Raw genomic sequence first — 57,671 nt, forward strand, 5'->3', positions numbered from 1 at the left:
GGGGTGTTGCCGCTGGTCATGGTGCGCGTTCTCCTCGGTGGGGGGGGTCAGGTTCGGGGCTGGCACGGTTCGACCGGGGTGCGGCGGCCGCTGATGACCTCGCTGCGGAACGCGATCCCGGCCGCGCGCAGCCGGGTCACCTCGGTGTCGATGTCGCCGACGATCAGGTGGCCGCGGTTCCAGCCGCCCGGACCGGGCCGAGTCCACAGGGTGCGGCGGGTGACGTCGGCGAACGCCGGCGCGAAGTGGGTGTCCACATCGGTGGTCATGTTCGGCTCTGCTCGACATCGGTGGCCGGAGCGAAAGGCAGGAACCGGATCCGGGTGTCCAGCTCGGCGGCGGTGCACCGGAACGCGGGCAGGGTGTCGCCGCCGGGATCGGGTTCGCGGGCCGGGTCGGGCAGGCTCCAGTGGATCGTCACCGGCCGTCCGGGGAAGGCCGGGGCGACCTCCCGGACCTTGTCGCACAGGCTGATCACCCAGTCGAACCGCCGTCGCCGCAGCGAATCCCAGTGGGCCGGCTCGTGCTCGAGGGTGATCCCCCGCTCGGCGGCCGCGCGCACGGCGTCGGGGTGCAGCGGTTTCGGATGGCTGCCGGCGCTGGCCACCTCGACCGCACCCCGGGTGCGGTGCCGCAGCAACGCCTCCGCCAGCGGCGAACGGCCGCTGTTGCCCGTGCACAGGAACAGCACCCGCGGACGGCGTGGGCGCGGTCCGGTGACCCCGGCCGGGGAGCCGAACCCCGGGTGCAGCGCCGCCCCGGCCTCGGCCCACGCGTCCGCGCACCGCGTGAGATCCAGGTGGTAGTAGCTGTCCCGGCCGTCGAAGCTGCTGCGCCGCGCGGTCACCAGACCGGCCGACCGCAGCTGCCGCAGGTGGTAGGACACGAGGTTCTGCGGCTGCCCGACCGCCGCCACCAGCTCACGGACCCGCCGGTCACCGGCGGCCAGCGCACGCACCAGCCGCCACCGCACGGGATCGGCCATCACCCGCACGAACACCGGCGGCTCCTCGGACGACACCGCCCGAAGATACATCAAACCAGGTTGATGCATCCAGCCCCCGCCATCGGCGGCGGCCTCGCCTGCCCCGGCGGCCGGCTCGGCCACCATGCCGCCACGATCGTTTCTGCGCCGAACAGAACGACGACACAACAGTTCGACTGAACCAACCGCGCACCTCCCGGTGCTCGGCACGTGCGCGGCGCCGTCGGGCACACTGGGGGCATGCCTCGCAGCTCCCCCGCCCTCGACGCGACGGACGTCGACGCTGTCACCGACGCCGTGCTGACCGCCTCCCGCCTGCTGGTCGCGGTTTCGGCCCGCTCGATCGCCGCCGCGGGCGACACGATCACGCTGCCGCAGTTCCGGCTGCTGGTCGTGCTGCAGACGCGCGGACCGCTTAAGCACGCCGACCTCGCGGAGTACCTGCAGGTCACGCCGTCGACCGCGAGCCGGATGGTCGACCGGCTCGTCACGGTCGGCATGGTCGACCGGCAGCACAGCACCGTCTCCCGCCGGGAGATCGTGCTGGCGCTGACCCGCGAGGGCACGAAGGTGGTCCGCCAGGTGACCGCGCGCCGGCGCAAGGAGATCGCGAAGATCGTCGCCCGCATGCCCGACGAGGCCCGCCACGGCCTGGTCGACGTCCTCACCGCCTTCACCGAGGCCGGCGGCGAACCGCCCGCCTCGGCCGTCGCTCCCGAAGCCGTCTGGACCTGACCCGCCGCCACCGGAAATCGGGGCGGCGTCACGCCCGTGTGTGCTGCCCGGAAAGCGCGGAGAGCACCGCCTGGTGCGTGAGCCAGCCGGTCAGCCGGTGGTCGCCGTCGAGCACCGGCAAACCGGTACCCGGCGCGTTCGCCAAGGCGGTCAGCGCGTCGGCGAGCGATGTCTCGCAGGTGACCAGGGGCGGCAGTTCGGCCAGCTTCCCCACGGTGCCGTCGTAGTCGTCCCCCAACGCCTCGGCCACGGCCTGCGCCGTGACACAGCCCTGGTAACGGCCGTCTTCGTCGATCACGGGCAGGATGCCGTGGCCGGACACGGCGAGGTCGTGGGCGGCCCGCTCCAGCGAGGTACCGGCGGGAAGAGGTCCAGGAAGCGGCTCGGCGACCGCTTCGACCGTCGTCGCGGCGAGCCGGCGTTCCTGCGGGTGCCGGTCCAGGTCGACGCCGCGGCGGCGCAGCTTGAGCGTGTAGATCGTGTCCCGCGACAACGTCCGGCTCGTAGCGGTGGCGATGACGATCGCCGTGAGCATCGGCAGGATGATCGTGTACTGGCCGGTCAGCTCGAACAGCACGATCACCGCCGTGATCGGCGCCCGGGCCGCACCGGCGAACGCCGCGCCCATCCCGACCAGCCCGTACACGCCGGGTGACGCGGTCAGCGACGGCAGCCACGCGTGCACCACGATCCCGAACGCCGTGCCGCCCATCGCCCCGATGAACAGCGACGGCGCGAACACCCCGCCGGAGCCGCCGATGCCGATCGTCAGGCTCGTCGCCACGATCTTCCCCACCAGCAACAGCAGCAGGAACCCGATCAGGTACTTGCCTTCGACGGCGTTCTGCAGGACGGGGTAGCCGACGCCGTACATCTGCGGCAGCACCAGCAGCAGCCCGCCCAGGAGCAGTCCGCCGGCCGCGGGGCGCAGCCATTCGGGGCCGCGCCACACCCGGTCGCAGAAGTCTTCGATCCGGTACAGGACCCGGGTGAACAGGACACCGCAGGCGCCCACGACCACCCCGAGCACGACGAACAGCAGGTACTCCACCGGGTTGCGCAGCGTGAACGGCGGCAGGTCGAGGAACGCGGTGTTCCCGAACGCGGCCCGGCCGACCACGCCGGCGGTGACGCTCGCGAGCACGACCGCGCCGAAGGATTCCGCGGCGAAGTCGCGCAGGATCAGTTCCATCGCGAAGAACGGTCCCGCCAGCGGGGCGTTGAACGTCGCCGCGATCCCGCCCGCCGCACCACACGCGACCAGCACCCGCAGCCGGGACTCCGGCAGCCGCGTCACGCGGCCCAGGGTCGAGCCCAGCGCCGAGCCGATCTGCACGATCGGGCCTTCCCGCCCGACCGACCCGCCGGACCCGATGGTCAACGCCGAGGCCAGCGCCTTCACCGCACTCACCTGAGCCGGAATCCGCCCGCCACGCTCAGCGACCGCGTACATGACCTCCGGCACGCCGTGACCGCGGGCTTCCGGGGCGAACCTGGACACCAGCGGCCCGTAGACCAGCCCGGCCACCACCGGCGCCAGCAGCAGGAACCACGGCCCCAGCTCCGGGAACCACGGATGGGCGGCCCGGCCCGCGTCGGAGTAGTCGGCGTGGCCGGAGAACAGCCGGGTGAACGTCGTGATCAGCCAGCGGAACGCGATCGCGCCGAGGCCGGCACCGGCGCCGATGAGGACGGCCAAGCCGACCAGGCCGCTCCGGCTTTCCCGCACCCACCTCCCGACCGGCTGCCGGACCGGGACCGGAACGCGCCTGACCGCCATGCTGTTACCTGTAGACACTGTTGCAGTATGCAATACTTGGTTCGATCACACGACGCGACCCCCTGTCTGCGCCCGCAAACAGCGAAACCGGCGGGGAGGGCGCGTCAGGGCGTCCTGGTGGTCAGTGATCCCGCCAACCGCCAGGTGCGCAGCCGTTCGCGAGCGGATCGCATGCCGGACTGGATGAGGACGATCTCCGTGGCGCCCGCGTCGAAGTACCGGCGCAGGCCCGCCGCCACCGTCCGCTCGTCGCCGATCAGGGCGAGGTCGGCGGCGTGGGCGGCGCCCTCCAGGTCGAGGATCCGGCGGTACGACGGGATGTCGCCGTAGTAGCCCAGGTGCACCGCGGCGATCTGCCGGACCGGGCCGGGGTCGTCGGTGACCACCGCCGGGACCGCGGCGATCACGCGGGGTGCCGGGCGGCCGGCGTCGGCGGCGGCCTTGGTCAGGGTGGGCACGATGTGCTCCGCGAGCGCGCGCGGACCGGCCAGGAACGGGAGGGTGCCGTCCGCGAGCTCGCCCGCCACGCGCAGCGCCTGCGTCCCCATCGCGGCGACGACGATCGGGACGTCGCCGCCGCCCGGTACCGCCGTCGGCAGGGGCGGGCAAGCGGTGAGGGTCTCGCCGTCGAACAGCGGGCGGCGGCCGCCGAAGATGTCGCGCAGCACGGTCAGGGACTCGCGCAAGGACGTGATCGGCGGCGGGTATTCGAAGCCGAACGCCGGTTCCAGCAGGCTCTGCACGCCCAGGCCGAGCCCGAGGGTGAACCGGCCGCCGGTGGCCGCCTGCGCGGTCTGCGCCTGGGCCGCGAGGTGCAGGGGGTGACGCGGGTAGAGGGGCACCACGGCGGTGCCGACGGCGAGGCCGGGCACCTCGCGCCCGGCGAGGGCGGCGAGCGTGAGCGCGTCGTGGTCGAACAGCTGGGAAAACCACACCGAGCGCAGGCCGGCGTCCGCGGCCTCCCGCGTCTGGGCGAGCAACTCCTCGACGCTGTTGGCGACCCCGGACAGGTCGCCGGCGGGCAGGGCGGCACCGATGGTCATGGGGTTCCTCTCGAGTCGGGCTTCTCGGGCGCGGCAACCGGCGGCGCCGCGTTCCTGCGAGTTCGTGGCGGATCAGGCTTCTTCGGGGTAATCGGACTCACGTCGCCACGAGATCGGGCGCGGACGCGGCAGGCGGCGGTGCCCGGCGCGCCCCGCCGACCGGGCCGCACCGTCGGGCTGGGCGCGGTCGGCCGCCAGGTCGAACTGATTGCGCCCCAACGCGATGCGCGGCGACGCCGTGCGGTTGCCGACCTCCGGCAGCCGGGACACCGGGGCGAGCGGCACCGGCTCGGCGGTGCCGGCCGCGCGGGCGCGGTCGACCCCGGCGAGCACCTGGCGGACCAGTTCGTCCCAGCTCACGCCGCCGGCCTGCTCGCCGGCGGTGAGCGCGCGGGTGATGCGGCCTGCCGCGTCGGCGAACCGGCTCTCCCGGACGGCGAGCTCGCCGAGCGAGCGTTCGAGCGCGGCTTCGGCCTGCCGGTCGCCCGCCGGGACCACCGCGCGCAACGCCGTTTCCCCGCTTTCGCGCCAGTCCGCGTACCGGCGGCGTTCGCCGGCCAGGTCGGCCACCGCCAGCGCGAGTTCGGCGCAGTAGCGGGCTTCGCCGGCGTCGGCGGCTTGACGCACCGCGGCCAGCAGGCCGGTGTGTTCGCGGTCGTACCAGGTGTGCGGGTCGCCGGGGCCGGACGGCACCGGTGTCCGCGGCAGCCCCTCGGCCGCGGTACCCCGGGCTTCGTCGGCCAGGTGCAGCCATGCGCCGAAGAGTCGTCGTGACGCGGCCGCCTGTGCCTCGATCGGGTGCGCCGCAAGCAGTTCGAGTGCGAGCAGCCGGGTGAGCGCGGGCAGCCGGTAGCGGGTGCCGGCCACGTCGACGAGGCGGGCGTCGACGAGGGCTTCCAGCGCGTCGGCGGCTTCGGCCGGGCCGAGGTCCGCGAGCGCCGTCGCGGACCACCCCGGCCAGCTGCCGGCGGGAAGCAGAGCCAGCCGGGCGAACAGGTCCCGGGTCGCCGCGGGCAGCTCGTCGAGGCCGCGCCCGACGGCGGCGCGGACGCCCGCCCCGAGCCGGCCGAGCCGACGGTCCTCGGCCCGCAGCCGCGCGACGGCCTGGGCCAGCGTGCGGCCGGGCCGGGCCGCGACGTGCGTGGCCGCCTCGGTCACAGCCAGCGGCACCCCGCCACACAGCTCGACCAGCTCGACCGCGTCGGACAGCTCGGCGGACACGCGGTCCTCGCCGACGAGGGCCGACAGCAGCTCGACGCCCTCAGCGCCGTCCAGCACGTCGAGCTCGGTCACGGCCACGCCGGGCAGCGACGCGACGCGGGCGTGGGTGGTGACGAGCAGCCGGCAGCCCCGGGCGTCCGCGACGAACGGCGTGACGCACGACAGGCTCGTGACGTCCTCCAGCACGGTCAGGACCCGGCGTCCGGCGAGCACCCCGCGGTACAGCGCGGCGCGGCCGGCCAGCTCGTCGGGGATGTCGGTCGCGGGGACGCCGAGTGCGTGCAGGAACCGCGCCAGCACCTCGGCGGCGTCCTCTTCGGCCAGGCGCGCGCAGAGCACCCCGTCCGGGAAGGCGGCCGCGGCACGGTGCGCGGCCTCCGCCGCCACGGCGGACTTGCCGACCCCGCCGCGGCCGGCGAGGACGGTGACCACCGCGGCGCCGGGACCGTCGTCGGCGAGGCCGCGCCGCAGCCGGGCCAGCAGGCGGTCGCGGCCGGTGAAGTACGGCAGGCGTGCGGGCAGCATCCGCGGGGCCACCCAGCCGGCCGCGGGCGCCTCGCCCGAACCGGCGAGAATCTCCTGGTGCAGCTCGCGCAGCGCAGCGCCGGGCTCCAGGCCCAGTTCGTCGACGAAGCGACGGCGCACCGCCCGGTAGGCCGCGAGCGCCTCGACCCGGCGGCCGCAGCGGTGCAGCGCGGTCATCAGCTGCAGCACGAACCGCTCGCGCAGCGGATGTTCCTCGGTCAGCACCGAGATCTCCCCGACGACCTCGCGGTGCAGGCCCAGCTCCAGCTCGGCGTCGAGGCAGTCCTCGAGCACCTCCACGCGCCGCTGCGCGATGCGGACCTGGTGGGCGCGCACGACCCCGCTGTCGATACCGGTGAGCGGTTCCCCGCGCCACAGCGCCAGCGCTTCGCGGAACGCTGCGCGCGCTTCCTCCGGCCGCCGCGCGGCCCGGCCGCGCGCCACCAGCGCCTCGAACGCGTGCAGGTCCAGTTCTCCGGGCGCGAGGTCGAGGCAGTAACCGCTGCCGCGCGCGGAGATCCGTTCCCCCAGACCGGCTTTCGCCAGCGCGCGGCGCAGGGCCGACACACAGGTCTGGACCTGCGCCCGGGCCGTCGCGGGCGGCGCGGCGCCCCACAGCGCGTCGAGCAGCGCCTCGAGCGGCACCACGCGGTTGCCGTTGAGCAGGAGCAACGCGAGCACCACCTGCTGGCGGCGCGCGGTCACGACGGCGGGCTCACGGCCGTGGACCTGCAACAGGCCCAGCACGCGGAAACCGGGATCGGGCGCGGGATCGGCTTCTCTTCGGGGACTCCGGGTGGCGGAGCCCCCGGCCCGAGGCGAAGCCCCGGTTGTCGCAGCGACGGCGCGGAGCACGGGGGCTCCGGAGGTCGGCAGAGTGGTCGGCACGGTGGTCTGCACGGTGTTCCTCCGGGGTCAGACGAGGACTTCGGGCGGCGCCGGGTGCCCGAGGAAGGCGGTGGGGCTGGCGGTCAGGCCGTACGCGCCGGCCTGGAAGATCGCGATCAGGTCGCCGATCGCCGCACCCGGCAGGGAAACGCGGTCGCCGAGCAGGTCGAGCGGGGTGCACAGGCAGCCGACCACCGTGACCGTCTCTTCGGGACCGCCGGGTGCGGACGCGAGGGCGAGCGGGTAGTTGCGGCGGATGGCCTGGCCGAAGTTGCCGGACGCGGCCAGCTGGTGGTGCAGGCCGCCGTCGACGACGAGGAACGTCGTGCCGCGCGAGACCTTCCGGTCGACCACGCGGGTGAGGTACACCCCGGCCTCCCCGACGAGGTAGCGGCCGAGCTCGATCACCACGCGCGCCTCGGGGAGCGCCGGCCGCAGCGAGACGTCCAGCAGCTTCGCCAGGTTCTCGCCGACCTCGTCGAGGTCCAGAGCGGTGTCGCGGGCGGTGTAGGGAATGCCGAAGCCGCCGCCCAGGTTCACCGACCGCACCGGGCCGGGTGCCGCCTCCGCGAGCTGCAGCACGAGGTCAACGGTCGCGCGCTGGGCCTCGCAGAGGCTTTCGGCGCGCAGGTTTTGGGAGCCGGCGAAGACGTGGAAGCCCCGAAAATCGAGTCCCGCGGCGCCGACCTCGGCGAGCACGGCCGGCACGCGCTCGGCGTCGATGCCGAACTGCTGCGGACCGCCGCCCAGACGCATGCCGGACCCGCGCACGGCGAAGTCGGGGTTCACCCGCAGCGCCACGCGCGGGGTCAGGCCGAGGCGGTCGCCGGCCTCCCGCACGCGGGCCAGCTCGGTGGTGGACTCCAGTTCGACCGTGACCCCGGCGGCGACCGCGCGGGCCAGCTCGGCCGCGGTCTTGCCGGGCCCGGCGAAGCTGATCCGCTCCGGCGGGACGGTCGTGTCGAGCGCCTGCCGCAGCTCACCGGCCGAAGCGACGTCGAGGCCGTCGACGAGGCCGCTGAGGTGGTGCAGCAGCGCGGGCATGGGGTTGGCCTTGACCGCGTAGCTCAGTTCGACGCCGTCGGGCAGCGCGTCCCGGACCCGCTCGACGCGGGTGGTGACGAGCGAGCGGTCGTAGGCGAAGAAGGGGGTGGTGCCGACCCGCGCCGCGAGCCGGTCCACGGGCACGCCGCCCACGGTGAGCACACCGCCGGCGCGGCCGAACGGCGCCGCGGCTTCCGTCGTGTTCGCCATCGCTTTCCTTTTCTTCGAGCACGGGAAATAGCAACCGGAAAAGGCACCGCCGTCGGTTCCCGAGCGGTACGGGGACCACTGAAGCAACTACCCACCCACCCGGGCATGGGTAGTCCTCACCCAGATTCGGAGGCGGGGTGGGGAACGCGGCACCCAGGTGTACCTGCTGTGTCCGAGCGGTCACCGGAGTGACACCACCCAGGTCGGACCGTCACCACATTTTCGCAGGTCAACGCGATTGACCACACCGTTCGGCGCAGTCACCCACCCTCACTGCTCCAGGCGGGTGGCCCGCTCCGGTGGCAGCTTCCTGCCGTCGCCTGCCTGCCACCGCCGAACCGGGAAACACCCCTTGACGAACGGGGTGCGCAGCACGCACGATCGGAATCCACCGGCCCCCGGGTAATTTCCCGGAACCGTCAGCACCACGCGCATTCCCCGATTTCCGGATCCCTTCCGACGATGGGTGAACTATGTCTTCCCTGCCTGCTCCCGGTGAGCCGATCGCGGTGGTCGGCATGTCCTGCCGGCTGCCCGGCGCGACCGGCCCGGCGCGGTTGCGCCGGCTGCTGGCCGAAGCCCGCGAAGCCGTCGGCGAGGTCCCCCCGGGCCGGTGGCCGGACGGCGACGGTTCCGGGCGCGGCGGCTTCGTGTCCGATGTGGACGGTTTCGACGCGCCCTTCTTCGGTGTCTCCCCGCGGGAGGCCGCGGCGATGGACCCGCAGCAGCGGCTGGTGCTGGAGCTGGCGTGGGAGGCGTGCGAAGACGCCCGGATCGCGCCCGGCACGCTGCGCGACAGCAGCACCGCGGTCGTCGTCGGCGCGATCAACGGCGACTACGCGCTGCTGCACGACCGCCTCGGCGCCGGGCCGCACACGCTGACCGGCACCCACCGCAGCCTCATCGCGAACCGCGTCTCCTACCTGCTCCGGCTGCGCGGCCCGAGCCTGACCGTCGACTCGGGACAGTCGTCGTCGCTGGTGGCGGTGCACCTGGCGGCCGAGCAGCTGCGCCGCGGCACCGCGGCCGTCGCGCTCGCCGGCGGGGTGAACCTGAACCTGCTCGCGGCTGGTACGGACACGGTGGACCGCTTCGGCGCGCTGTCTCCGCAGGGGCGCTGCCACACCTTCGACAGCCGCGCCGACGGGTACGTCCGCGGCGAGGGCGGCGGCCTGGTGGTCCTCAAGAAGCTGAGTGCCGCGCTCGCGGACGGCGACCGCGTCCACGCGGTCCTGCTGGGCGGCGCCGTGAACAACGACGGCGGCGGCGCCGGCCTCACCGTGCCGCGGGCCGAGGCGCAGACCGAGGTGATCCGCCTGGCGTGCGCCGACGCGGGTGTCGCGCCGGCCGACGTCCAGTACGTCGAGCTGCACGGCACCGGCACGCCGGTCGGCGACCCGATCGAGGCGGACGCCCTGGGCGCCGCGTTCGCCGGGGACCGCCCGGAGCCGTTGCCGGTCGGTTCGGTGAAGACGGTGGTCGGTCACCTCGAAGGGGCCGCCGGCATCGCCGGGCTGCTGAAAGTACTGGTGTGCCTGAAAGAACGCCGCCTCACCCCGAGCCTGAACTTCGCCACGCCGAACCCGGCGATCCCGTTCGACACGCTCAACCTCGAGGTCGTGCGGGAGGCCCGGGACTGGCCTCGGCCGCAGGACCGGCTCGTCGCCGGGGTCAGCTCGTTCGGCGTCGGCGGCACCAACTGCCACGTCGTCCTGGCCGAAGCCCCGGCGGTTCCCGAGCCCGAAGACGTCGCCGTCGACGACGTCCCGCTGGTGCTCTCGGCGCGTTCGGCCGCCGCCCTGCCCGCCCAGGCCCGCGCGCTCGCGGACCACCTCGCCGAGCACCCCGAGTTGGTGCACGGCGACGTCGCCCGGTCGCTGCTGCGCACGCGGGACGTCTTCGAGCACCGCGCGGTCGTGTTCGACGATCTCGCGTCGCTGGCCAACGGCACTCCTTCCGAGAGCGTCGTGACCGGGCGGACCGTCGACGGTGGCGACGTCCTCGTGTTCCCCGGGCAGGGTTCGCAGTGGCCGGAGATGGCCCGCGCGCTGCTGCGCGACTCGCCCGTGTTCGCCCGCCGGCTGGCGGAGTGCTCAGCCGCTTTGACTCCGTTCCTCGGTGGGGAACTCCTCGACGGCCTGCGCGACGGCACCGCCGACCTCGACCGCGTCGACGTCGTCCAGCCCGCGCTCTGGGCGGTGATGGTGTCGCTGGCGGAGGTCTGGCGCGACGCAGGGCTCACGCCGTCGATCGTGGTCGGGCATTCCCAGGGCGAGATCGCCGCCGCGACCGCGATCGGCGCGCTGTCGCTGGCCGACGGCGCCCGCGTGGTCGCCTTGCGCAGCCGCGTGATCGCCGGATTGCCGCGCGGCGGCGGGATGATGTCGGTCGGCGCGTCCGAAGACACGATCCGGCCGCTGCTGCCCGCCGGGGTGTCGGTGGCCGCGGTGAACGGCACCCGGTCCGTCGTGCTGTCCGGCCCGTCCGACGCGTTGGCGCGCCTGCACACGATGCTCATCGGGGACGGCTACCGCGCGAAGATCCTGCCGGTCGACTACGCGTCGCACTCCGCCGCGGTGGACCCGCTGCGGGAAGAGATCCTGAAGCTCCTGGCTCCGGTGCGGCCACTGTCCACTTCGGTCACTTTCGTCTCGGCGCTCACCGGCGAGCCGTTCGACACCGCGGGACTCGACGCCGAATACTGGTTCGAAAGCCTGCGCCGCCCGGTCCGGTTCGCCGACGCGACGGCCGGAGCGCTGGCCGCCGGCGGCGCGCGGTTCGTCGAGTGCAGCCCGCACCCGGTGCTGCTGGGCAGCGTCGAGGAGACCGCCGAAGCGCACGACCGGACCGTGGCCGTGGTCGGCACGCTGCGGCGGGACGACGGTGGCGGCGACCGTCTCCGGCGCAGCTTCGCCGAGGCGTTCGTCGCCGGAGCCGGGTTGCGGTGGGAGGTGCCCGGCGACCGCTTGGTGGACCTGCCGACGTATGCGTTCCAGCGGACCCGGCACTGGCTCGGCGAAGAAGTCGCCGCCGCACCGGTCGCCGTCGATCCGGCGCAGGTCGCGGACCTGGTGCTCGCCACGGCCGCGGCCGTCCTGGGGCACGCCGACACCGACGGCATCGACCCCGCGTGCACGTTCAAGGACCTCGGCTTCGACTCGGTGAGCGTGGTCGAGCTGCGCACCCGGCTGCAGGCCGCCACCGGGCGCAAGCTGCCGACCACGCTGCTGTTCGACTTCCCGACCCCGAACCACCTCGTCGCGCACCTGCGCGGCCGGTCCGGGACCGCCGAGCCCGCACCGGAGATCGCGCCGCGGCAAGGCGACCCGATCGCGATCGTCGCGATCGGCTGCCGCTTCCCCGGCGGCATCACCTCTCCCGCCGAGCTGTGGGACCTCGTCGCCGCGGGCGGTGAGGCCGTCACCGAGCTACCCGCGAACCGCGGCTGGGACCTCGACACGCTCCTCGGCGACAGCGCCGGACCCGGCTCGTGCGCCACCCGTTTCGGCGGGTTCCTGCACGACGCCGACCAGTTCGACCCCGCGTTCTTCGGCCTGAGCCCGCGCGAGGCCCTGGCCATGGACCCGCAGCAGCGGGTGCTCCTGGAGATCAGCCACGAGGCGATCGAGCGCGCCGGGCTCGAGCCGGATGCGCTGTCCGGGACCGACACCGGCGTGTTCGTCGGCGCGATGGCCATGGACTACGGCCCCCGGCTGCACGAGCCGACCGGCCTGGTCGACGGCCACCGCCTCACCGGCACCTCGCCGAGTGTCGCGTCGGGCCGGATCGCCTACACCTACGGGCTGCGCGGGCCCGCGCTCACCGTCGACACCGCGTGCTCGTCGTCGCTGGTCGCGATCCAGCTGGCCGCCGACGCACTGCACCGCGGCGACTGCTCGCTCGCGCTCGCCGGCGGCGTCACCGTGATGGCCGCGCCCGGCAACCTCGTGGACTTCACCCGCCAGAACGGCCTTTCCGCCGACGGCCGCGCGAAGGCGTTCTCCGCCGACGCCGACGGCACCGCCTTCGCCGAGGGCGCGGGCATGCTCGTGCTGGAACGCCTGTCCGACGCCCGCCGCCACGGCCACCCGGTCCTGGCGCTGCTGCGCGGCGGCGCGACCGGCTCCGACGGTGCCAGCAACGGCCTCACCGCCCCGAACGGCCAGGCGCAGCAACAGGTCATCCGCCGCGCACTCGGCGCCGCCGGACTGTCCACTAAGGACGTCGACGTCGTGGAGGCACACGGCACCGGCACCGCGCTGGGCGACCCGATCGAGGCACACGCGCTGCTGGCCACCTACGGGCAGGACCGCGAAACGCCGTTGTGGCTCGGTTCCCTCAAGTCCAACATCGGCCACACGCAGGCCGCGGCCGGCGTCGCGGGCGTGATCAAGATGGTCGAGGCCCTGCGGCACGACACGATCCCGCGCACCCTGCACGCCGACGTGCCGAGCCCGCACGTGGACTGGGCGAGCGGCCGGGTCGAGGTGCTCTCGGAGGCCCAGCCGTGGCCCGGCCACGACCGCCCGCGCCGCGCCGCGGTGTCGAGCTTCGGCATCAGCGGCACCAACGCGCACATGGTGCTGGAGTCCGCGCCCGCTGACGAGCCGACGTCGGGCGGGCTGCACGCCCACACCGGCACCGCACTCCTCACCGGCGCCGCGCAGCTGCGGACCCACGCCGAGACTCAAGCGGTGCCCGCCGAACAACCGGCGCCGGCCGCCGCCGGGCCGCTGCACGCCCATACCGACACCGCATTCCGCACCCACGCCGCGCAGCTGCGGACCCACGCCAAGACCGAAACCGCGCTGGCCGCGCCGATGCCCGCCGCAGCGCCGGCGCCGGCCGCCGCCGGGCCGATGGTCTGGCCGCTGCACGCCCACACCGACGCCGCCCTCCGCACCCAAGCCGCCCGGCTGCGCGCCTACGCCGAAACCGCGGCCGACGACGACGTCGTCGCGACCGCCGCGGTGCTCGCCCGCCGCCGTCTCGGCGCCTGCCGCGCGGTCGTCGTCGCCGACGACCGCGCCGAGCTGGTGGCCGCGCTCGCGGCCCTCGCCGACGGCGCCCCGCATCCCGCGCTCGTGACCGGCACCGCAGCGGGTGACGTGCAACCGGTGTTCGTCTTCCCCGGCCAGGGCGCGCAGTGGCCGGGCATGGCCGCCGAGCTGGTCGCCGCGGACTCCGAGTTCGCGCGGCTGCTCACCGACGCCGCCGAGGCGCTGCGGCCGCACACGGGCTGGTCGGTGCTCGACGTGCTCACCGGCGCCGACGGCGCGCCGGACCTGGAGGGGACCGAGGTCGTGCAGCCGGTGCTGTTCGCCGTCATGGTCGCCCTCGCCGGACTGTGGCGGGCCGCCGGGGTCGCACCGGCCGCGGTGGTCGGCCACTCCCAGGGCGAGCTGGCCGCGGCCGTCGTCGCCGGGGCGCTGCCGCTCGCCGACGCCGCCCGGATCATCGCCGTGCGCAGCCGGCTCCTCACCGCCGAACTGGACGGCACCGGCGGGATCCTCGCCGTCGGCCTGCCGGTGGCGCAGGTCCGGGAGCGCCTGGAACCGTGGGCCGGGCGCCTGTGGCCGGCCGTGGACAACGGCCCGGCCGGCACCGTGGTCGGCGGCGAACTGGCCGCGATCGAGGAGTTCGCGGCCGCCTGCGCGGACGTCCAGATCCGGCGCACGCCGGTGGCGTACGCCGCGCACACACCGCACGTCGAAGCCATCCGCGACGCCCTGCTGACCGAGATCGGCGAGCTCGCGCCGGCCGACACCGCGACCACGATCTGCTCCTCCTGCACCGGCGGCTTCCTGCCGGGCTCGGCGCTGACCGCGGGCTACTGGTACCGCAACCTGGCCGAGCCGGTCCGGTTCGACGCCGCCGTGCGCGCCTTCGCCGGCTACCGGCGGCCGCTGTTCGTCGAGGTCAGCCCGCACCCCATCCTCGCGGGCGCGGTGCAGGAGATCCTGGCCGACGCGGCCGTCGACGGCACCGCCGTCGGCACGCTGCGCCGCGGGGAAGGCGGGCGGCGGCGGTTCCTGCTCGCCCTCGCCGCCGCGCACGTGCGGGGCGCCACCGTGGACTGGCCACGGCTGCTCGGCCCGGTCACCCGCCACCCGGACGTCCCGACTTCGGCGTTCGACCGCCAACGCTACTGGCTGACCGACCGCACCGGCGGCCTGCTCGCCGCCGCCACCCCGGTCGCCGACGGCGACGGCCTGGTCGCCACCGGGCGGCTCTCGCTCACGTCGCTGCCGTGGCTGGCCGGGCACGCCGTCCGCGGCACGGTCCTGTTCCCCGGCACCGGGTTCGCCGAGCTGGCCCTGGAAGCGGCGGCCGCCGCCGGCTGCGGGAGCGTCGAGGACCTGACGCTCGAAGCGCCGCTGGCGCTGCCCACGGCGGGCGCCGTCGAAGTCCAGGTCGGCCTCGGCTCAGCGGACGACGGCGGCCGGCGTCCGCTGACCGTCCACTCGCGACTCGGCGACGGGCCGTGGACCCGGCACGCGACCGGCACGGTGCGCCCGGAGCAACCGACCGCCACTCCCCTGCTCACCTGGCCGCCTGCCGGGGCGCAGCCGGTCGACCTCACCGACGCCTACGCACACCTGGCCGAACGCGGCTACGAGTACGGGCCCGCGTTCCAGGGCCTCACCTCGTTGTGGCACGACGGCGACGACCGGTACGTCGAGGTGGAACTGGCCGCCGAGGGCGAGTTCACCGCGCACCCCGCGGTGCTCGACGCCGTGCTGCACGCGCTCGTGCTCGACGGCACCGAGCTGCTGCTCCCGTTCTCCTTCGGCGGCCTGCGGGTCACCTCGCCGCTGCCGGGTTCGGTGCGGGCCCGGCTGGCCGGCTCGGCGACCACCGGCGTCGAAGTCACCCTCTACGACACCGCCGGCACTCCGCTCGGCGGCGTGGAGTCGCTCCTGCTGCGGCCCGGCGCGGTGCCGGGTGCGACCGCGGAGCTGTACCGCGTGGAATGGACGCCGGCCGTCCTGGGTGACGGTGCCGACCGCGAGTGGACGGTGATCGGCACGGAGCTGCCCGAGGTCGTCCCGTCCGTCGTGCTCACCACCGCGCACGAGCTGCCCGCCGTGCTGGACCTCGTGCAGCGCTGGCTGCTCGACGAGCGCTGCGACCGCTCGAAGCTGGTGTTCCTGCAGGACCCGGGCTCGCCCGACGGCGCGCCGGTGTGGGGCCTGGTGCGCTCGGCGATCGCCGAGCACCCCGGCCGCTTCGCCCTCGCGGGTGCCCGGCCCGGCGCCCCGCTCGCCGCGGCGCTCGACGCCGGGGAACCGCAGTTCGCCGTGCGCGACGGCGCGGTGCTCGTGCCCCGGCTGGCCCGGTGCGCCGCCGGACCCTCCACAGTGGACTTCGGCACCGGCACGGTGCTGGTGACCGGCGGCACGGGCGGGCTCGGCGCCCTGATCGCCGAGCGGCTGGTGACCACGCACGGCGTCCGTGACCTGCTGCTGGTCTCCCGTCACGGCGGCGACGTCCCGCCGCGGCTGGCCGGGCTGAACGCGCGTGTCCGGGTTGTCGCGGCCGACGTCGCCGACCGGGCCGCGCTGACGGCGGCCCTGGTGGGCGAGAGGCTCACCGGGGTGGTCCATTCCGCCGGTGTCCTGGACGACTCGACCCTCACCGGGCTCACGCGGGCGCAACTGGAAACCGTGCTGCGGCCCAAGCGCGACGGCGCGTGGCTGCTGCACGAGCTCACCGAAGACCAGCCGCTGGCAGCGTTCGTGCTGTTCTCCTCGATCGCCGGGGTGCTCGGCAACCGCGGCCAGGCGAATTACGCCGCCGCGAACGCGTCCCTCGACGCGCTGGCCGAGCACCGGTCGGCGCGCGGGCTGCCGGGCGTGTCGATCGCGTGGGGCCTGTGGGACACGGCCACCGGCATGACCGCCGCGATGACCGCGACGGATCGCTCGCGGCTGACCGGCGTCCGGCCGATCACCGAGGCGCAGGGGCTGGCCGCGTTCGACGCCGCGCTCGGGCTGTCCGGCACGGTCGTGGCGTCCACTTGGGACACCGCGGCCCTGCGGGCGGCCGACGAAATCCCCGCCGTGCTGCGGAGTCTCGTCCCGGCGCGGCGTCCCAGCGCCGTCTCGTCCCGGCAGGTTTCCGCCGGCTTGGCCGGGCAGCTCGCCGGACTGGACCGGGAAACGGCCGCCGCGGCGGTGACCGGCTTCGTCCGGACCGAGGTCGCCACGGCGCTGGGGCACCGGTCACCGGCGTCGGTCGAGGTGGCGAAGCCGTTCAGCGAGCTGGGGATCGACTCGCTGACGTCGGTGGAGCTGCGCAACCGCATCGGGGCCGGCACCGGGCTGCGGCTGCCCGCGTCGCTGCTGTTCAACCACCCGACCGTCGAACTGCTGGCCGCGCACCTGCTCGGCGAGCTACTCCCCCCGCCGCCGGACCCCGCGCAGCGGCTGCGCGAGGCACTCGGCGAGGTCCTGCCCGGTGCCGGCGCCGAGGACCGCGTCCGGCTGGCGGACGTGCTGCGGGAGGCGTTGGACGGGCTCGGCTCGGAGCCCGCGCTGGCACTCGCCTCGGACGACGAGCTCTTCGCCTTCATCGACAAGCTCTGACCTTTTGCGAACGGATAGGGGTTCGGTTATGACCGGCGAAGACAAGCTTCGCGACTACCTGAAGCGGGCGACGGTCGAGCTCGCGGGCGCGCGCAAGCGGCTCGCCGAGTACGAGGCCCGCGAGAGCGAGCCCATCGCCGTGATCGGCATGTCCTGCCGGTTCCCCGGCGCCCCGGACGTCGAATCGTATTGGAGGCTGCTCCGCGAGGGCCGTGCCGCCGAAATCGGCGACGTGCCAGCCGGCCGGTTCGACCCCGTGCCCGGCACCGGCCGTCGCGGTGCCTTCCTGTCCGAAGTGGACGGCTGGGACGCCGGGTTCTTCGGCTACGCCCCGCAGGAGGCGCTGCGGATGGACCCGCAGCAGCGGCTGCTGATGGAGCTGGCGTGGGAGGCGATGGACGACGCGGGCACCCCCGCGCCGCGGCTCAAGGGCAGCCGCACCGGCGTGCTCCTCGGGTTCTCCGACGCCTTCCAGTACGGCCAGGTGGAGGCGGAGCGCGAAGGCGCCGACGTGTACGCGGATCCGTACATGGGCCAGGGCAGCCTCGCCAGCGTCGTCGCCGGGCGGCTCGCGTACCACTTCGACCTGCACGGCCCGGCGTTCTCGCTGGACACCGCGTGCTCGTCGACGCTGGTCGCCGTGCACCTCGCGGCCCGCGCGCTGCGGACGGGTGAGTGCGACTACGCGCTCGCCGGCGGCGGATTCCTGACACTGCACCCGTTCCTGTACGTCTACAGCAGCCGCAACGCGCTGCTGTCGCCCACCGACCGCTGCCACACGTTCGACACGAGCGCCGACGGTTACATGATGGGCGAGGGCGGCGGGATGGTGGTGCTGGCGCGGCTGTCCGACGCCCTGCGCGACGGCCACCGGATCCGCGCGGTGATCCGCGGGTCGGCGGTGAACCAGGACGGCCGCAGCAACGGCCTGACCGCCCCCAACCGCGGTGCCCAGGTCGACGTGATCCGCCGGGCCCTTTTTGACGCCGGTGCTGCACCGGACGACGTCGACTTCCTGGAGGCGCACGGCTCGGGCACCCCGCTCGGGGACGAGATCGAACTGGGCGCGCTCGGCGACGTGTTCGGCGGGCGTCCCGCGGGCCGGCCGCTCACGGTCGGGGCGGTGAAGACCAACATCGGCCACACCCACACCGCGGCCGGCATCGCCGGGCTGATCAAGACGGTGCTGGTGCTGGAGAACGGCGAGGTGCCGCCGAACCTGCACATGAGCGATCCCGCCGAGCAGGTGCTGGCGAACTCGACGGTACGGCCCGCGACGGGGCTGGCTCCGCTGCCGGACCACGGCCGCCCGGCGGTGGCCGGGGTCAGCTCGTTCGGCTGGTCCGGGACCAACGCCCACCTGGTCCTGGAGGCCGCACCCCCGGCCGAGGCCCGGACGGTGGTTTCGCAGGAGACGGCCGAGTTGATCCCGGTCTCGGCTGCCTCGGAAGCCGCGCTGCGCGCACACCTCGCCCGGTTGGGGCAGGTCGCCAGTGATGCCTCTCCAGTCACGAGTGGTGCCCGGCTGATCACGAGTGATGCCCCTCCAGTCACGAGTGATGCCCCGCCAAGCACGAGTAGTGCCTCGGCCACGGGCCTGACCCTGGCCGACCTGGCACACACCCTGCGCGAAGGCCGCGCGCACCTGGACCACCGCCGGGCCGTGGTGGCCACCAGCGTCGAAGATGCCGCACGGCAGCTGGCTTCCGCCGCGCACGCCCCGGGCGTGCACCGCAAGCCCGGCGCGCCGAAGGTCGCCTTCCTGCTGCCCGGCGTCGGGGACCAGTACCGCGGCCTGGCCACTCAGCTCTACCGCGACGAGCCCGCCTTCGCGCGGGCCGTCGACGAATGCTGCACGATCGCCGCCGACCGCTGCGAAATAGACCTCAAGGGCGCCTTCTTCGCGGAGCCGATCGCCGCCGCCGCGCCGTCGTTCTTCGGGGCCGGGCCCGTCGACGAGCTGCTCGACCGAGCCGAGGTCGCGCACCCGCTCCTCTTCACCGTCGAGTACGCGCTGGCTCAACTGCTCGCGGACCGGGGCGTCAAGCCTGACCTGCTCGTCGGCTACAGCCTCGGCGAATACGTCGCCGCCTGCCTCGCGGGGGTCTTCACCCTCGCCGACGCCCTGCACGTGGTCACCGGCCGGGCGCGGCTGATCGGGCGGGCGCCGGCCGGGCGCATGCTCGCCGTCGCCGCCTCCGCAGACCAGGTCGCCGCCGCGCTCGGGGCGTCCAAAACAGACGTCGCCGCGCTCAACGGCCCGCAGATGACCGTCCTCAGTGGATCGCCCGAGGAGGTCGAAACCGCGGCCGCGCAGCTGAAAGCCGCCGGGCTCGCCGCGCGGGCGCTGCGCTCAGCGCACCCCTTCCACTCCACGCTGCTGGAACCCGCCCGCGCGGAGCTGGCCGCGCTGGTCGCCTCGGTGCCCAGGCAGACGCCGCGGATCCCGATCGTGTCGAACGCGACCGGCACCGTCCTCACCGACGCCGAAGCCGTCGACCCGGAGTACTGGGCCGGCCACCTGTGCCGCCCGGTGAGGTTCGCCGACGGCGTGCGGCACTGCGCCGGCGAAGACGTCGACGCCTACGTCGAACTCGGCCCGGGCCAGACGCTCGGCGGTCTCGTCCGCCAGAACCTCACCGGCGACCGGCGGCCCGCCGTGCTCGGCACCCTTCCCGCGCCCTGGCCCGCCGAGAACCGCCCGGCCGAAGGCACCGCACTGCTGGAGACCCTCGCCCGGCTGTGGGAACTCGGCGTGACCGTGCACTTCGAAGCACGGCCAAGTGGCGGCCGGACGGTGTCCCTGCCCGGCTACCCGTTCCAGCGCACCAAGTTCTGGCCCCAGGCAACGCGGAAAGCACCCGAACCGGTCGAAGAAGCAGGACGGCTCTACGTGCCGGTGTGGCGCCTCGACCCCACGCGCCCCACGACCACCCCGCACGGCTCGCTGATCACCACGAACGGCGAACTCGCCACGCTGGCCGCGAAAGCGGGCATGACCGTCGGCACCGACCCGGCGAAGCTGCCCCAGCCGGTGCACGTCGTCCACGACGGCGGGTTCGACGACCTCCTGCGGACCGTCCAGGCCCTGGAAGGCCACGACGTCCGCCTGCTCACCGTCACCACCGGCGCGGCCGAGATCACCGGCGGCGACCTGACCGACCCCGACGCCGCCGGGGTGCACGGCCTCGGCCGCGGCGTCCGTGCCGAGTACCCGGGCCTGCGGTGGCGGGGTGTCGACGTCGAACCCGGCACTCCGGCCACCCACCTGCTCGACGAACTCGCCCGGCCCTGGACCGACGACGCCGCACCAGAACCGGTGCTCGCAGGCTGGCGCGGCGGACGCCGACGCCTCCAGGAGTACACCGAGATCACCCTCGACGAGGTCACCCCGGACTGGGGCGGCACGCACGTGATCACCGGCGGCACCCGTGGCCTCGGCATGATCGTCGCGAAGCACCTCGTCCGCCACGGCGCCCGCAAGCTCGCCCTCATCAGCCGCACCGGCGAGGCCGACGAGAGCGACCTCGCGGACCTGAAGGCCGAGGTGCTGCTGCTGACCGCCGACGCGGGCGTCCCGGAGCAGCTGCGGGCGGCGCTGGCCGAGGCCAGAAGGCAGTTCGGCGACCTCGACTCGATCGTGCACGCCGCGGGGCTGCCCGGCGGCGGGCTCGCACAGCGCCGCACCGCCGAGGACATGCACCGCACGCTCGCCCCGAAGGTTCAAGCGGTCCGCCCGCTCCTGGAAGCGCGGCCCCGGCGCCTGGTCCTGTTCTCCTCGATCGTCACGGTCGTCGGCGGAATCGGCGAAGCCGACTACTGCGCGGCCAACAGCGTCCTCGACGCGCACGGCGCCGCATTGTCCACAGAGGACACTCAAGTGGTCACCGTCGCATGGGGACACTGGCAGCACGACGCCTGGGCCGACGCCGCCACCGGCGAAGCCCGCCTCGCCTACCGGCGCCGCTACGGCTTCACCGCCGAAGCCGGCTGTGCGCTGCTCGACCAGCTCGTCGGAAACGGCGTTCGCGGCACCGTCGTGGCCCTGCGCCAGGACCTGCCGACCGCCCGGCGCGAGCTGGCCGCGCTCAACGACCTCGGCGGGCTCCTCGAAGCGGCGCCGACGCCGAAGTCGCGGTACCCGCGGCCGCCGTTGCGCACCGAGTACGCCGCCCCGCGCGGCGAGCTGGAGACCGACATCGCCGGCGTCTGGGGCGAGTTCCTCGGCATCGACGCGGTGGGCGTGCACGACCCGTTCTTCGACCTCGGCGGCAATTCGCTGGTCGGCATGGCCATGGTGGCGGCGCTGGAGAAGCGCCTCGGCCGCCGGATCGCCCCCGCCGTCCTCTTCGGCCACCCCACCGTGGCCGCCTTCGCCGCCGCACTGACCGACACCGACTCCCCCGCCCCGCGGGCGGCCACCACCGGATCCGCGCGGGGCCAGCGCCGCCGCCTGGCCGGCACCCGGAAATGAGGACACCGTGACCGACACCAGCAGCGAGCTCTCCCCCACGGACATCGCCGTGGTCGGCATGGCCGGCCGCTTCCCGGGCGCCGACGACGTCGGCGCGCTCTGGGAGACCGTCCGCGCCGGCCGCTCCGGCATCACCCGCTTCACCGACGAGCAGCTGCTCGCCGCGGGCGTGCCCGCCGACCGGCTCGGCGACCCCGCCTACGTCAAGGCCGGCGCCGTCGTCACCGGCGTCGAGGAGTTCGACGCGGGCTTCTTCGGGATCAACCCGAAGGAGGCCCAGATCCTCGACCCGCAGCACCGGCTCTTCCTGGAGCACAGCCAGCACGCCCTGGAAGACGCGGCGTGCGATCCGGCCCGGTTCGACGGCGCGATCGGGGTGTTCGCGGGCTGCGCGTGGAGCACCTACCTGACCCACAACCTGACCCCGGCGAACGCGGCCCGGGACCTGGGCGAGATCGCCATCGCCCTCGGCAACGACAAGGACACCCTGGCCACCCGGGTCTCGCACACCCTCGGCCTGTCCGGCCCCGCGTTCAGCATCCAGAGCGCGTGCTCGACGTCGCTGGTCGCGGTGTGCGTCGCGGCGAGCAGCCTGGCGAACTTCGAATGCGACGTCGCGCTCGCGGGCGGGGTGTCGATCGGCGTGCCGCACCGCGTCGGCTACCTCTACCAGCAGGGCGGCATCGCGCCGCCGGACGGCGAGTGCCGCGCGTTCGACGCCGCGGGCCTGGGCGCGCCGCTTGGCGGCGGTGTCGGCGTGGTCGCACTGCGCCGGCTGGAAGACGCGCTCGCCGACGGCGACCGGGTGTACGCGGTCCTGCGTGGCTGGGCGGTCAACAACGACGCCGGCCGCAAGGTCGGCTTCACCGCGCCCGGCGTCGAGGGGCAGGCCACGGTGATCGACGAGGCGCTCGCCGCCGCCGGGCTGGAGCCGTCGGACATCGGGTACGTCGAGGCGCACGGCACCGGCACCGCGCTCGGCGACGCCGCCGAGATCGCCGCGCTGCAGCAGGTCTTCGCGGGCGAGTCGCTGCGGATCGGTTCGGTGAAGACCAACGTCGGGCACCTCGACCGCGCCGCCGGCGTGACGAACCTGATCAAGGCCGCGCTCGCGCTGCACCACGAGGAGATCCCGCCGACGCGCAACCTGGGCACGCCCAATCCGCAGCTCACCGCGGGCGGCGCCGAGCTGACCGTGGTCACCGAGCGCACGCCGTGGCCGCGCACGGACACCCCGCGCCGCGCCGGGGTCAGCGCGTTCGGCATCGGCGGCACGAACGCCCACGTCGTGCTGGAGGAGGCGCCGCTGCCCGTGCCGGCCACCGCGTCGGCCGGGCCGGAGCTGCTGGTGTGGTCGGCCCGTTCGGCCGCCGCCGCCGACGCGGCCACCGCGAACCTCGCCGCCCACCTGGAAACCTCCGGCGACGCGCTCGCCGACGTCGCCCACACGCTCCAAAGTGGACGGACGACGTTCGGGCACCGGCGGATGCTGGTCGCCGGTTCGGCTCCCGAGGCGGCGCATTCTCTGCGCGAGGGCACGGTGTCGGCGTCGAGCGACGCCGGCACCGGCCGCCGCGTCGGGTTCCTCATCGCGGGCACCGGCGAGCAGTACCCGGGGCTGGCCGCCGAGCTGTACGAGTCGTCGCCCGTGTTCCGGGCCGAGCTGGACCGCTGCCGAGCGCTGCTGGACACGTCCGTTCTGGACGAGATGCTCGGTTCGCGCGAGGGGTCGGGCGGGTTGGCCGCGCTGCTGGGCCGCGCCGGCGGCGGCGACCGCGCGGGCGACCGCACCGATGTGCTGCACCCGGCGTTGTTCGCCGTCGAGTACGCGCTGGCGCAGCTGGTGCGTTCGTGGGGTGTCGAGCCTTCGGTGCTGGTCGGCTACAGCCTCGGCGAGTACGTGGCCGCGTGCCTGGCCGGCGTGCTGTCGCTGGAGGACGCCTTGGCGCTGGTGGCGCACCGGGCGAAGCTGATCGCCGCGCTGCCTGGCGGAGCGATGGCGGCGGTACCGCTGCCCGAAGACGTCGTGCGTGCCCGGATCGCGGGCACCGACCTCGACATCGCGGCGCTGAACGGGCCGCAGCTGACCGTCGTGTCCGGCACTTTGGCGGCGATCGAGGCTCTGCGCGCGTCGCTGGGTGACGTGCCGTGCCGTCCGCTCGCGACCACACACGCCTTCCACTCCCGGCAGCTCGCCGGTCTGCGCGACGAGCTGACCGCGTGGGTCGCCGCGAACGTGACGCTTTCCGCGCCGGTGATCCCGTACGTCTCCAACGTGACCGGCGAGCTGGTCACCGACGCGCCCGACCCGGCGTACTGGGCCGAGCACCTGTGCGCCCCGGTCCGGTTCGACGACGCGCTGGCCACCGTGCTCGCCGACGAGGACACGGTGCTGCTGGAACTGGGCCCGGGCCGGTCGCTGGGCGCGATGGTGCGCGGGCACCGGGCGTGCGCGCCGAAGCGCTGGGCGTCGGTGATCCCGACGCTGCCCGGCGCCGACGACCCGGTTCCGGCGGCCACGGCGCTGGCCGAAGCGGCCGGACGGCTGTGGCTCGCCGGGGTGGACCTCGACTGGGCGGCAGTTCGCGGCGGCCGCGGCGCGCGGCGCGTGGGCCTGCCGGGCTACCCGTTCCAGCGTGAGCGGTACTGGATCGACGCGCCCGGGACCGCCGCCCCGGAGATCCCGCGGCTCACCGCGGAACCCGACGGGCACGTGCAGCTGCTGACGCCGTCGTGGCGGCCGGAACCGGTGCCCGCGGCCGGGACCGCCGGCCGGGTCGCGATCCTGCCGGACTCCGGTGGCGTCGCCGCGGCGTTGACCGCGCTGCTCGGTGGAGTGGTCCCTCTGGCTGAAGCGGACACGGTGGTCGACCTGTCGGTGCTGGACGTCGACGACGACGTGGCGGCGGTGCGCGCGGTGTCGCACACCCTCGCCGAGGCGGCCGGGGACGGGTCACGCGCGGTGCGGGTGCTGGTGGCCACCCGCGCGGGGCAGGCCGCCGGATCCGGCCCGGTGCGGCCGGCGCAGGCGGCGGTGGCCGTGCTGCCGGTCGTCGCCAACCAGGAGTACCTCAACCTCGACGCGGGCACCGTCGACCTCGACGCGGCGCACAGTCCCGCCGAAGCCGCGGCCGTGCTGGCCGCGGAACTGCGCTCGACCGGGGTGCCGCTGGTGGCCTACCGCGGCGACCGGCGGCTCGTCCCCGGCTACCGCCCCGCCGCACCCGCCCCAGCGCCGGTGATCCGCGAAGGCGGCAGCTACCTGATCACCGGCGGCCTCGGCGGCGTCGGGCTCACCGTGGCCGAACACCTCGTCACGCGCGGCGCGCGCCGGCTCGTCCTGGCGAGCCGCAGCGGGGGCACCGACGCCGCTGTGGCCCGGCTGCGCGCGCTGGGTGCCGACGTGCGCACCCCTCGCGTGGACGTCGGCGACCCGGCCGCCGTGCGGGCGCTGCTCGCCGAACACCGCTTCGACGGCATCGTCCACGCCGCCGCGGACTCCGACCCGGCCGGCTTCCGTCCACTGTCCGAAGTGGACGAAGCGGGGATCGCCCGGCACTTCGCGGCGAAGGTCGTCGGAGCCCGGGTACTGGCCGCGGCGCTCGACGAGCTACCCCCAGCCGACCGTCCCGAGTGGACACTGCTGTTCTCGTCCACTTCGGCGCTGCTCGGCGGGGTCACCTTCGGCAGCTACGCCGCCGCCAACGCCGCGCTGCTCGCCGAAGCCCACGGCCGTCCCGGCTGGGTCGCCGCCGCCTGGGACACCTGGCCCGGCACCTTGGAACGGCTCGACGGACGCCTCGGCGCCACCATGGCCCGGCACGCCATGACCCGCACGCAGGCCCTGACGGCGTTCGACCACCTCACCGCCCACGCCGGCCCCGCCGTGATCGTCGCCGCCGGCGGACTCGACGAGCGTCTTCCCGGCGCCGCAAGGCCCACGAACACGACGACCGCCGACCGGTTCCCGCGGCCCGACCTGCCCCAGCCGTACACGCCGCCGATGACGGCCACCGAACGCGGCCTCGCCGAGGTCTGGTCGTCCGTGCTGGGCGTCGAGCCGGTCGGCACGCGGGACAACTTCTTCGACCTCAACGGCAACTCGCTGCTCGCCCTGCAGATGCTTGCGCTGGTCAAGGAGCGCTTCGGCGTCGCCATCCCGACCGTCACGCTGTTCGAGCTGCCGACCGTGCAGGCGCTCGCCGCCACCCTCGACGAACAAGCACCGGTCGTGGCGCCGGCGGCACCGGTCGTCGTGGCCGATCCGGACGACGACGAGCTGGACCGGCACATCGCCATCGTCGGCATGGCCGGCCGGTTCCCCGGCGCGGGCACGGTGGACGAGTTCTGGCGCAACCTGTGCGACGGCGTCGAGTCGATCACCTTCTTCAGCCCCGACGAGCTGATCGCCGCGGGTGTCGACCCAGCGCAGGTCCGCGACCCGGCCTACGTGCCGGCGCGGCCGGTGCTCGACGACGTCACCGGCTTCGACGCCGCGTTCTTCGGCCTCAGCCCGCGCATGGCCGCACTGACCGACCCGCAGCAGCGGCTCTTCCTGGAGGTCTGCTGGGAGGCACTGGAGCAGTCCGGCTACGCGCGGCCCGGCGAACGCGGCCGGGTCGGCGTCTTCGGCGGCTGCAACCTTTCGACGTACCTGCTCGGCATCGCCGGTCAGTTCACCTCCGACGCCGACGCCAGCATCTACGAGCTGGTGATGGGCAACGACAAGGACGCGCTCACGACCACCGTGTCGTACCTGTTCGACCTGCGCGGCCCGAGCATGGCGGTGCAGACGTTCTGCTCGACGTCGCTGGTTGCGGTGCACACCGCGATGCGCAGCATCCGGGCCGGTGACTGCGAAATGGCGCTCGCCGGCGGTGTCTCGGTCCGCGTGCCCGACCGGATCGGGCACCTGCACTCCCCCGGCGGCCAGGAGTCGCCGGACGGGCACGTCCGCACCTTCGACGCCCAGGCCCACGGCAGCATGTTCGGCGACGGCGCCACCGTCGTCGTGCTCAAGAAGCTCGGCGCGGCCCTGCGCGACGGCGACCACATCTGGTCGGTGATCCGCGGGTCGGCGATGAACAACGACGGCGCTCTCAAGGTCGGCTACACCGCGCCGAGCGTGGGCGGGCAGTCGCGGGTGATCGCCGACGCGATGGCCGACGCACGTGTCGCGGCCGAGGACGTCGGTTACGTCGAGGCCCACGGCACCGCGACCGAGCTGGGCGACCCGATCGAGGTCGCCGCGCTGACCCGCGCGTTCGGGGACACGGCCGAAAAGCAGTACTGTGCCCTGGGTTCGGTGAAGCCGAACGTCGGGCACCTCGACCGCGCCGCGGGCACGGCCGGGCTGATCAAGGCGTCGCTGGTCGTCCGCGAGGGCCTGATCCCGCCGACGCTGCACTACACGGCGCCGAACCCGGAGATCGACTTCGCGCACAGCCCGTTCCGGGTGGCCGCCGAGCTCGCGCCGTGGAACACCGACGGCGGCCGGCCGCGGATCGCCGGGCTCAACTCGCTGGGCATGGGAGGCACCAACGTGCACGTCGTCGTCGAACAGCCACCCGACCGACCCGCGCCGCCGCCGGGTGACCCGGACACCGAACGCCGCTATCAGGTGCTGCCGGTGTCGGCCCGCACCGCGGACGCGGCCGACGCGGCCGCCCGGCGCCTGGGCGAGCACCTCGCCGCGACGCCGGACGCGCGCCTCGCCGACGTCGCGTTCACGCTCCAGGAGGGCCGCAAGACGTTCGAACACCGGCGCACCGTCGTCGCGTCCGATGTGGACAGTGCGGCCACGGCCCTGGCCGATGCCCCGGCGGCCCGCGTCGAGCCGGTGCAGGACCGGCCCGTGGCGTTCCTCTTCGCCGGTGTCGGCGAGCAGTACCCCGGCCTGGTCGGCGAGCTGTACCGGCGCGAGCCGGTGTTCCGCGCCCACCTCGACGAGTGCCTGGCCCACCTCGACGCCGACGGCGACCTCGTCACCGGCGCCCGCGGCGGCGGGCCGAGCCTGGCGGCGCTGCTGGGCCGTAGCGGCGACGAGGACCCGCGCGCCGACCGGCTGCAGCGGACCGAACTCGCGCAGCCACTGATGTTCGCCGTCGACTACGCTCTCGCCCGGACGCTCATGGCCTGGGGGCTGCGACCTGCCGCGATGCTCGGCTACAGCCTCGGCGAGTACGTCGCCGCCTGCCTGGCCGGGGTGCTCTCGCTCGAGGACGCCCTGGCGCTGGTCGCCAAGCGGGCGGAGCTGATCGCCGCGCTGCCGGGCGGGTCGATGGCCGCGGTGCCCCTGTCCGCCACCGACCTGGAGGCGCGGTTCGGGCTCGCCGCCCGCGGCCTCGACGTCGCCGCCGTGAACGGTCCGGACCTCGTCGTGGTGGCCGGGGAGAGCGAGGCGGTCGAGCAACTCGCGCAGGATCTGCGGGCCGCCGACGTCCCGTGCCGGCCGCTGCGCACGAGCCACGCCTTCCACTCGCGGATGCTGGCGCCCGCCGCGGCCGAGCTGACGGCGTGGATCGCCGCGAACGTCACGTTGAACACGCCGCAGCTGCCCTATCTGTCCAATGTGACCGGAGAGCACGCGACCGCGGAACTGGTCACCGAGCCCGGCTACTGGGCGCGGCACATGTGCGAGACCGTCCGGTTCGCCGACGCGGCCGCCGAGTTGCTCGCCGACGAGCACCTGGCCGTGGTCGAGATCGGCCCCGGCCCGTCGCTCGGCGCGCTGCTGCGCGGGCTGAGTCCGGCGAGCCGCTGGCCGATGATCACCGCCACGCTGCCCGCCGCCGACGACCGGCGGCCCGCCGACGAGGTCCTCACCGACTGCCTGGCCCGCCTCTGGCTGCTCGGCGCGAACCTCGACTGGTCGGCCTACCACGGCCGCGGCACCGCGACGCCCGTCTACCGCGGGTCCGCCCCGGGCCGCGTGCCGCTACCGACCTATCCCTTCCAACGCCAGCACTACTGGATCGAGGCGGCTCCCGTCTCGGGTGCCACCCGGGTCGAAACGCCCGCGGAGGGTCCCCTGGAGGAGTTCGACCGGATCCCGCTGCTCCCGGAGGAGCAGTGGATCAACCTGCCCGTGTGGCGCCAGACCTCGGCCGCGCCCGCCGCGCCGCAGGCCGCGTCCTGGCTGGTGTTCGCCCGTCCCGGCCGCGCCGAGGACGTCCTCGACGGGATCCGCCGCACCGGCGACCCGGTGACCGTGGTCCGGCCGGGCGCGGGGTACCGGCCGGGCCCGGACGCCACCGTCCGCCCCGGCGACGTCGGCGATCTGCTGAAACTGCTGCGCGACCTCAAGCGCGGCGGCACCCGGCTCGACCGCGTCGTCCACCTGTGGAACCTCGACGACGACTCCCTGTCCCTCGGCCTGCACACGCTCGTCGCGCTGGCCCGGGCCGCCGGTGAGCTGGGCCTCGGCGGCTGGACGCTCGACCTCGCCGCCACCGGCACCCAGCGCGTCCTGCACGACGGGGAGCTGCGGCCCGACGCGGCCACGCTCACCGGCCCCAACCTGGTCATCCCGATGGAGTACCCGGCTGTCCAAACGCGACTGATCGACGTCGACGCGGCCGCCGGCGCCGCCGCGGTGGTTGCCGAACTCCACCGCCCCGCCCCCGGCCGCACGGTCGCCCTGCGCGGGTCGCGGCGCTGGCTGCCCGGCTACGAAGTCCTGGCGCCGCAACCGATCGAACAGGCTCAGTCGGTACTCCGCGACCAGGGCACGTACTTGATCACCGGCGGGCTCGGCGGCATCGGCCTGGCGATGGCCGAGCGGCTGGCCCGCGACAGCCACGCGAAAATGGTGCTGTTCGGCCGCCGCGGCCTGCCTCCGCGCGACCGCTGGGCCGGGATCGCCGACGGCACCGACGAGGTGCCCGGCACGATCCGCGACCGCGTCGCCCGCGTGCTGGCGGTCGAGGCGCTCGGCGGGCAGGTGGTCGTCGTCGAAGGTGACGTCGCCGAGGAGACCGACGTGCGGCGCGCGGTCAGCGTGGCCCTCGAGGAGTTCGGGGCGCTGCACGGCATCCTGCACACCGCGGGCGTGCCGGGCACCGGGCTGATGCAGTTCAAGGAGCCCGGCGACGCCGACCAGGTGCTCGCGCCCAAGCTGCCCGGTTCCCGGGCGCTCAGCGCGGCCACCGCCGGGCTGGACCTGGACTTCGTGGCGCTGTTCTCCTCGATCACGTCGGTCACCGGCGGCGGTCCCGGCCAGGTCGACTACTGCGCCGGCAACGCGTGGCTCGACGCCTACGCCGCCCACCACGGCGGCCGCACGGTGTCGATCTCGTGGGGCGAGTGGACCTGGAACGCCTGGGACGACGGGCTTTCCGGCTACGAGGAGGACATCCAGACCTACTTCCGCGAGCACCGCGCCAAGTTCGGCATCGACTTCGACCAGGGCTGGCGCACCCTGTTGCGTGCGCTGGCCTCGGGCGAACCGCACGTCGTCGTGTCCACTCAGGACCTGCCCGCGGTGACCGCCGTGGCGGCCCGCTTCAGCGTCGACGCGGTCACCTCGGCCGCGCACGGCGGCTCGACGGCGGACCGGCACCCGCGGCCCGAGCTGGTCACGCCGTTCCAGGAGCCCGAGGGCGACGCCGAACGCACGGTGGCGGAGGCGTGGTGCGAAGCGCTGCGCCTGGACCGGGTCGGGGCGTCCGACAACTTCTTCGAACTCGGCGGCACGTCGTTGCTCGGCATCTCGCTGCTGGCGACGCTGCGCACGGCGTTCCCCGACGCGGAGCTGCCGCCGCACATCATCCACGAGGCCCCGACCGTCGGCGCGCTCGCGAAGATCGCCGCCGGCGACGCCGGAACCACCGAACCCGCACCCGACACCCAGGCGCAGGGACAGCTGCGCCGCTCCGGCATCAAGGCCGCGGCCGCCCGACGGCGCCGGGCCTGAACCAGAAGTCAGTCCACAGAAAGGGAACAGTCATGGCAGTCACGGGAGTGGTGGGCGCCGGCGTCATGGGCATCGGCGTCGCCCAGGACTTCGCGGCCGCCGGCCACGAGGTCGTGCTGGTCGACACCGACGAGCGCATCCTCGACGAGGCTCGGGCCGCGATCACGCGCAACTGCCGGCTCAGCCGGCTCATGGGCGGCCCCGCGCTCGACGCGGACGAGATCCTCGCCCGGATCACCACCGCGGTCGGCCTGGCCGCGCTGGACAAGACCGAGATCCTCGTCGAGAACGTGACCGAGGACTGGGACATCAAGGCCGCGGTGCATGCCGAGCTCGACGAGGTGTGCGGGCCGGACACGGTGATCATCGCCAACACCTCGGCCGTCCCGATCACCCGGATCGCGTCGGTCGGGAAGAACCCGGGCCGCGTCATCGGCGTGCACTTCATGAACCCGGTGCCGCAGAAGCCCGTCGTGGAGCTGATCCCCGGCTTCCACACCACGCCGGAGACGACCCTGCGCACCCGCGAGCTGCTGACCAGCATCGGCAAGCGCTGGGTCGACGTGAAGGACGCGTCGGGCTTCGTGTCCAACCGCGTGCTCATGCTGACCGTCAACGAGGCCGCCTACCTGGTCCACGAGGGTGTCGCCACGGCCGAGTCGGTCGACGAGGTGTTCCGCGGCTGCTTCGGCCACCCGATGGGCCCGCTGGAGACGGCCGACCTGATCGGCGTCGACACGATCCTCTACAGCGTCGAGGTGCTGTACGAGCACTACGCCGACTCCAAGTACCGCCCGTGCCCGCTGCTCAAGCAGATGACCGACGCCGGCCTGCACGGCCGCAAGAGCGGCCGCGGCTTCTACACCTACAGCTGACCACTTCCCCGGAAACCGAAGGAGAACCTGCCATGTCCGAGACCACCGGCGACATCCTCGCCTTCATCACCGGCCGCTTCCCGCAGGCCGCGATCACCGAGACCGAGGACATCTTCTCGCTCGGCTACATCAACTCCCTGTTCGCCATGGAGCTGGTGATGCACCTGGAGAAGACCTTCGGCGTCACCATCCCCAACGACGAGCTGCGGATCGACAACTTCCGCACCGCGGCGGCGATGACCGACCTGGTCGGCCGCCTGCGCCCGGCCGCGACGGTGGGCTGAGCCGTGCCGGAGGTACTCACCGCGGTCCGCGCGCCCGGCCGCGGGGCCGCGCGGGCCTTCGTGGACGAGCACGTCGTGCCCTTCGCCGACGCGTGGGACAAGGCCGGGCGGATCCCCGAGGACCTGCTGGACAAGATCGCCGAAGCGGGGCTGTGGGCACCGTTCCTGCCGCCCGCGCTCGGCGGCGCCGGCACGGACATGGTCACCCTCGGCGAAATCCACGAGGAGGTCGGCCGCGGGTGCTCGTCGGTCCGCAGCCTGCTGACCGTGCACACCATGCTCTCCTGGGCGTTGCTGCGCTTCGGCACCGAGGCGCAGCAACACCGGTGGGGGCCGGAGCTGGCGAGCGGGCGTGTCCTGGGCGCGTTCTGCCTGTCGGAGCCCGGCGCTGGCAGCGACACGGCCGCGATCACCACCACCGCCACCCCCGACGGCGGCGGCTGGCGGCTCGACGGCCTCAAGAAGTGGACCACCAACGGGCAGCGTGCGGACCTGTTCCTCGTCTTCGCGAAGGGGCCGGCCAGCACGGTCGCGCTGCTCGTGCCGCGCGACGCGCCGGGTGTCACGGTCACCCCGATCGACGACATCCTCGGCACCCGGTCGTCGATGCTGGCGTCCATCGCCTTCGACGGCGTCCGGCTGGGGGCCGACGCGCTGCTCGGGCCGAGCGGCTTCGCGTCCGGCATGGTCCTCACCGGCACGCTCGACCTCGGCCGCTACAGCGTGGCGGCCGGGTCCGTGGGCATCATCCAGGCCTGCGCGGACGCGTGCGCGGACTACACGACCCAGCGGACCGTCGGCGGACGGCCGCTCAAGGACCTGCCGCTGATCCAGGCGAAGCTGTCGGACATGGTCACCGACGTCCGTGCGGCCCGGCTGCTGCTGGCCGAGGCCGGCCGGCTCAAGGACCGGGGCGACGCGGCCACGATCATGGCCACTTGGGTGGCGAAGTACTTCGCCTCCACGGCGGCCGCGAAGCACGCGTCGGAGGCCGTGCAGGTGCACGGCGCCAACGGCTGCAGCGGGGACTACCCCGTCGCCCGGTTCTACCGGGACTCGAAGGTCATGGAGATCATCGAGGGCAGCACCGAGATCCAGCGGATGACCATCGCCGCCGAGGCCTACCGGAAGCAGGTACCGTGACTATTCTCATCGAACCGGCGCCCGCCAAGCCGGTCCAGGGCAAGATCAAGTGCGTGGTGTGGGACCTCGACAACACCGTCTGGGACGGGGTCCTCCTGGAAGACGGCGACGTCCGGCTGCGGCCGTGGGTGGTCGAGCACGTCAAGCGCCTCGACGCGATGGGCGTGCTGCACTCGGTCGCCAGCAAGAACGACCACGAAGCCGCGATGGCGAAGCTGCGTGAGTTCGGCCTCGACGAGTACTTCCTGTTCCCGCGCATCTCGTGGAACGCGAAGTCGGTGTCGATCGGCCAGATCGCGAAGAAGCTCAACCTCGGGCTCGACGCGTTCGCGTTCGTCGACGACCAGGAGTTCGAGCGCGCCGAGGTGGCGTTCGCGCTGCCGCAGGTGACCACTGTGGACATTCTGGAGGCCGACGAAGTGTTGCGGCGTCCGGAATTCGCGCCGCGCTTCGTCACCGACGAGTCGGCGCAGCGACGCGGGATGTACTTCAGCCAGCTCGCGCGCGACGACGTCGAGGCGGACTTCGCCGGCACCGGCGAGGACTTCCTCGCCAGCCTGGACCTGCGCTTCACCATCGCGCCGGCCCGGCAGGAGGACCTGCAGCGGGCGGAGGAGCTGACCGTCCGCACCAACCAGCTCAACTCGACCGGGCGGACGTACTCCTACGACGAGCTGGACGCGCTGCGTTCCTCGGACGACCACGTGCTGCTCGTCGCGTCGCTGACCGACAAGTTCGGCTCCTACGGCAAGATCGGCTTGGCGCTGCTGGAGAAGGGTTCGCCGGACTGGCGGCTCAACATGATGCTGATGTCGTGCCGAGTGATGTCGCGCGGCGTCGGCACGGTGCTGCTGGGCCACGTGATGGGCCTGGCGCGGGCCGCGGGCGCGGGGCTGCGCGCGGACTTCGTCGAGACCGGCCGCAACCGGATGATGCAGATCACGTACGCGTTCAGCGGGTTCCGCGAGGTTTCGCGGGACGGCGCTCAGGTGGTGCTCGCCGCGGATCTGGACGCGATCCAGGAGCCGCCGGCGTACGTGACGCTCGAGGTGGAGTCGTGACGACCGCCGTCGCGAGCCGCTGGCTGCCGTTCCCCGTGACCGCGGGGAACGTGCGGCTGTACTGCCTGCCGCACGCGGGCGGCTCGGCGTCGGCGTTCCGCTCGTGGATCGGCCGGCTGCCCGGGGTGACGGTGTGCCCGGTCCAGCCGCCCGGCCGCGAGACGCGGCAGCGGGACACCCCGCACACGGCCATGCCTGCGCTCGTCGCCGACCTGGCGGACTTCGTGCTCTCGGCCGGCGATTCGCCTTACGCGGTGTACGGGCACAGTCTCGGCGCCCTCGTGGGCTTCGAGCTGGTGCGGGAGATCGCCCGCCGCGGTGCTTCCCTGCCGGTGCAGCTGGTGGTATCGGGCTGCCCGGCGCCGCAGTGGCTGACCCCGGACGACCCGATCGTCACGGGGATGAGCGACGCGGAGATCGTGGCGCTGCTGCGCACCCTCGGCGGAACGCCGGAGGTGTTCCTGAACGACCCCCGCGTCCTGCGGCTCATCCTGCCGCCGATCCGCGCGGACCTGACGGTGAAGAACACGTACGCGTACACGTCCGGGCCGCCCTTGGAGCTTCCGGTGACGGCCCTGGCGAGCACCGCCGACGTCCGCGCGAGCGTGGAGTCGGTGCTGGCGTGGCGTGAGCAGACGGTCCGGCCGTTCCGCGGACACGTCCTGGACGGCGGCCACTTCGCGGTGCTGGAGCAGGAAGACGTGACCCTCGCCCACCTGGCCGCAGCCCTGCGCCCCTGGTCCTGACCGGGACGGGCAGCACGCGTGATCGGAGGGGCATCAAGCGTGTCTGGAGAGGCATCTCGTGTGATGGGAGGGGCATCTCGTGTGATTGGAGGGGCATCTCGTGTGATGCCCCTCCCATCACGGGAGATGCCCGCCTGATCACGCGAGATGCCCGCCTGATCACGCGAGATGCCCGCCTGATCACGCTTGATGCCCCTCCCGGCCGGCCCCTGAACGTGGTGGGTCCGCCGCCAATACCCCTGGCGGCGGGCCTATCACCCATACCGAAAGGCCCCTTCCCGACTTCGGGAAGGGGCCTTTCGGTGTGCGGGTCAGGGACGCAGCTCGGCGATGCGAGCCGCGAGCAGGCGGACCGTGGGCAGCTCCATGACCGCCGTGGCGGGGAGGGTCCAGTGGGCGGCGATGCGGACCGCGCCGGCCGAGCGGCCGCCCAGCTCGAAGAAGTTGTCGTCCGCGCCGATCTCCTCGTAGCCCAGCGCGGCGGCCCAGCGAGCCGCCACTTCGCGCTCGAGGCCCGCCTCCGGCTCCACGAACGGCGTCCCCAGCGCCGGCCGCGGCCGGGCCGAAGCCGACAGCTGGACGGACTCGGCGGTCGAGACCGGACGAACCAGCGGCACTCCGGAGAGCACGACCTCGGTCAGGTGGTCGGCCGCGGCCACCGCGGCGAGGGTCTCCGGAGACGGGTCCGAAGTGGACACGACGGTGGTCCACCGTCCGCGACCGGCGAGGCGGGCCACCCGCGCCTGAGCCGCCAGCGTGCGTCCGGCCGGATCCGGCCGGACGACGAGGATCCCGCGCCGCCCACCCAGGTCCGGCACGTCGCGGTGCACCTCGGCTTCGGCGTGCCCGGTCAGCTCGCACGGCTCATGATGCAGCCGCCACGACTGGTCGCCGCGCACCGCCAGGGGGGTCTCGGAGTGCAGGATGGCAGCGAGGACCTGGTCGACGGGCACGGAGACGCCGACGTCGACGTGCCGCGCGGTCAAGGCGGTGAGCGCCGCGTGCGACGGCGTGGTCAGATCCGGCCCGAGTACGCCGACAGCGCCGGACGTCAGCGTGACCATCCCGGGCCACAGCCCGGCCGCCACCGCGACGTCCCCGGGTGAACCACCCAGGGCGAAGCCGTACACGACGGTACGCGGTACGACGACCAGCGAGCGCACGAGCGACGGCAGGTCACCCGGGCCCACGACGAAGTCACCGGTGTCCAGGGCGGCGAACCCAGGGCCCGGCCGCACGGTGATCACTTCCGACCCGGCCAGGGTGATGCGGTCGGCCAGGGCCTCGCCGACCGGATCGCCGGCGAACACCAGCCACGGACCCGCCGCGCGCACCCGGCTCTCCAGACCGGTCAGGGACTGCGGGTCGAGCCGCCACGAGGGCACGTAGGCCGCCGGGCGCGGAGCGGCCACCGGATCGACCCAGAACCGCTTGCGCTGGAACGGATACGGCGGCAGCTCGACCCGGCGTGCGGCGCCGCGGTGCAGGGCCGGCCAGTCCGGCGTGCACCCCGCGATCCACAGCCGGGCCACCGTCTCGAGCACCCACGCATCGACGAAGCCACCCTCGACGACGAGCGTGTCGGTGGCGTTCTCGTCCAGCCGGATGCCCAGCCGGGTCAGCCCGGCGGCCAACGCCGACAACGCGCCCGCGCGCGTCGGGGCGGGCGCGGGGACGTCGTCCCCGGCGAGCAGGCGGTGGGCGGCCTCGGCCGTCGACGCCCACTCCGAGCCGCTGCCCGCGACCAGGCGGAACCGCGGGTCCCGGCGACGGGTTTCGCCGTCGACCCAGCGGCCGGGATCGGCCAACGCAGCCAACGCGTCCGAAAAGTCCCGGCACACCACGGCCCGCCGCAGCGCGAAATGGCCGCGCGACACCTGAAGGGTGAAGGCGACGTCGGCGAGGTCCAGGTCGGGATGCGAAGCCAGGTGGGCGCGCAGCCGCGAAGTGACCTCGTCGAGCGCCACGACGTCACCAGCGGAAAAAGTCAGCAGGTAAGGACCGCTCGAAGGCCGGGGTTCCCGGGTCGGCGGCTGTTCGAGGACGACGTGCGCGTTCGTCCCGCCGACCCCGAACGAACTGACCCCCGCGCGCCGGGGCACGGCCGACGCGGGCCAGGGAACGTCGGCGGGCAGCACGGTGAACCGGTCGTCCAGCGCGGGGTTGGGGGTGCGGAACCCGGCGGTGCCCGGCAAGACGCCGTCGCGCAGGTTCAGCGCCGCCCGGATGAGCGAGGTGACGCCGGACGCCCGGTCGAGGTGCCCGATGCTGGGCTTGACCGAGCTGAGCACGCACGGCGCAGCACGCTCCGGCCCGAAGACGCGGTTCAGCGCGGCCAGCTCGATCGAGTCGCCCAGCGGCGTGCCGACGGCATGACACTCCACGTACCCGACCGTCTCGGGCTTCACCCCGGCCACCGCGAGCGCGGTGTCGACCACCGCGGCCTGCCCGGCGACCCCGGGGGCGGGGTACCCGGCGCGGTCCCGGCCGTCGTTGTTGACCGCCGAGCCGAGGATCACCGCGTGCACGACGTCGCCGTCGGCGAGGGCGTCCTCCAGGCGCTTCAAGGCGACGACGGCGGCGCCGGACCCCATCACCGTGCCGTTCGCGGCCGCGTCGAGGGCACGCACCCGGCCGTCGGGTGACAGGATGCTGCCCTCTTCAAAAGAGTGCCCGCCGGTCTGCGGCAGCGGCAGCGCGGCGCCTCCGGCCAGGGCCAGGTCGCATTCGTAGGTCAGCAGGCTCTGGCACGCCAGGTGCACCGCGACCAGCGACGTCGAGCAGTACGTCTGCACGGTGATCGCCGGGCCGCGCAGGCCCAGCTTGTAGGACACGAGCGACGTGAGCGAGTCCCGTTCCACGCCCGCGGAAAGCAGCGGCTTGCCGCCCGGTTCCGCGGCGAGGCCGGGGACGTTCCGGGTCAGGTAATCGGGGAACGCGCAGCCGGCGAACAGCCCGACGGGCACGCCGGGATCCGTCGGCCGGTAGCCGGCCCGCTCCAGCGCCTCCCACGAGCATTCGAGCAGCAGCCGGTGGTGCGGCTCCAGGGTTTCCGCCTCGCGCGGGCCGAGCCCGAAGGCGGCGGCGTCGAACGTCTCGACGCCGCCGGCCACCGGCCCGCCGACGCGGACGTGGCCCGGGGTGGCCGGGTCCACGCCCGCGGCGGCGAGCTCGGCGTCGGTCATCTCCCGCAGGCCGGGGATCCCGGCAGCGAGGTTGCGGCGCAGCTGCTCGACGTCGGCGGCGCCCGGGAAGCGCCCCGCCATCCCGACGAGTGCCACGGCCGATTCGGGTGCCGGTTCCGTCATGGCAGGTCCTTCCGGTGTGTCAGAGCAGGTGGCTGCGGCCCCAGCCGTGGGCGAGGCGGTAGGTGGCGAACGCGCCGGTGGCAAGCCCGATCGCGAGCACGATCAGCGCGGGGCGCAGCATCGCCTCGGCGTTGCCCGCCATGGCCGAGCGGATGAGCGACAGCCCCCAGTAACCCGGGGAGAACGGCGCGATCGCCTGCGCCCACGACGGCATCAGCGACACCGGCAGCAGCGAACCGCCCAGCGAGCTGATGGTGATCGCGCCGAGGTCGACCGCCACGATCAGGTCACCGCGGCTGCGGACCACAGTGGACAGTGCGGCGCCCATGGCCAGGAGCATGAAGCCCCACAGGCACATCGCGCCGAACACCAGGCCGGGCGAGACCGGGAACGGCATGCCGACGACGAGCCAGCCGTAGATGATCAGCACGCCCTGCTGGATCAGCAGCACGACGAACACCGGGACCGCCTTGCCGATCAGCAGTTCCGCGCGGGCGGCGCGGCTGGCACGCAGCCGGTCCCACGTGCGCCACTCGCGTTCGACGAAGATCGCGTTGCCCACGATCGCCATGGCGAACACGGAGAACATCACCAGCTGGCCGGTCACGGCCTCGACGGCGCCGGTGCCCAGCGCCTTCACGTACAGCGGCTGGAACAGCACCATGAAGATCATCGGCGTGATCAGGTAGCTGATCAGCTGCGACGGGTCGCGCAGGCGCAGGGTCGCGTTGTAGCGGACCAGGGCGCCGGCCCGGTAAAGGGAGTCAGTGCGCGTCGACATCGGTCACCGCCAGGGAGTGGTAGAGGTCGTCCAGGCTGGGGTTGCGCAGTTCCACGGACTCGACCGGCCGCGACACGGTCGGCAGCAGCTCCAGCAGCGTGCCGGTCGGGTCGGTGGTCGAGACGGTCAGCTGGTCGTCGGCGGTGCGCACGCGGACCTCGCCGGGCAAGCCGGAGAGCAGCTCGTCCGCGGCGCCGCGCGCGATCACGCGGCCCTCGGCAGCCACCGCGATCGTGGCCTGCAGGTCGGTCAGTTCGGTCAGGTAGTGCGTGGTGTAGACCACTGCGGCTCCCTCGCCTGCTCGTTGCTTGACCACGTCGAGCAGCGCCTGACGGGTCTCGGGGTCGGCACCGGCGGTCGGCTCGTCGAGCAGCAGCAGCGCGGGCCGGTGCACCAGCGCCGTCGCGGCCTGCGCCCGCCGCTGCTGGCCGCCCGAGAGCAGGCCGCAGGTGCGGTTCAGGAAGCTCTCCAGCCGCAGCGCGGCCGTGAGGTCGTCGATGGCCGTGCGCAGCGCGGCCCGGCGCAGGCCGGCCAGGCGGCCGTACAGCTCCAGGTGCTCGCGCACGGTCAGCGGGCGGTAGAGGGCGATGTGCTGCGGGGAGATGCCGATGCGGTCGCGGGCGCGCGTCGGCGACTCGCCGTCGACGAGCACCGTGCCGCTGTCCGGGCGCAGCAGCCCGGACACCATCTCGACGAAGGTGGTCTTGCCGGCGCCGTTGTGGCCGACCAGCCCGACGATCTCCCCGGCGGCGACCTCGAGGCTGAAGCCGTCGAGGGCCTGCACTTCGTCGTAGCGTTTCCGGAGGTCGATTGCTTGCAACATGAGGTCGCTCCTTGCGCGTGGGTTCGCGACAAACGGACTGTCGCACGGGGACGGCGGGAGCGGCGGGCTCCCGCGGTGGCAGGAAACTGCCGTCATTCGGAGCCGGCGGACACCGCGCTCAGCGTCTCGCGCAGCGCGACGCGGTCGAACTTGCCGTTGACCGACCGGGGCAGCCGCGGCAGCACCTCGACCCGCCGCGGCAGCATGTACGCGGGCAGTTCCTTGGCCAGCGCCCGGGAAATCGCTTCGGCGTCGCCCTCGGGAGCGACCGCCAGCACGATCCGGTGCCCCAGCACGGGATCCGGCACGCCGAACGCGGCCGCCTCCCCCACCAGGCCGGTGCCGTAGGCGGCCTCTTCGACCTCGGCGGGGCTGACGCGGTAGCCCGACGTCTTGATCATCTCGTCGGTGCGGCCGACGAAGTAGAGGAACCCGTCTTCGTCGCGGTAGACGGTGTCGCCCGACCACACGGCGATTTCCGGGCGCACCAGGCCGTCCGGGCCCGGTACCGGGCGGAACCGCTCGGCCGTGCGCTCGGGGTCGTTCCAGTAGCCGAGTGCCACGAGCGCGCCGCGGTGCACCAGCTCGCCGTGCTCGCCGGGCGGGCAGGGCGAGCCGTCGGGGCGCAGCACGAGGACTTCGGCGTTCGGGATCGCCTTCCCGATCGAGCCGGGACGGCGGTCGGCCTCCGCCGGGTCGAGGTAGGTCGAGCGGAACGCCTCGGTGAGGCCGTACATCAGGAACGGTTGCGCCGCCGGGAAAAGCTCACGCAGGCGCGTCAGCGTGGCGCGGGGCATGCGGCCGCCGGTGTTGGCGAAGTACCGCAGCCGCGCGGTCGCCTCGGCGGGCCACTCCTGCGTCACCAGCTGCAGCCACAACGGCGGCACGCAGGTCAGCGCCGTGACGCCGTGGCGGGCGCACAGCCGCACGACCTCCTTGGGCAGCAGGTAGTTCACGAGCACCACGTGCGCGCCGGCGGCGAACGCGGTGGTGAGCTGGCTGAACCCCGCGTCGAAGCTCAGGGGCAGCGCGGCGAGCACGACGTCGTCACGCGTGTGGCCGAGGTAGTCGGCCACACTCGCGGCGCCGGCGAGCAGGTTGCGGTGGGAAAGCACGACGCCCTTGGGGCCGCCGGTGCTGCCGGAGGTGTACATGATGGCGGCCGCGTCGTGGTCGATCACCGCGCCGGCGCCGGGCACCGCGACCGGCTCGGCCGCGGTCAGGGCGTCCCACCCGGGCGAACCGAACACCACGACCGGGGTGCCCTCGGGGACCGCTTCACGGATCGTCACCAGCCGCTCGGCGGTCGTGAGCACCACCGCCGGTGTGCAGTCGGCGGCCACGTGGGCGATGTGCCGGCTCTTGAACAGGGGGTTCAGCGGCACCAGCACCGCGCCCGCGGCAGCGGCCGCGAACAGCGTGACCACCGTCTCGAGCCGCTTTTCCGCGTACACCGCCACCCGGTCGCCGCGGCGCACGCCGAGCCGGTGCAGGCCGTGGGCGACACGCGCGACGCGGTCGGCGAGCTCGCCGTAGGTCAGCGTCCGGTCCTTGTGGGTCAGCGCCGGATCGCCGGGCGCGCCGTGGGCCAGCAGCTCGTCGAGCCGCACCGGGGCTGCCTCAGACATCGGCGGGCTCCGGGACGACGTACTCCGCGACGGCGGCCCACAGGCTGCCCGCGGTGGCGAAGGTGTCCTCGGTGAGCAGCTCGTCCGGCAGCTCGAACCCGAAGGTCTCCTCCAGGTCGGTGACGAGCTGCACGACGCCCATCGAGTCGAGCCCGAGCGCGGCGAGGTCGTCGTCCTCGGCGATCCGGCCCTCGAGCGCGTAGGGCAGGTGCGCGATCAGGATCTCGAGGAACCCTGGAGGGATGGGGAATTCAGGCATTTCGTCACCCTGTTTCGCTTCGGCGGTCAACCGTGTCCTCCCGAGGACACCACCGGCCGGACTCACCGGGCCATCACCGCGCTCTCGTCCCGCCACCGCCGGGCGAGAGCGGCGTGAGAGCGCCCCGAGAAGACCGGCTGCGACGGTGAAAGAGCAGTAACAACCGCGGCTTCGCCACGGGCCGGGGGCTCCGCCACCCGGAACCCCCGAAACCCCGTAGTAGCCGGATCCTTGGAGGCACGATGTCGACGGTCACTCTCCCGCCGCCCGGGGCGTTCTCCGTGCCCGAGCCCGACCCGGAAGCTGAGCTGTACCGCTACGCGGCGCGCTGCGGCCGGATCGCCTCCGTGAACACCGCCGCGGCGCACCTCGGCCTGCCCGCCGACACCGTGCACGCGGCCGCCGTGCGGCTGGTGGAGCTGCACCTGCTGCGGGCCGAACCGGACGGCGGCCTCGTGCCCCGGGAACCGGAAGCGGCCGCGGAGCTGGTCGTCACCCCCTTGGAACGCGCGATGTACGAACGGCGGGAGCTGGCCGACCGGCTGCGTGAACGCATCGACGGCATCACCCGCGCCCCGGCCGGCGTCACCGGCCACGCGGGCGCGCTCGACCGCCTGGAGGGCGTCGCCGAGATCCGCGGCCTGGTGAAGCTGGCGGCCGAGGTGTGCCGCGACGAGCTGGTGGTCCTCCACCCGGGCGAGGCGGCCGACGACCTGGTCGACGAGCTGCTGGACGCGTGCTACTCGGTCCTGGGCGACGGCGTCGGCGTCCGGGTGGTGTGCCCGCACCGCAGCCGTGCCGGCTACGCGGCACGCGCTCGGTTGACGCAGCTCGCCGGCCGCGGAGCCCGCATCCGCACGCTCAGCCGCGTCCCGCAGGCCGCCGTGGTCTTCGACCGGTCCCTGGCGGTGACGCTGGACGTCGCCGACCTTTCCGCCCGCCGGGTGCGCGACCAGGGCATGGTGCGCTTCCTGCTGGGCCTGTTCGACCAGCTGTGGGACGGCGCGACGCCGTTCTCGGCCGAGGACCAGGGCTACAGCGGCGAGATCGCCCACGACCTGCAGCAGGCCATCGCGCGCCTGATGGCCCAGGGCTTGACCGACGAGGTCGTGGCCCGGCGGCTGGGGATGTCGGTGCGGACGTGCCGCCGTCACATCGCCGCGATGCTCCAGAACCTCGACGCGGTGTCCCGCTTCCAGGCCGGGGTGCAGGCGGCTTCGCGGTTCACCCTCGCCTGAGCACCACACGAGAAGGGGCCTTCCGCACGCGGAAGGCCCCTTCTCCTTGCCCGCCCTACCAGCCGGCGGCCTCGGCCACGACGCCGTAGGTGCGCCGGAGGTCGGTCATCCGGTAGATGCCGGCCTCCGGGATCCGGACGCCGTACCGGCGCTCGATCCGGGCGAGCAGCTCGATCACCACCACCGAGGTGACCCCCAGATCACCCGCGAACGAGGCCGCGGCGGTCACCTCGCCGGCGGGAACCGAGAACAGGTCGGCGGCCAACGCCGCCAGTTCGTCGAAGCGGGCCGGGACAACGGCCACCGAAGGCGTGGCCGCGCGGCGGAACGGACGCGGCGGCCGGGCGCACCCCGCCGCCGCGACCGCGACCACCAGGTCGGCCTGGTGGCTCAACGTCACCACGATCTCCTCCAGGCCGGCCTCCTCGGCGATCTCCGCCGCGCCGCCGCCCAAGGTCACCAGCGGCGCTCCCCAGTCGTCGTTGGTGACCTCGATGTCACGCCAGCGCAGCCCCTGGCCGAACCCACGGCCCAGCATCTTGCACGTGGCCTCCTTGACGGAAAACCGCCCGGCCAGCCGTTCCAGGGACCGTTCGGCACCCATCCGAGCGGCCTGCTCGAGCTCCACCGGGGTGAAGACGAGCGTCCGGTACCGGGGGTGCACCGCGACCTCCGCGAACCGCGGGATCGACATCAGGTCCACGCCGATTCTCATCCACTCCGCCCCCCGAGCAGGCTCGCCGTGGCCACCGGCGCCGCGGGTGCCAGCCGCAGCGCGGCGACGTCCGTGGCGAGCAGCGCCAGCCAGCCCTCGTGCAGCGGTCCGCGCGTGTGCAGCAGGACGCGTTCGCCGTCGGCGACCACACCTTCGGCCAGCGCCGCGCAGAACGACAGCCACGCGTCGCACGGGCCGCGGCCGGTGAACCGGTGGTCGCCCGCGAACGCGGGTTTCCCTTCCCCGCAGCCGGAAACCGTGAGCGGCGCGGCGGAACCGCGCCGCAGCCGGAAGCCGACCGCGGCGAACCGCGGGGGGCCGGCCGCCTCGTCGGCGAACAGCGGCTCGTCGCAGAGGACGGCCGTCGCCTCGCGGTCGACCGCCCACTCCAGCAGCCCGAAGACGGTGGTGCCGCCGAGTTCGTCGAGGTGCGAAAGGCCGACGTCCTCGCCCGCCCAGCCGCTGCGGTGCACCAGCCCCGCCAGCGCGGCCACGTTCGGATCGCGCAGCGGCCCCGAACGCACGAAGAACAGCGGCTGCGGCGCTGCGGGCGGGCCGAGGGCGGCGAGCACCTGCGCGGCGACGTCGACGTCGTCGTCCTCCGGGATCCGGACCATCAGGCGGGACCGGGGAATTCCGGCCGCGGCCAGCCGTTCCGGCGGGACCAGGCCGGCGGCACCGGGCAGCGACGCCAGCGGGACGTAGTCCTCGCGCCGGGCCGCGGCGAAGGCGATCGTGTCGATCCCGAGGTCAGGCATCGGCGTCTCCCGCCTGGTACCCGCGCGCCACGTGCAGCCGGTGGATGTTGCTGGTGCCCTCCATGAACTCGAAGGCGTGGACGTCGCGCGTCCACTTCTCCAGCAGCGGGTGCTCGATGAGGCCGGCCGGGCCGAGCGCGGCCGACGCCCAGTGCGCCGTGCCGACCGCCAGGCCGACCGCGCCGAGCTTCGCGGCGCTGGAAAGGTAGCCGCGCTCGGGGTCGCGGTCGATCCGCGCCGCCGCCTCGTACACCAGCTCCCGGCCCGCTTCGGCACGCGCGAGAGCCAGCTGGCCGCCGGGGGCGTTCTTGCGGTGGTCCAGCACGTATTCGACCATCGCCAGTGCGGTGCCCACGGCGGACGCGGCGATCCGCACCCGCATGTGGTTGAACGTCGTGATGGCGGCGAAGATCCCCCGCCGGGTCACCGGGAGGTGGTCCCCGAGCATGCGGCCCGCCGGAATGGCCACGTCCGAAAAGGACAGCCGGCTGATGTAGGCGCCGCGCAGGCCGATCATGTCGAGCTTTTCGCCGTGCCAACCGGGTGCCGGGACCTCGACCAGCGCCGCGCGGATCGACAGCGCGCCGCGGCCGGTGCGGCCGAACACCACGCCGACGCTGCCGCGCGCGGCGTTGCCGACGTAGCACTTGCCGCCGTTGAGGCGCCAGCCCTCGCCGTCGCGGTCGAAGCGGGTCTCCATCGCCGTCGCGTCGTTGCCGCGGCTCTCCTCGGTCATCGCGAAGAACGACCAGCGACGGCCGCCGTGCATCCGCGTGAAGAACCACTCCTGCTGCTCGGGCGTGCCGAGCAGCTCCACGAACACGCCGGCCAGGCCGGGTGACGGGCAGGCCAGGATCGCGCCGACGTCACCGCGGGCCAGTTCGATCAGCCCCGCCACGTTCTCCAGGCACGAGCCACGTTCCATCGCCCGCAGCAACGGCGTCGACGGCAGCGACTCGCGGTACTGCGGCGGCGTGTCGGCCTGCCGGACCATCTCGAACACGGGCGAGTTGTAGTGCTCGTCCATCGCGTCCGGGTCGGTGTCGATGGCCAGGGCCCGCGACCGCAGGTCCGCGGCCGCCTCCCGGCTCAGGTCGCGGACCGCGCGGACGCGTTCGCTCAGCTCGATCATGCCGGTTCTCCTTCCGGTTCCCGGTCCACCCAGGTGCCGGCCACCAGTGCCGAGACGTAGAGCGACCGCGCGGGTGAGGTGGCCAGGAAGCCCGAGGCGCCGAGGTGCTGGGCCACCCGCCAGCCCAGATCGTCCAGCTCGCGGTGGACGTCGGCCACGGCGACCGGGTGCCGCTGCGAACGCACGTGGGCGCGCAGCCGTTCCACCGCGGCCATCACGTCGCCGATCGCGCCGGCGATCAGCTGCTTGCGGATCAGCGGTTCGTCGCCGGCGGTGCGGTGTGACAGGTGCTCGACGACGTGGTCGAGCACCGAGCGCAGCACCCCCAGCCGAACAGCGGCCAGGTGCCGGCCGAAGTCGGCCAGCTCGTGGGCGTCACGCTCTTCGCGTGGCCGGCCCGGGCAGGCGAGGAAGACGATGTCCTCGCGGTCGGCCAGGCTGTGCGTGCGCACTTCGGCGCCTTCGGGCACGGCGCCGGCGGGCACGGCCGCGTACCGGCCGGGGGCCAGCCGGTCGGCCGGGGTGGCGGGCAGGGCCGCGGCGAGGCCGGCGGCGAGGCCGTCGCTGCGCGCGGTCCGCTCGCATTCGAGCAGGCTGGTGGTCACTGTTCCTCCACGACCTCGACGATCACCGACTGGAAGTAGGCGCCCTGGCCCACGGAGACCAGGGCGCAGCGCTGTCCGGGACGCAGCCGTCCGGCCGCGTCGGCGTGCTGCAGGGCGAGCAGGGAATCGACCCCGAAGTTGTGCCCGCGCGCGGCGACCAGCTCCAGGGGGATCCGGTCGAACGGGAACCCGGACAGCCCGCTGAAGGTGCGCCAGAACATGCGGTTCGACAGGTCCGGCAGCACCCAGTCCACATCGGACAGTGTGAGGCCGGCATCGTGGGCCGCGGCGCCCACGACCGCCGCCGCCTGCTCGCAGCAGACCTTGCCGAAGAGCGTGAACTCCTCCTTGGTCATGCGCAGGCTGCGGTGGAACCGCGTGTCGCGGGCGCTCGCGCCGCCGAGGTAGCGGTAGCGCGCCGGGCCGCGGGACACCATCAACGCTGCCGCGATGTCGCCCGCGACCGTCGTGCCCGGGATGTAGCGGCCGCGGTCGCTCGCGCTGCCCTGGTCGCCGCCGAGCACGAGCACCCGGTCTTCCGGCGCCGCGCCGGGCCGGGCCAGGTAGCGCCGGGCGAGTTCGACCGAGCGCAGCACCGACGTGCAGTTGACGTGCGACACCCCGAAGAACGGGACGCCCGGCAGGCCGAGCGCGTCGCGCAGCCGATCCGGGAACGTGCCGCACAGGTCCAGCTCGGCGATGAGCAGCGTGTGGCCGTAGAGCACCAGGCTCGCCGGCCCGCCGCCGAGCGCGGTCCGCCCGGCCTCGGCCAGGTGGTCCGCCATCCGCTCGCCCGGCGCGAGCACCGGGCTGTCGCGCAGGCCGTAGATGCGGCCGAACATCCGCCGCTCCAGCGGCTTGGCGCCCGACCGCACGAGCACGTCGTCGACGGCCTCGACGCGGCCGGGCAGCCGCACGGCGACCCGGGACAGCCCCGTGTCCATCAGTGCTCCCTCCCCGGCACCAGCAGGCACGTGCGGAAGGCGCCGCTCGCGGGTGCGGAATCGACCGGCACCGCCGGTCCGGACAGCAGTCGCGTGCCCATCACTGCTCCCTCCCCGGCACCAGCAGGCAACTGCAGAACGTGCCGCCCGTGGGCTCGAAGTCGGCCAGCAGCACCGGTTCGTCCAGCGGCCACAGGCGCGCCAGACCCGCCCACACGCCGGTGCACCACAGGTCCGGGACCGCTTCGACGCGGCCGGCGTACGGGGTGCCCGCCAGCCGCTGGGCGAGGCCCGCACCGGCCAGTACCCGGACGCCCGGGTGCCGGTAGAGCACGTCGGCCAGGGCGAGGGTGGCGGTGTGCGGCCCGGTTTCGCCGAGCCGTACCTCCTCCAGCTCGGTCACGGCGACGTCGCCGGTCGAGCCGGCTTGCAACAGCACCGCGGCGTCGGGGCGGTGCGTGGCCGGGTGGCCGCTGTCCCACAGCACGGCGTTCTGGTCGTACACCAGCAGTGCCGCCGAAGCCGCCTCGCCGAGCCGGCACATGCCGTCCAGCAGGCGCAGCGCGGTGAACGCCGCGCCCGGCCCCGGTCCCGCCACCGAGCACGGTTCCGGGTTCCCGGGCAGCCGTCCGGCGAGGTAGCAGCCGGCGACCTCCGAGTGGTACAGGTCGGGCGAGTGGTAGGCGAGCACCACCGCGTCCAGCGGCGGCAGCGGGGTGCCCGCGTCCGCCAGCAACGCCTCGGTCATCTCGATGAACCCGTTGCCGGTGCGGGCGAGGAAGTCCTCCTGGTCCGCCGCGGCGCCGAAGGTCTCGACCATGAGCCGGGCCAGCTCCGGGCGCATCCCGAACACGGGCTTGGCGCGCTCGGTGAACACCCGGTGCGTCACGCCGGTCAGGTGCACCCCGGCCGGGCGCGGGGGGCCCGCGGCCCGTCCCGGGGGCGCGAGCGTCTGTGACATCCGGGGCTTCGGCCCGGGCCGGGGGCTCCGCCACCCGGACCCCCGAAGAAGCTGCAGGGACATGGCTCAGACCGCCGCGGCGGCCCTGGCGAAGGCCGACTCGATGTAGTCGGTCAGGCTGCCGACCGTGCGGAAGACCTCCGGGCCCAGCTCGTCCGGGTCGATCTCGAGGCCGATGGTGTCCTCGAGGCTCATCAGCAGCTCGATGACGCTGGTGGAGTCGAGCGCCAGGTCCTCGAACAGGCGCAGCTCCGGCGTGACGCCGCCGATCTCCTTGTTGAGCACGGCGGACAGGGCGATCTCCAGGTGGGCGACGATCTCGGTGCGGTTCATCTCGGCTCACTTCCCATGGTGTCGGAGGGCTGGTGCAGGTGCTGCTTGCGCAGCAGGTCCGCGGGCTCGTCGCGGTCGCGGACCAGGAAGGCCCGCCCGCCGCGCACGAGCACCTCGGCGGGGAACCCGTGGCTGAGGAACAGCCCGGGCGAGGCCGACGGCCCGTAGGCGCCGGAGTTCAGGACGCCGACCAGGTCGCCGGCGCGCAGGTCGGGCAGTTTCACCTGCTTGAGCAGGGTGTCGTTGGGCGTGCACAACGGGCCGGTGACGGTCCACGGGCGCGGCTCGACGGTGTCGTCGGTGTCCTCGCCGGCCTCGCGCGGGGTGAGCAGCACGGCCGGGAAGTTGCGCTTGACGAACGAGCCGATGCCGACGGCGGCCATGTGGTGGTGGGTGCCGCCGTCCGCGACCGCGAACCGCTCCCCCATCGACTCCTTGACGTACCGGACGCCGAGCACGTAGACCCCGGCGCGCCCGGCCAGGAACCGGCCGGACTCCATGATCAGCCGCGTACCCGGGTGCGCCCGGTGGAACTCCTCGAGCATCGGGTTGATCACGGCGGCCACGTCGGCGGCTTCGAGGTCGTCCTCGCCTTCGAAGTAGGCCACGCCGAGGCCGCCGCCGATGTCGACGGCTTCCAGGCGGATCCCGGTCTCGGCGGCCACCCGCTCGGCCAGGTCCAGTGCGTAACGCGTGTTCTTGCCGATGACCTCGGCGTCGAGGATGCGCGTGCCCATGTAGACCTGGATGCCGGCGACGTCGGCGTGGCGGTACTCCGCGAGCCGCGGTCCGGCGGACAGGACCTGGGCCTCGTCGATGCCGAACTGGCGGGGCTTGCCGCCCATGGTGAGCCGGGACCCGCTGATCGCGCAGGTGGGGTTGATCCGCAGCAGCACCCGCTGCTGCTTCCCGAACTCGGCGCCGAGCCGTTCGATGTCGTCGAGTTCGTCGAAGGACTCGCAGACGATCGCGTAGACGTCGGTTTCCAGGCACGCCCGCAGTTCCTGCTGGCTCTTGCCGGGACCGAGGAAGATGATGTCCTCCGGCCGCGCCCCGGCGGCGAGTACGGTCTGCAGCTCCACAATGGACGAAACTTCCGCCCGCGCGCCGCCGCCGTGCAGGGCGGCGAAGACGCTGATGTTCGGATTGGCCTTGAGGGAGTAGAACACCTCCAGCGCGGGGTGCAGCACCGCGCGCAGGCCGGTGATCGTCGCGTGCAGGACGTCGCCGTCGTAGACGTAGAGCGGCGTGCCGAAGCGCGCGGCCAGGTCCGGGTAGTCGATGCCGGTCATGCGGTTTCCCCTGCCATTTCGCCGAGGCGGCGCTCGGCCTCGGTCCGGACAGCGAGGGCTTCGTCGGCCGAGTGCCCGACGCAGATCGCGTAGAGACGGCCGTGGAAGGAGCCTTCGCCGGTGGCCGCGGCGTTGAGCGTCGCGAAGTTGTTGACCAGCACGCCGGTGTCGCCGGCGCCGGTGAAGAACAGGTCGCCGAGCGCGGTTTCGACCTCCGCGAAGGTGTGTTCGCGCTGCAGCTTCAGCGAGAAGGTCGCCGCGATGGCGTGTTTGCCCTCGGGGATGAACTTCTCGGCGATCCGGCTCTGGTAGGTCGACATGTTGAACCGGGCGTTGATCTCCAGGCACGGGTAGAGGGTGCCGTCGGCGGCGAGCATCGCGTCGACGCCGACCATCCCGAAGAATCCTTCGTCGTGCAGCGCGCGGCCGATCTTCTCGACGGCTTCGGCCAGTTCGCGGGCCGCGACCGGCGGCAGCTCCACCGGGAAGCGGTGGCCCTGGTGCACGCCGTTCTTCAGCACGGCGGCCTTGACCGTTTCGAAGCGGACGCCACCGGTGCGGGAGACGACGAACTGGTAGTTGAGGTCCTGGGCGTGCTCGATCCACGACTCGACCACGAGGTTCGCCGGCGCGTCGGCGCCGCGGCGCTCGATCAGGCGCAGCAGGCGGTTCGCGCCACGCTCGTCCTCGACGACGACCATGCCGCGGCCGGAGACGCCGAGCGACTCCTTCACCACGACGCGGCCGCCCAGCGCCAGCTGCGCGGTGAGGGCGTCGCGCAGTTCGCCGACCGTGTGCACCACCCGGCCGGGCACCTGACGCAGGCCGAGCGCGTCGACCAGGCCGCGGCTGAACACCTTGCCGTTGACCGCTTTGCAGATCTGCGCGGTCGAGCCGGCCAGCGGCAGCCCGGACTCCTTGGCCAGCGCCTCTTCCGACGCCGAGATGCCCAGCGGCATCAGGTAGGTGTTGCCGTCGGCCAGCTCCCGCAGCTTGCCCAGGAGCTCCGGCGAGTTGAGCGCGTCCTCGGTCACCATCGCGTCCGGGTCGCTGTGCTCGACGATCAGCGTCGAGCCGTCGGCGGCGCCGATCCGCGCGAGGTAGGCGGCGAACGCGGGATCCATGGGTGCCTTGAGCACCACCAGATCGCCCTCGCCGGCGAGCAGCGCGCCCATCTCCTCCATGCGGTTGACCGTGGCCCCCGCGAACGAGATGCCGGCGCCGGGCAGCTTCGGCTCGCCCACCGCCCAGCTGCGCTCCACCTCGAAGTTGTTGACGAAGACGAACCGCGCCCCGGCGTCGCCGATCAGGTCCTTCTTCAGCCGTGCCACGAAATTCATCCCTGGTTCCCTTCTCCGATCTCGACGACGGCCGCCGCGAAGGTCGCCCCGAGGCCGGCCGAAGCCAGCAGCACGAGGTCCCCCGGATCGACCCGCCCGTCCGCGCGCGCCGCCGCCAGGTTGATGAACGGGTCGGAGCTGTAGCAGTGGGCGTACTTCCCGACGTTGTCCAGGAACACGCGGTCCCGCGGCACGCCGAGCGTGCCCGTGATGCGTTTCCAGGACAGCTTGTTGACGTTGTGCGGCAGGATGGCGGTGAGGTCCGCGGCGGCGACCCGGGCGTCGTCGAGCGCGTCCTGCATGACCTGCGCGAGCGCGTCCGGGTAGACGTGCTTGTACCGCAGCTGCAGCGCTTCGTCGCAGTCGATGCCGCGGTAGAACTCGCCCAGCACGGTCAGCGCGCGCCCGAGGACGCGGTCGCCGCGCGGGTCCGGGCCGACCAGCACCGCGGCGGCGCCGTCGCCCTGGATCGTGGTGTCGCGGATCAGCCGGGCCTCGTGCATCAGGACCTTGTCGCCGGTCAGCACCAGCACGCGGTCGCCCGGCGCCGCGGTGGCCAGCAGTGACCGCGCCACGTGCAGGGCGTGGATGCCGACGACGCAGTTGAGGTGGGACAGGCTGAACACGGTGGCGCGGTGCAGCCGCAGCCGCGTCCGCACGTCCTCCAGGAGGCCGGGCGTGGCGACGGCGACGTGCTGCATGGTGTGCGCGTGGACCAGGAACCGGACCGAGTCGCGGTCGGTCCCGGACAGCACGCGCTCCCCCGCACCCGCCAGCAGGTCGGCCAGGTCGAGACCGTCCGCGACGGCGACGCGGTCGAGGCCGAGGAAGCGGGTGAAGAAGCGCAGCTGCGTCGCGTCGAGGCCGAGCGGGCCGGCCAGGTCCGCGACCGGCAGGCTCGTCTCCGGCACGAACGACGCCACCCGTTCCAGGCGCGGTGCTTCGAGCAAGGACATGGTTTCCTCCATCTCCGGACGGCTCAGCCGCGCACGAGCTCGTGTGCGAGCGCGGACAGGGAACGGGCGGTGGTGAACGGGACCAGCTCGGCCGACCAGCCGCGCTCGTGCAGGGCGGCCACCACGCGGGGCAGGCGCAGCACGCGGCCGCCCGCGCCGATGTAGCTGCGGGCCGCGTCGACCTCGCCGAGGCCGTTGACCTCCGCGACGACGTCGGTGAGCACCCGCTCGGCGGGCGCCGGCGCGGTTTCCGCGAGGTCAGTCGTGACGCCGGCGCTCGGCCGCGGTGGTGGCGGGGCGAAGCCGATGAGCGCGGCAGCCTCGCTGACGCGCAGGTCGGTGCCGGGGTCACGATGGGCCTCGACGAGCCGGGCGTAGCCGCGCAGGAACTGTTCGACGGCCTCGGCATCCAGCACGGCGTCCAGTGCCTGCAGGGCCAGCGTGATGCCGTCGGCCCATTCGTAGACGCGCAGGTAGCTGTCGGAGCCGGCCCGCGCCCAATCCGCGGGCGCCGCGTTGACCGCGTACCGGTCGCGCTTGGCCCGGCACGAGCGCGGCGCGTGGTCGAGGAAGTTCAGCTCCGCCACCACGCGCACGGGCATCCCGCGCCGCGCGCTCTCCGCGGCGATCAGCTCGTACACGCGGTCGTAGGGCACGTGCGCGTTCGCCATCGCCTGGCTCACGCGGGCGGCGGACGCCTTGACCACGGACGAGAACCGCGGATCGCCGTCGAGGTCGGCGAGCACCGGGGTCGGGTAGGACAGGCAGGTGACGGCGTCGCCGAAGCCGCTGGCGTCCCGCTGGCTGGTGTACATCCGGTGCGCGACGAGCGTCTCGCCGGTGTAGGCGGCGAGCGTGACCGCGTAGGCGGCGAGGTGCACGGCCGAGGGCCAGACGTGCTCGCGCGCCGCGATCGCCCGGGCGGCCGACAGCAGCGACGGCACGGTGTAGGAGGCACTGTGCGCGGCCTCGGAAGCCTTGCGGCGCGCGGAAAAAACGTCGGCGGGGAGATTTGCGACGATGTCGCGCCAGTACCTCAGCGCCGGTTCGACGTCGGCTTCGGTGCGGCTCTCCTCGAAGCGTGCGAGGTCGACGGGCTGGTGTTCGACCGGTCCCAGCACGGCGGGCCGGCCCTCGGTGCGCGCGGCCAGCAGCTCGTCGAGCTCGGCGGCCAGGCGGTCGAGGGCGACGTCGTCGAAGGCCAGGTGGTTGAAGACCAGGTGCAGCCGCACGAGCCGGCCGCCGGTGGTGACCACGCAGGCCCGCATCGGCCAGTCGCGGGCCAGGTCGAACGGAGTGCGGGTGAGCCGCGCGATGACGTCCACGGGCGCCGGGGTGCCGTCGTCCTCCGTGGTCGCCTCGGTGACCGGCTGCGGCGCCGGCGGCTGCACGAGCTGACGCGGCCAGGCACGCCCGTCCGCCGCGGTGCCGGTCAGGTCGTAGACCGTGCGCAGCACCTCGTGCCGGCGCACCAGGTGCGTCAGCGCCGTGCGAACGGCCGCGACCGTGCAGCCCGCGGGCAGCGGGTAGCTGGTGCCGATGTGCGCCTCGTACCGGGACGGCTCAGGCACCCGCAGGTACCGCAGCAGGTGGTGGTGCTGTCCCCAGCAGAGGTTCGCGCTCTTCGCCTCGGGCATCCGGGGCCTCCAACCGTGAATCGTCGTACGCCGATGGTGGGCGGCCGCGGCGGAAATGGTTAGCCCCTGGCGGTGGCACGTTTTCCGTGGCACGAACATGACACCGGACGCCGAAGGAGTTTTCCTTGACCCGCAACGGTTCGTCGGTGAATCTGGGTTGGCCCCGCCGGAGCGCGAAAACGCGGACCGGATCTGCGGGGAAATCCCACCAAAGGAATGAGGTAGCACCCATGTCGAAGGAAGCTTCGAAGGTCGCCAGCAAGGTCGCGTCGAAGGTCGCTTCGAAGGTCGCCAGCAAGGTCGCCTCCAAGGTCGCCTCCAAGGAGGCCTCCAAGGTGGCGTCCAAGGAAGCCTCGAAGGTCGCGTCCAAGGAGGCGTGACCACCCGGCGGGATGGCGGCGCACCACACCGGACGCGCCGCCGTCCCGCCGGATCCGGCCCTTTCCCGTGAAGGGGCCGGGCTTGCGGCCACCGCGGGCGCGGCACCCCCGGCACCAGCCGGGCGGTGCCGTTCCCGCGGCTGCCCCGCCGCCTCCGCCAGTGTCCTGAATGAGTCGTTCGGGGGCTGCGCGGGTGCGTCCCGGAGCACGCCGGGGCCCGCACCGCCGCCGCCACCACCCCACCAGCCCGGGAGGGGCCATGACCTCGATCGCGCCCGCCGCACCGGCGGTGGACCGCGCGCTGCCGCGCTGGTCGGCCCGCGCCTACGCGGACGCCGACCGGGCGGAAGTGCTCACGCTGTTCGCCGACCCCGGTTTCCGCTTCCGCACCGACCGGCCCGACACGCGGCCGGAGTGGGAGGTCCTCGAGCTCCTCGGCGACGACACGCGCGTGCTCCGCGCCGACGGCGAGCCCATCGGCCTCTACGCCCTCGAGCACGAGGGCAGCGAGCACGGCTGCCACTACGTCCTGCACCTGCGCCTGCGGTCCGGCGCCCCGGTGCACTGGTGGCGCGACGCGTACCACGAGATCGTGCGGGCCCTGCGGTGGCGGCACGAGGTGGTGCGGCTGTCGGTCCGGTTCCCCGAGTTCGACCCGGCGGGCCTCGCCTTCGCGCGGTCCGCCGGCCTCACCGAAGAGGGCACGCTCGCCGGCGTGACCACCCACGAGGGCCGTCGCCGCGGCACGGTCTACTTCTCCCAGGTCTGGTCGGAATCATGAAACTGCGCGGATACCGCGGCACCGACCGCGGGCTGCTGAGCGGGCCGTGGCTCGCCGGCGAGCTGCTGGGCCTGCCGATGGCGAACTGGCCGGTGCTCGCCGACCCGACGGAGGTCCCGCCGCCCGCCGGCCACGACGAAGAGCTGTGCGTCACCGACGGCGCCTTCGTCCGCTACACGGACATCGACTGGGTGCACCGGCGTGCCCGCCTCGAGATCGGCGTCCACCATGGACTGTCCGATGTGGACACGATTGTCGAAGAGGCCGTCGAGCACGGGTTCACCGGCCTGAACCTGCGGCGCCTGCACGGCTGGGTCACCCCGGCCGCGCGGCCCGGCACCCCAGCGCTGACCGCGGCCGGGTTCCGGCGCGAAGCGGTCGTCCCGGCCGCCACCTGGTTCGACGGCGCACCGGCCGCACGGGAGATCTGGGGGACGATCCGCCATGACTGAGCTGAGACCGCTTTCGCCCGCCGAGGCCGCCCAGGGACTACGCCGCGCCGGGGACGCCGCGCGCGGGTTCCTCGGCACCGACCCGGTCACCCAGAACGACGCACTGCTCGTGCGCGAGCTCACCCGCCGCGAAGCCCAGGTGTACGCCGCGGGCGGCGCGCTGGTCGGCTGCGTGCCGAACCGGGTGCAGCCACGCCAGGCGTACGTCTCGAGCACGTCCGCCGGGCCCGAGCCGGTGCACGCCCTGCTCGCGTACCTGGCCACCTACCAGCGGCGGACGTCGTTCGTCGCGCTGGTCCCCACCGACAGCACCGACGGCGCCGCCGCCTTTCTCGGGGCCGGGTTCGCGCGCACCGGCGTGCTGCCCGGCCACCGCTACGCCGGCCACGCCTTCCACGACGTGCTGGTCCTGGTGAAGGAGGAGCCATGCCGATCGTGACCGTCCGGCACTTCACCGACGAGGACGTCCCGCTGCGCACGGAACTGCTGCGCGAAGCACGGTTCACGGCCAACCTCACCGACTTCGCCGTCGGTTCCGGCGACGACGGCCTGAGGGCCGCGCAGCACCGCACCATCGCCGAGGAGCACCGCACCAAGCGGATCTTCACCGTGTGCGGCCCGCGCGACCGCGTGATGGGGTTCGCGTGGATCACCTCGATCGACTGGCGCGCGCAGCGTTGCGAGCTGTCCTTCGGCGTGCTGCCGCGTGACCGCGGGCTCGGCGCGCTCGCCGTCTACGCCGTGCACAAGCACCTGCGCGACGAGCTCAACATGCGCGTGATCGTCAACCAGGTCCTCACGCACAACACGATGTTCCTGTCCGCCGAAGCCCTCGAAGCCCAGCACCAGGTCCGGTGCGAACGGGACTCCTACACCGTCGGCGAGTGGCGCACGGCGTGCTACTGGACGCTGTCCGACGAGGACGTCCAGGCGCACGAGGCCTCGGCCGGAGAACGCCGCCGGGAGCTCGCCGAGCGGATCCGCGAGCGCATCGAGGCCCGGTCGTGACCGGGCGGGCCGGGTACCTGCGCACGCCCGCGATCTCCGGCGGCACCGTCTACTTCGCGTGTGAGGACGACCTGTGGTCGGTGCCCGCCGAGGGCGGCCGGGCGCACCGCCTGACCGCGGGCCCCGGCGAAGCCCGGCGGCCGCGGATCTCCCCGGACGGCACGGAAATCGCGTTCGTCGGCACCGACGACGGCCCGGCCGAGGTGTACGTCATGCCGGCCGAGGGCGGCCGTCCCCGCCGGCTGACCCACCAGGCGGGCCGCTGCCTCACCGTCGGCTGGCACCCGCACACCGGCGAGGTGCTCTACGCGACCGACGCCGAGCAGCCGTCCGGCTTCGGCGCGCGCCTGTTCTCGGTGCCGCCGGCGGGCGGTCCCCCGCGGCCGCTGCGGCTCGGCCCGGCCGACACGATCGCCTTCGGCGACGGCGTCGTCGTCGGCCGCAACACCGCGGATCCCGCGCGGTGGAAGCGATACCGGGGCGGCGGCACCGGCGAGCTGTGGTACGGCGAGCAGGAAACCGGGCCGTTCACGCGGCTCGTCGCGCTGCCCTGGAACGTCGCCGACCCCTGCTGGGCCGGCGGCCGCGTCCACTTCATCAGCGACCACGAGGGCATCGGCAACGTCTACTCGTGCCGGCCCGACGGCACCGGCCTGCGCCGCCACACCGACCACCACGACCACTACGCGCGCGGGCTCACCACCGACGGCACCCGGCTGGTCTACACCGCGGGCGCCCGGCTGCACCTGCTCGACGCGCTCGGCGCGCGGCCGGTGGCGGTCGACCTGGGCGGCGCGGCCCCGCAGCGGGGCCGCCGGTTCGCCCCCGCGGGCGAGTACTTCGACGGCGCCCGGCTCAGCCCCGACGGCACCCGGCTCGCGGTGACCGCGCGCGGCAAGGCGTTCACCTTCGCGCACTGGTCCGGGCCGGTCCGCGGCCACGGCAGCGCCGACGGCGTCCGCTACCGGCTGCTGCGCTGGCTGGCCGGCGGGCGGCAGCTCGTCGCCGTGGCCGCCGACGAGAGCCCGGACGAACGGATCGTGCTGATGGACGCCGAGGGCGGCGAGGACGCGGCGGTGCTGGTCGCCGGCGGCGTCGGGCACATCACCGAGCTGACCGCCTCGCCCGCGTCCGGGCTCGTCGCCTTCGCGACCAGCCGCCAGCGCGTGTGGACCGTGGACACCGCCGACGTGCTCCCCCGGCCCCGGCTCCTCGACGCCAGCCGGCACGAGCGCATCGAGGACCTCGCGTGGTCGCCCGACGGCCGGTGGCTGGCCTACACGTTCCCCGAGTCGCCGCGCACGTCGTCGATCAAGCTCGCCGACACCGCGTCCGGGCGGACCCACCGGGTCACCGAACCGGTCGTGCGGGACGCGCGCCCGGCGTTCGACCCGTCCGGGCGGTACCTCTACTTCCTCGGCCAGCGCGACCTCACGCCCGAGCTGGACCAGGTGCAGTTCGACGTCGGGTTCCCGTTCGGCTCCCGGCCCTACCTGATCACGCTGCGGGACGGTGAAGAGTCGCCGTTCGAGGCCCGGGCCGCCGTGCCGGGGCAGGCGCTGCCCGCCCCGCGCGGCGACGGCCGGGTGGAGGTGGACCTCGACGGGATTTCCCGGCGGGTAGCAGCCTTCCCCGTGCCTGAAGGCCGCTACAGCGACATCGCGGCGCTGCCCGGCCGGGTGCTGCTGCTGTCGGTGCCGCTCGCCGCGCCCGATCCGGCCCACCCGGACGCCGTCGGCGAGGGCACCGTGTCGCTGGTGGACCTCGGGACCGGCCGGGTCACCGCCGGCTGCCTCGGCCCGGTCGACGAGCTGGACGTGCGGG

At 73.9% G+C, this 57,671-nt stretch carries 39 protein-coding genes (2 of these 39 running past the window's edge); 16 read left to right on the top strand and 23 right to left on the bottom strand.

Annotated features, from left to right (window positions below; translation table 11 throughout):
- The 3 genes in view from OG738_RS38995 to OG738_RS39005 are tightly spaced (at most 27 nt apart) and all read right to left on the bottom strand, a layout consistent with a single transcriptional unit that may run on beyond the window.
- Positions 1-20 carry the beginning of an APC family permease gene (locus OG738_RS38995; protein WP_329048595.1) on the bottom strand. It extends 1,261 nt beyond the left edge of the window, so 20 of the gene's 1,281 nt are visible here — the first part of the coding sequence; the start codon lies at positions 18-20; the stop codon falls past the left edge of the window.
- A 27-nt stretch (positions 21-47) separates the two neighbouring features.
- Complete coding sequence (locus OG738_RS39000; protein ID WP_329048596.1) at positions 48-269, bottom strand: hypothetical protein; 222 nt, start codon at positions 267-269, stop codon at positions 48-50.
- Complete coding sequence (locus tag OG738_RS39005; protein WP_329048598.1) at positions 266-1,036, bottom strand: metalloregulator ArsR/SmtB family transcription factor; 771 nt, start codon at positions 1,034-1,036, stop codon at positions 266-268. The genes OG738_RS39000 and OG738_RS39005 overlap by 4 nt, the downstream gene beginning before the upstream one ends.
- A gap of 189 nt (positions 1,037-1,225) precedes the next feature.
- Between OG738_RS39005 and OG738_RS39010 the strand changes: the two genes are divergently transcribed.
- Positions 1,226-1,720, top strand: a complete 495-nt coding sequence (locus OG738_RS39010) for a MarR family winged helix-turn-helix transcriptional regulator (RefSeq protein WP_329048600.1) — start codon at positions 1,226-1,228, stop codon at positions 1,718-1,720.
- A 28-nt stretch (positions 1,721-1,748) separates the two neighbouring features.
- On the opposite strand, the gene OG738_RS39015 is transcribed toward OG738_RS39010, so the two are convergent.
- The 4 genes from OG738_RS39015 to OG738_RS39030 form a co-directional block, all read right to left on the bottom strand.
- On the bottom strand, positions 1,749-3,500 hold the full coding sequence (locus OG738_RS39015; RefSeq protein WP_329048602.1) for a chloride channel protein: 1,752 nt from the start codon (positions 3,498-3,500) through the stop codon (positions 1,749-1,751).
- A gap of 104 nt (positions 3,501-3,604) precedes the next feature.
- Positions 3,605-4,543: a TIGR03564 family F420-dependent LLM class oxidoreductase gene (locus OG738_RS39020; RefSeq protein ID WP_329048604.1), complete on the bottom strand. Its 939-nt coding sequence runs from the start codon at positions 4,541-4,543 to the stop codon at positions 3,605-3,607.
- 72 nt (positions 4,544-4,615) lie between these two features.
- On the bottom strand, positions 4,616-7,036 hold the full coding sequence (locus OG738_RS39025; RefSeq protein ID WP_329048606.1) for an AfsR/SARP family transcriptional regulator: 2,421 nt from the start codon (positions 7,034-7,036) through the stop codon (positions 4,616-4,618).
- Positions 7,037-7,204: 168 nt separating this feature from the next.
- On the bottom strand, positions 7,205-8,431 hold the full coding sequence (locus OG738_RS39030) for a pyridoxal-dependent decarboxylase, exosortase A system-associated (protein ID WP_329048608.1): 1,227 nt from the start codon (positions 8,429-8,431) through the stop codon (positions 7,205-7,207).
- A gap of 473 nt (positions 8,432-8,904) precedes the next feature.
- Here OG738_RS39030 and OG738_RS39035 point away from each other — a divergent pair, with 473 nt between their 5' ends.
- Genes OG738_RS39035 through OG738_RS39070 form a run of 8 tightly spaced genes read left to right on the top strand, consistent with a single transcriptional unit; the run spans position 8,905 to position 34,516 of the window.
- A complete protein-coding gene (locus OG738_RS39035) occupies positions 8,905-17,019 on the top strand; it encodes a type I polyketide synthase (protein ID WP_329048610.1) in 8,115 nt (2,704 codons plus the stop codon).
- Between the two features lie 28 nt (positions 17,020-17,047).
- On the top strand, positions 17,048-21,493 hold the full coding sequence (locus OG738_RS39040; RefSeq protein WP_329048612.1) for a type I polyketide synthase: 4,446 nt from the start codon (positions 17,048-17,050) through the stop codon (positions 21,491-21,493).
- A 7-nt stretch (positions 21,494-21,500) separates the two neighbouring features.
- Positions 21,501-30,407, top strand: coding sequence for a type I polyketide synthase (locus OG738_RS39045; protein WP_329048614.1), 8,907 nt, complete (start codon positions 21,501-21,503; stop codon positions 30,405-30,407).
- 32 nt (positions 30,408-30,439) lie between these two features.
- Complete coding sequence (locus OG738_RS39050) at positions 30,440-31,282, top strand: 3-hydroxyacyl-CoA dehydrogenase family protein (protein WP_329048616.1); 843 nt, start codon at positions 30,440-30,442, stop codon at positions 31,280-31,282.
- Between the two features lie 32 nt (positions 31,283-31,314).
- Positions 31,315-31,566 carry an acyl carrier protein gene (locus OG738_RS39055; RefSeq protein ID WP_329048618.1) on the top strand — a complete coding sequence of 84 codons (252 nt, stop codon included), beginning with the start codon at positions 31,315-31,317 and terminating at the stop codon, positions 31,564-31,566.
- A gap of 3 nt (positions 31,567-31,569) precedes the next feature.
- Positions 31,570-32,709, top strand: a complete 1,140-nt coding sequence (locus OG738_RS39060; protein ID WP_329048619.1) for an acyl-CoA dehydrogenase family protein — start codon at positions 31,570-31,572, stop codon at positions 32,707-32,709.
- Complete coding sequence (locus tag OG738_RS39065; RefSeq protein ID WP_329048621.1) at positions 32,706-33,770, top strand: HAD-IIIC family phosphatase; 1,065 nt, start codon at positions 32,706-32,708, stop codon at positions 33,768-33,770. The genes OG738_RS39060 and OG738_RS39065 overlap by 4 nt, the downstream gene beginning before the upstream one ends.
- Positions 33,767-34,516, top strand: coding sequence for a thioesterase II family protein (locus tag OG738_RS39070; RefSeq protein WP_329048623.1), 750 nt, complete (start codon positions 33,767-33,769; stop codon positions 34,514-34,516). Before OG738_RS39065 ends, OG738_RS39070 begins: the two co-directional genes overlap by 4 nt.
- A gap of 311 nt (positions 34,517-34,827) precedes the next feature.
- Here OG738_RS39070 and OG738_RS39075 read toward each other — a convergent pair whose 3' ends face one another.
- The 5 genes from OG738_RS39075 to OG738_RS39095 all read right to left on the bottom strand — a co-directional run bounded on the left by OG738_RS39075 (position 34,828) and on the right by OG738_RS39095 (position 41,315).
- The gene (locus tag OG738_RS39075) at positions 34,828-37,824 is read right to left on the bottom strand and encodes a beta-ketoacyl synthase N-terminal-like domain-containing protein (RefSeq protein WP_329048625.1); all 2,997 of its coding nucleotides are present in this window, start codon (positions 37,822-37,824) and stop codon (positions 34,828-34,830) included.
- A gap of 19 nt (positions 37,825-37,843) precedes the next feature.
- Positions 37,844-38,605 (bottom strand): ABC transporter permease, encoded by a 762-nt coding sequence (locus tag OG738_RS39080; RefSeq protein ID WP_329048626.1) that lies wholly within the window; start codon positions 38,603-38,605, stop codon positions 37,844-37,846.
- Positions 38,589-39,428, bottom strand: coding sequence for an ABC transporter ATP-binding protein (locus OG738_RS39085; RefSeq protein WP_329048627.1), 840 nt, complete (start codon positions 39,426-39,428; stop codon positions 38,589-38,591). Before OG738_RS39085 ends, OG738_RS39080 begins: the two co-directional genes overlap by 17 nt.
- 92 nt (positions 39,429-39,520) lie before the next feature.
- Positions 39,521-41,056, bottom strand: a complete 1,536-nt coding sequence (locus tag OG738_RS39090) for an acyl-CoA ligase (AMP-forming), exosortase A system-associated (protein WP_329048629.1) — start codon at positions 41,054-41,056, stop codon at positions 39,521-39,523.
- Positions 41,049-41,315, bottom strand: a complete 267-nt coding sequence (locus OG738_RS39095; protein ID WP_329048631.1) for a phosphopantetheine-binding protein — start codon at positions 41,313-41,315, stop codon at positions 41,049-41,051. Before OG738_RS39095 ends, OG738_RS39090 begins: the two co-directional genes overlap by 8 nt.
- A gap of 242 nt (positions 41,316-41,557) precedes the next feature.
- Between OG738_RS39095 and OG738_RS39100 the strand changes: the two genes are divergently transcribed.
- Positions 41,558-42,553, top strand: a complete 996-nt coding sequence (locus OG738_RS39100) for a helix-turn-helix transcriptional regulator (RefSeq protein ID WP_329048633.1) — start codon at positions 41,558-41,560, stop codon at positions 42,551-42,553.
- A gap of 55 nt (positions 42,554-42,608) precedes the next feature.
- Here the strand turns inward: OG738_RS39100 and acpS are convergent, their stop codons facing one another.
- From acpS to OG738_RS39155, 11 genes are all read right to left on the bottom strand, one after another.
- Positions 42,609-43,268 (bottom strand): holo-ACP synthase, encoded by a 660-nt coding sequence (gene acpS, locus OG738_RS39105; RefSeq protein ID WP_329048635.1) that lies wholly within the window; start codon positions 43,266-43,268, stop codon positions 42,609-42,611.
- Positions 43,265-44,026, bottom strand: a complete 762-nt coding sequence (locus tag OG738_RS39110; RefSeq protein ID WP_329048637.1) for a hypothetical protein — start codon at positions 44,024-44,026, stop codon at positions 43,265-43,267. Before OG738_RS39110 ends, acpS begins: the two co-directional genes overlap by 4 nt.
- A complete protein-coding gene (locus OG738_RS39115; protein WP_329048638.1) occupies positions 44,019-45,158 on the bottom strand; it encodes an acyl-CoA dehydrogenase family protein in 1,140 nt (379 codons plus the stop codon). Before OG738_RS39115 ends, OG738_RS39110 begins: the two co-directional genes overlap by 8 nt.
- A complete protein-coding gene (locus OG738_RS39120) occupies positions 45,155-45,763 on the bottom strand; it encodes an acyl-CoA dehydrogenase family protein (protein ID WP_329048640.1) in 609 nt (202 codons plus the stop codon). The genes OG738_RS39115 and OG738_RS39120 overlap by 4 nt, the downstream gene beginning before the upstream one ends.
- Positions 45,760-46,707 carry a 3-oxoacyl-[acyl-carrier-protein] synthase III C-terminal domain-containing protein gene (locus tag OG738_RS39125; protein WP_329048642.1) on the bottom strand — a complete coding sequence of 316 codons (948 nt, stop codon included), beginning with the start codon at positions 46,705-46,707 and terminating at the stop codon, positions 45,760-45,762. The genes OG738_RS39120 and OG738_RS39125 overlap by 4 nt, the downstream gene beginning before the upstream one ends.
- Positions 46,708-46,807: 100 nt before the next feature.
- A complete protein-coding gene (locus OG738_RS39130; RefSeq protein ID WP_329048644.1) occupies positions 46,808-47,668 on the bottom strand; it encodes a hypothetical protein in 861 nt (286 codons plus the stop codon).
- A 66-nt stretch (positions 47,669-47,734) separates the two neighbouring features.
- A complete protein-coding gene (locus tag OG738_RS39135) occupies positions 47,735-48,001 on the bottom strand; it encodes an acyl carrier protein (RefSeq protein ID WP_003100549.1) in 267 nt (88 codons plus the stop codon).
- The gene (locus tag OG738_RS39140) at positions 47,998-49,293 is read right to left on the bottom strand and encodes a type III PLP-dependent enzyme (protein WP_329048647.1); all 1,296 of its coding nucleotides are present in this window, start codon (positions 49,291-49,293) and stop codon (positions 47,998-48,000) included. The genes OG738_RS39135 and OG738_RS39140 overlap by 4 nt, the downstream gene beginning before the upstream one ends.
- Positions 49,290-50,633, bottom strand: a complete 1,344-nt coding sequence (locus tag OG738_RS39145) for an ATP-grasp domain-containing protein (RefSeq protein WP_329048648.1) — start codon at positions 50,631-50,633, stop codon at positions 49,290-49,292. The genes OG738_RS39140 and OG738_RS39145 overlap by 4 nt, the downstream gene beginning before the upstream one ends.
- Positions 50,630-51,589, bottom strand: coding sequence for a ketoacyl-ACP synthase III family protein (locus OG738_RS39150; protein WP_329048650.1), 960 nt, complete (start codon positions 51,587-51,589; stop codon positions 50,630-50,632). Before OG738_RS39150 ends, OG738_RS39145 begins: the two co-directional genes overlap by 4 nt.
- Before the next feature lie 23 nt (positions 51,590-51,612).
- Positions 51,613-53,226, bottom strand: a complete 1,614-nt coding sequence (locus tag OG738_RS39155) for a condensation domain-containing protein (protein WP_329048652.1) — start codon at positions 53,224-53,226, stop codon at positions 51,613-51,615.
- A 230-nt stretch (positions 53,227-53,456) separates the two neighbouring features.
- Here OG738_RS39155 and OG738_RS39160 point away from each other — a divergent pair, with 230 nt between their 5' ends.
- From OG738_RS39160 to OG738_RS39185, 6 genes are all read left to right on the top strand, one after another.
- On the top strand, positions 53,457-53,606 hold the full coding sequence (locus OG738_RS39160) for a hypothetical protein (protein WP_329048654.1): 150 nt from the start codon (positions 53,457-53,459) through the stop codon (positions 53,604-53,606).
- A 259-nt stretch (positions 53,607-53,865) separates the two neighbouring features.
- Positions 53,866-54,387, top strand: a complete 522-nt coding sequence (locus OG738_RS39165) for a hypothetical protein (RefSeq protein WP_329048655.1) — start codon at positions 53,866-53,868, stop codon at positions 54,385-54,387.
- Positions 54,384-54,839 (top strand): hypothetical protein, encoded by a 456-nt coding sequence (locus OG738_RS39170; protein ID WP_329048656.1) that lies wholly within the window; start codon positions 54,384-54,386, stop codon positions 54,837-54,839. Before OG738_RS39165 ends, OG738_RS39170 begins: the two co-directional genes overlap by 4 nt.
- Positions 54,832-55,278: a hypothetical protein gene (locus OG738_RS39175; RefSeq protein ID WP_329048657.1), complete on the top strand. Its 447-nt coding sequence runs from the start codon at positions 54,832-54,834 to the stop codon at positions 55,276-55,278. The genes OG738_RS39170 and OG738_RS39175 overlap by 8 nt, the downstream gene beginning before the upstream one ends.
- Positions 55,266-55,847, top strand: coding sequence for a GNAT family N-acetyltransferase (locus OG738_RS39180; protein ID WP_329048659.1), 582 nt, complete (start codon positions 55,266-55,268; stop codon positions 55,845-55,847). Before OG738_RS39175 ends, OG738_RS39180 begins: the two co-directional genes overlap by 13 nt.
- Positions 55,844-57,671 carry the 5' portion of a S41 family peptidase gene (locus OG738_RS39185; protein ID WP_329048660.1) on the top strand. It continues 1,340 nt past the right edge of the window, so 1,828 of the gene's 3,168 nt are visible here — the first part of the coding sequence; its start codon is at positions 55,844-55,846; its stop codon lies off the right edge, out of view. The genes OG738_RS39180 and OG738_RS39185 overlap by 4 nt, the downstream gene beginning before the upstream one ends.

This window comes from Amycolatopsis sp. NBC_01488, assembly GCF_036227105.1.
Taxonomy (GTDB): domain Bacteria; phylum Actinomycetota; class Actinomycetes; order Mycobacteriales; family Pseudonocardiaceae; genus Amycolatopsis.

What these genes read in the sequence shown, in the direction of transcription:
- OG738_RS39000 (WP_329048596.1), bottom strand. Translation starts at nt 269, where the DNA reads ATGACCACCGATGTGGACACCCACTTCGCGCCGGCGTTCGCCGACGTC.
- OG738_RS39005 (WP_329048598.1), bottom strand. Translation starts at nt 1,036, where the DNA reads ATGTATCTTCGGGCGGTGTCGTCCGAGGAGCCGCCGGTGTTCGTGCGG.
- OG738_RS39010 (WP_329048600.1), top strand. Translation starts at nt 1,226, where the DNA reads ATGCCTCGCAGCTCCCCCGCCCTCGACGCGACGGACGTCGACGCTGTC.
- OG738_RS39015 (WP_329048602.1), bottom strand. Translation starts at nt 3,500, where the DNA reads ATGGCGGTCAGGCGCGTTCCGGTCCCGGTCCGGCAGCCGGTCGGGAGG.
- OG738_RS39020 (WP_329048604.1), bottom strand. Translation starts at nt 4,543, where the DNA reads ATGACCATCGGTGCCGCCCTGCCCGCCGGCGACCTGTCCGGGGTCGCC.
- OG738_RS39030 (WP_329048608.1), bottom strand. Translation starts at nt 8,431, where the DNA reads ATGGCGAACACGACGGAAGCCGCGGCGCCGTTCGGCCGCGCCGGCGGT.
- OG738_RS39035 (WP_329048610.1), top strand. Translation starts at nt 8,905, where the DNA reads ATGTCTTCCCTGCCTGCTCCCGGTGAGCCGATCGCGGTGGTCGGCATG.
- OG738_RS39040 (WP_329048612.1), top strand. Translation starts at nt 17,048, where the DNA reads ATGACCGGCGAAGACAAGCTTCGCGACTACCTGAAGCGGGCGACGGTC.
- OG738_RS39050 (WP_329048616.1), top strand. Translation starts at nt 30,440, where the DNA reads ATGGCAGTCACGGGAGTGGTGGGCGCCGGCGTCATGGGCATCGGCGTC.
- OG738_RS39055 (WP_329048618.1), top strand. Translation starts at nt 31,315, where the DNA reads ATGTCCGAGACCACCGGCGACATCCTCGCCTTCATCACCGGCCGCTTC.
- OG738_RS39075 (WP_329048625.1), bottom strand. Translation starts at nt 37,824, where the DNA reads ATGACGGAACCGGCACCCGAATCGGCCGTGGCACTCGTCGGGATGGCG.
- OG738_RS39080 (WP_329048626.1), bottom strand. Translation starts at nt 38,605, where the DNA reads ATGTCGACGCGCACTGACTCCCTTTACCGGGCCGGCGCCCTGGTCCGC.
- OG738_RS39085 (WP_329048627.1), bottom strand. Translation starts at nt 39,428, where the DNA reads ATGTTGCAAGCAATCGACCTCCGGAAACGCTACGACGAAGTGCAGGCC.
- OG738_RS39090 (WP_329048629.1), bottom strand. Translation starts at nt 41,056, where the DNA reads ATGTCTGAGGCAGCCCCGGTGCGGCTCGACGAGCTGCTGGCCCACGGC.
- OG738_RS39095 (WP_329048631.1), bottom strand. Translation starts at nt 41,315, where the DNA reads ATGCCTGAATTCCCCATCCCTCCAGGGTTCCTCGAGATCCTGATCGCG.
- OG738_RS39100 (WP_329048633.1), top strand. Translation starts at nt 41,558, where the DNA reads ATGTCGACGGTCACTCTCCCGCCGCCCGGGGCGTTCTCCGTGCCCGAG.
- acpS (WP_329048635.1), bottom strand. Translation starts at nt 43,268, where the DNA reads ATGAGAATCGGCGTGGACCTGATGTCGATCCCGCGGTTCGCGGAGGTC.
- OG738_RS39110 (WP_329048637.1), bottom strand. Translation starts at nt 44,026, where the DNA reads ATGCCTGACCTCGGGATCGACACGATCGCCTTCGCCGCGGCCCGGCGC.
- OG738_RS39115 (WP_329048638.1), bottom strand. Translation starts at nt 45,158, where the DNA reads ATGATCGAGCTGAGCGAACGCGTCCGCGCGGTCCGCGACCTGAGCCGG.
- OG738_RS39125 (WP_329048642.1), bottom strand. Translation starts at nt 46,707, where the DNA reads ATGGACACGGGGCTGTCCCGGGTCGCCGTGCGGCTGCCCGGCCGCGTC.
- OG738_RS39130 (WP_329048644.1), bottom strand. Translation starts at nt 47,668, where the DNA reads ATGTCACAGACGCTCGCGCCCCCGGGACGGGCCGCGGGCCCCCCGCGC.
- OG738_RS39135 (WP_003100549.1), bottom strand. Translation starts at nt 48,001, where the DNA reads ATGAACCGCACCGAGATCGTCGCCCACCTGGAGATCGCCCTGTCCGCC.
- OG738_RS39140 (WP_329048647.1), bottom strand. Translation starts at nt 49,293, where the DNA reads ATGACCGGCATCGACTACCCGGACCTGGCCGCGCGCTTCGGCACGCCG.
- OG738_RS39145 (WP_329048648.1), bottom strand. Translation starts at nt 50,633, where the DNA reads ATGAATTTCGTGGCACGGCTGAAGAAGGACCTGATCGGCGACGCCGGG.
- OG738_RS39150 (WP_329048650.1), bottom strand. Translation starts at nt 51,589, where the DNA reads ATGTCCTTGCTCGAAGCACCGCGCCTGGAACGGGTGGCGTCGTTCGTG.
- OG738_RS39155 (WP_329048652.1), bottom strand. Translation starts at nt 53,226, where the DNA reads ATGCCCGAGGCGAAGAGCGCGAACCTCTGCTGGGGACAGCACCACCAC.
- OG738_RS39160 (WP_329048654.1), top strand. Translation starts at nt 53,457, where the DNA reads ATGTCGAAGGAAGCTTCGAAGGTCGCCAGCAAGGTCGCGTCGAAGGTC.
- OG738_RS39165 (WP_329048655.1), top strand. Translation starts at nt 53,866, where the DNA reads ATGACCTCGATCGCGCCCGCCGCACCGGCGGTGGACCGCGCGCTGCCG.
- OG738_RS39170 (WP_329048656.1), top strand. Translation starts at nt 54,384, where the DNA reads ATGAAACTGCGCGGATACCGCGGCACCGACCGCGGGCTGCTGAGCGGG.
- OG738_RS39175 (WP_329048657.1), top strand. Translation starts at nt 54,832, where the DNA reads ATGACTGAGCTGAGACCGCTTTCGCCCGCCGAGGCCGCCCAGGGACTA.
- OG738_RS39180 (WP_329048659.1), top strand. Translation starts at nt 55,266, where the DNA reads ATGCCGATCGTGACCGTCCGGCACTTCACCGACGAGGACGTCCCGCTG.